This is a genomic window from Microbacterium sp. JZ37, from assembly GCF_035188445.1.
In the GTDB taxonomy this organism is placed as follows: Bacteria; Actinomycetota; Actinomycetes; order Actinomycetales; family Microbacteriaceae; genus Microbacterium; species Microbacterium barkeri.
In genome coordinates this window covers 910870-968540 of the sequence record NZ_CP045253.1, presented here as the reverse complement: position 1 = coordinate 968540, position 57671 = coordinate 910870, and the positions used below count along the sequence as shown (strand labels likewise).

The window sequence follows — 57671 nt, the reverse complement described above, 5'->3', positions numbered from 1 at the left end:
CGGATGCCGCGGCGCCGCGTCGGGGCCTCGAAGCACTTGAAGCGGATGCCCGCGAACGGCGGCGCGGTGCCGGCAGCGACGTCGTCGGCGAGCGCCTCCGCCGCGGCGACCACGGCGGCGTCCTCCTGCTCGTCGCCGCGGTCGCCGAAGCCGTCCTCGAAGTCGATCCGGAGATCCTCGATCGGCTCGGTGCGCAGCTTCGCCGAGACGCGCTCGACGATGACGTCGGCCTCCGCGTCTCCGACGAGGTCGGACACGAGAGCGCCGAGCCCGCCCGCTGCCTCGACGGCCTCCAGCGCCGCGGCGCCCCACTCCCCCGCGAGCCCGGGCCGGTAGAGGTGGCCGGGGACGTAGACGGTGTGGATCGGCTGGCGCGCGCCCGTGTCGCCGGGATAGCTCTCGACGAGCAGCCGGTCGGTCGCGGCGAGCGCGGCGTCGGCCTCGGCGTAGTCCGACTCGCCGAGCGATCCGGCCACCTCAACCGCGCGAGCGGCCGTCATCGTGCCACGACCTCGTCGTAGGCGCCGTTGGTCAGGAAGTCGGCGTACTCCTCGGAGAGCACGATGTCGCGCACGAGCCGCGAGGCCGGCACGTAGAGCCGCTCGAAGTCGTCGCCGGGCACCTCGCCGCGCAGGCGCTCGACCTCCTCGTGCAGGATGCGCTCGACGAGATCGCGCGTGACGGTCTCGCCCGAGTCGAGCGTGACGCCGTTGCGGATCTGCTGCCACACCTGCGAGCGGGAGATCTCCGCGGTCGCCGCGTCCTCCATGAGGTTGTGGATCGCGACCGCGCCGTTGCCCCCGAGCCAGGCCGCCGTGTACGCGACGGCGACGTAGAGGTTCAGACGGAGGCCGTCGAGCGTCGCCGTGCCGCCCGCCGAGCGGACGTCGAGGAGCTCGGGGCCCTCGATGCGCACGTCAGGGCGCTGGCGGTCGATCTGGTTCGGCCGCTCGCCGAGCACCTCGTCGAACACCTCGCGGCACACGGGCACGAGGTCGGGGTGCGCGACCCACGAGCCGTCGAAGCCGTCGTTCGCCTCGCGCAGCTTGTCGGCGCGGACCTTCGCGATGGCCTGCTCGGTCACCTCGGGCTCGCGGCGGTTCGGGATGAAGGCGGCCATGCCGCCCATCGCGAACGCGCCGCGCTTGTGGCACGTCTGCACGAGCAGCTCGGTGTACGCGCGCATGAAGGGCGCCGTCATCTGCACCTGCGCGCGGTCGGGCAGGGTGAACGCCTCCCCCGCGTCGCGGAAGTTCTTGATGATGCTGAACAGGTAGTCCCAGCGCCCGGCGTTGAGACCCGACGCGTGCGGACGCAGCTCGTAGAGGATCTCGTCCATCTCGAACGCGGCCGTGATCGTCTCGATGAGCACCGTGGCGCGGATGGTGCCGGGCTCGATCCCGAGGGCGTCCTCGGCGTACGTGAAGACGTCGTTCCACAGGCGCGCCTCGAGGTGGCTCTCCATCTTCGGGAGGTAGTAGAACGGCCCCTGTCCCGCGTCGGCGAGGGTGCGGGCGTTGTGGAAGAAGTGGAGTCCGAAGTCGACGAGCGCGCCGACCGCGCTCTCGCCGTCCCAGCGCACGTTGTGCTCCGGCAGGTGCCATCCGCGGGGGCGGACCACGACGACCGCGAGCGGCGCGTCCGTCCGCAGCGCGTACGCGCGGCCGTCCGGAGCGGTGTAGGAGAGCGAGCCGCGGGCGGCGTCCTTCAGGTTGACCTGCGCGTCGACGACGTTGTGCCACGTCGGGGCCGACGCGTCCTCGAGGTCGGCGAGCCACACCTTGGCTCCCGAGTTGAGGGCGTTGATCGCCATCTTCGCGGGGCTCGCGGGGCCCGTGATCTCGACGCGGCGGTCGCGGATGGCGGCGGGCGGCTCGGGCACGCGCCAGTCGCCGGCGCGCACGTCGGCGGTCTCCGGCAGGAAGCCGAGGGTGTGCGTGCGGGCGATCTCGTCGCGTCGCTCGCGGCGGCGGTCGAGCAGCTGCGGCACGCGCGCGGCGAAGCGCTCGTGGAGCGCGTTGACGAAGGCGAGCGCCTCGGGGGTGAGGATCTCCTCGGCGCGCGCGACCGGCGCCGGATCGGTGATCTGGATCGACATGATGGTGCTCCTCTCCTAGTGCGCCGCGGCGGCGACGGCCTCGTGTGCACGCTCGCGGTCGCGCTCGGCGACGGCGACGATGGCGTCGGCCACGTCGCGCGCGACGTCGCGGTCGAACACGCTGGGGATGATGTAGCTCTCGTTGAGCTCCTCGTCGGTGACGTTGCGGCTGATGGCCTCCGCCGCCGCGACGAGCATCTCGGTCGTCACGTCGTTGACGCCCGCGTCGAGCAGCCCGCGGAACACGCCGGGGAACGCGAGCACGTTGTTGATCTGGTTCGGGTAGTCGCTGCGGCCCGTGGCGACCACGGCCGCGTGCCGTCCGGCGAGGACCGGATCGATCTCCGGGTCCGGGTTGGCGAGGGCGAAGACGATCGAGCGCGGCGCCATCGTCGCGACGGCCTCCTCGGTGAGCACATCCGGCGCGCTGACGCCGATGAAGACGTCGGCGCCGGCGACCGCCTCGGTGAGCGAGCCGGTGAGGCCCTGCTGGTTCGTGTTCTCCGCGATCCACCGGCGGTGCTCGTCGGCGTACTCCTCGCCGCGCGAGATGACGCCCGAGCGGCCGGCCGCCACGATGCGGCGCACGCCGGCGGCGAGGAGGAGCTGGATGATCGCGTGGCCGGCGGCGCCGACGCCCGAGACGACGACCTCGATGTCCTCGATGCGCTTGTCGACGACGCGGAGCGCGTTGTTGAGCGCGGCGAGCACGACGATTGCCGTGCCGTGCTGGTCGTCGTGGAAGACGGGGATGTCGAGCTCCTCGCGCAGACGGGCCTCGATCTCGAAGCACCGGGGAGCGGCGATGTCCTCGAGGTTCACGCCGCCGTAGACGGGAGCGATCGCCTTGACGATCTTGACGATCTCGTCGGTGTCCTGCGTGTCGATGCACACGGGCCAGGCGTCGACGTCGGCGAACTGCTTGAACAGGGCCGCCTTGCCCTCCATGACCGGCAGCGCGGCCGAGGGGCCGATGTTGCCCAGGCCGAGCACCGCCGATCCGTCCGTGACGACCGCGATCGTGTTGCGCTTGACCGTGAGGTTGCGGGCGAGCTTCTCGTCATCGGCGATGGCGAGGCAGACGCGCGCGACACCCGGCGTGTAGGCGCGGGACAGGTCGTCGCGGTTGCGCAGCTCGACCTTGGGCACGACCTCGAGCTTGCCGCCCAGGTGGATGAGGAACGTGCGGTCGCTCACGTGCTCGACCGCGACGCCCTCGATCGCGCGGATCGCGTCGGCGACCTGGTCGGCGTGATCGGGCGACGAGGTGTTGGCGGTCACGTCGACGACCATGCGGTCGGCGTGCGACTCGACGACATCGAGCGCGGTCACCTGAGCTCCCGCGGCGCCGACCGCGGCGGCGAGCTCGCTCGTGACCTGGTAGCTCGAGGGCGCCTGGACGCGGACGGTGATCGAATACCCGGGGCTCGGGTTGGCCATAGGATCCTCCTTGATCGGCGGGGCCCGCACGTCGATTGTGCGGACTCGGAGACGAGAGCCGTTTTTCCACGAAGTGGAGTTTTGCTTCTGCCTTGTGGAATGATTGTAGAACGAAGTGCGGACCGGCCGCAACTGGAGGAGATCCCATGACCGAACGCACCACAGGCGGCGTGCAGTCCGTCGAGCGCGCCTTCGAGCTGCTCGACCTCATGGCGGACGCGGGCGGCACGCAGACGCTGTCGGAGCTCGCGAACCGCACGGAGCTGCCGCCGCCGACCATCCACCGTCTCCTGCGCACGCTCGTGGGGCGCGGGTACGTCCGCCAGCTGCCCAACCGCCGCTACGCGCTCGGGCCCCGCCTCATCCGCCTCGGCGACGGCGCCAACCGCCAGCTCGGCCAGATCGCGGAGCCGTACCTCGCCGACCTCGTCGGCCGGCTGCAGGAGACCGCCAACCTCGCGGTGCTCGACGGCGACATGGTCCTGTACGTCGCGCAGGTGCCGTCGCCGCACTCGGTGCGGATGTTCACCGAGATCGGGCGACGCGCACACACGCACGACACGGGCGTGGGCAAGGCGATCCTGTCGCAGCTCGACGAGCCGACCGTGCGGTCGATCGTGTCGCGGGTCGGGATGCCCCGCGCGACCGAGCACAGCATCGGCGACCCCGAGGAGCTCGTCTCGCACCTGTCGCTCATCCGCGAGCGCGGCTACTCGATCGATGACAACGAGCAGGAGATCGGCGTGCGCTGCTACGCCGTGCCGATCCCGAACGCCCCCACGCCGACGGCCGTCTCGGTCTCCGGCCCGCAGACCCGGGTCGACGAGGCGTTCGGCGAGCGCGCCGTGCCGCTCCTCCTCGAGGCCGCGGAGGCCATCAGCCGGGAGATGAACCGCACGGTCTGAAACCACGCACACGGAAGCGGGGTCGGGCGTCCTGGACGCCCGACCCCGCTTCCGTGTGCCGACGACTACGCGTCGCCGCCGGCCGTTCCGGTGTGGCCGGCGCGCACGTCCTGCAGACGGTAGCGCTCTGCGGCCTGACGCGCGGCCGCGGGGTCGACCGCGCCGTCGAGTGCGAGCGCCTCGAGCGTGCGGACGACGATCGACTCGACGTCGACCCGGAAGAACCGCCGCGCCGCGGCCCGGGTGTCGGAGAACCCGAAGCCGTCGGTCCCGAGCGAGAGCCAGCGGCCGGGCACGTAGGGCGCGATCTGGTCCTGCACCTGCCGCATGTAGTCGCTGACGGCGACGACCGGACCGCCGGACCCCTCGCGGAGGCGCCGGGTCACGTAGGGCTCGCGCGGCTCGCCCGCGTGCAGGATGGCGCTGTCGGCGTCGATCGCGTCGCGGCGCAGTTCGTTCCAGCTCGTGACCGACCACACGTCGGCTGCGACGCCCCACTCCTCCGCGAGCACCCGCTGGGCCTCGATCGCCCACGGCACCGCGACGCCCGACGCGAGGATCTGCGCGGGGACGCCCTGGCCATCCGCCTGCGACACGCGGTGCATGCCGCGGAGGATGCCGTCGACGTCCACGCCCTCCGGCTCGGCCGGCTGCGAGATCGGCTCGTTGTAGACCGTGAGGTAGTACATGACGTTCGGGTCGGGATGAACCCCTCCGTACATGCGCTCGAACCCCGCGCGCACGATGTGCGCGAGCTCGTACCCGTAGGCCGGGTCGTACGAGACGACCGCCGGGTTCGTCGATGCCAGCAGCGGCGAGTGGCCGTCGCCGTGCTGCAGCCCCTCGCCCGTGAGGGTCGTGCGCCCCGCGGTCGCGCCGATCACGAAGCCGCGCGCCATCTGGTCGGCCGCGGCCCAGAACGAGTCGCCCGTGCGCTGGAACCCGAACATCGAGTAGAAGACGTAGACGGGGATGAGCGGCTCGCCGTGCGTCGCGTACGACGTGCCCGCCGCCGTGAAGGCCGCGACGGCACCGGCCTCGTTGATGCCGACGTGGAGGATCTGACCGGCCTCGGACTCCTTGTAGGCGAGGAGCAGCTCGCGGTCGACCGACATGTAGTTCTGCCCGCGCGGGTTGTAGATCTTCGAGGTCGGGAAGTACGCGTCCATGCCGAACGTGCGCGCCTCATCCGGGATGATCGGCACGATCCGGTGCCCGACCTTCTTGTCGCGCAGGATGTCGCGGAGGATGCGCGCGAACGCCATCGTCGTCGCCGCCTGCTGGGCTCCCGACCCCTTCTTCGCCGAGGCGTACACCGCGTCGGCCGGGAGCTCGATCGCGGTGTGCGTCGCACGGCGCTCGGGCACCGGGCCGCCCAGCGCGCGACGGCGCTCGAGCATGTACTCGAGCTCGGGCGCGCCCGGCTCAGGGCGGAAGTACGGCGGCCGGTACGGGTCCTCCTCGAGCTGCGCGTCGGGGATCGGGATCCGGAGCAGGTCGCGGAAGTCCTTGAGATCCTGGAGGGCGAGCTTCTTCATCTGGTGCGAGGCCATCCGGCCCTCGAAGCTCGGGCCGAGCGTGTATCCCTTGACCGTCTTCACGAGCACGACCGTGGGCTGACCGCGGTGCTCCATCGCGGCCTTGTAGGCCGAGTGCACCTTGACGTAGTCGTGCCCGCCGCGCCGGAGGTTCCAGATGTCCTCGTCGGAGTAGTCCGACACGAGCGCGAGCGTGCGCGGGTCGCGCCCGAAGAAGTGCTCGCGGACGAACGCGCCCGACTCCGCCTTGAAGGTCTGGAAGTCGCCATCCGGTGTGCGGTTCATGAGGTCGACGAGCGCGCCGTCGACGTCGCGCTCGAACAGCGCATCCCACTCGCGGCCCCAGACGACCTTGATGACGTTCCACCCCGCGCCGCGGAAGAACGCCTCGAGCTCCTGCATGACCTTCGTGTTGCCGCGGACGGGTCCGTCCAGACGCTGCAGGTTGCAGTTGATCACGAACGTGAGGTTGTCGAGCCCGTCGTTCGCCGCGAGCTGCAGCAGCCCGCGCGACTCCGGCTCATCCATCTCGCCGTCGCCGAGGAACGCCCACACGTGCTGGTCGGATGTGTCCTTGATGCCGCGCGCGTGCAGGTATCGGTTCGCCTGCGCCTGGTAGATGGCGTTCATCGGCCCGATGCCCATCGAGACCGTCGGGAACTCCCAGTAGGCCGGCTTGAGCCGCGGGTGCGGGTACGACGGCAGACCGTGCCCCTCGCGCGAGCGCTCCTGGCGGAAGCCGTCGAGGTCGGCCTCGTCGAGGCGCCCCTCCACGAACGACCGCGCGTACATGCCGGGAGACGCGTGCCCCTGGAAGTACACCTGGTCGCCGCCGCCCGGATGGTCCTTGCCGCGGAAGAAGTGGTTGAAGCCGACCTCGTAGAGCGTGGCGGCGCCCGCGTAGGTCGCGATGTGGCCGCCCACGCCCCCGGTCGACGGGTGCTGCGCACGATGCACCATGACCGCCGCGTTCCAGCGGATCCATGCGCGGTAGCGTCGCTCGGCCTGCTCGTCGCCCGGGTACGGCGCATCCTGCGAGGCCGGGATCGTGTTGACGTAGTCGGTCGTCAGCTCGGCGCGCGCGCGGTCCGCGCCGACGCGGGCGGCGAGCGCCTCGATCATGCGGTGCGCGCGCTCGCGGCCGCCCGCGGCCACGAGGCCGTCGATCGATTCGAGCCACTCCGCGGTCTCGGCGGGATCGACGTCGTCGACCTTCCGGTCGAGGAGCGCGGGTTCGAGGGGTGCTGTCATCGGCGGAAGCCCTTCCGGATGGTGCGCGAGCCCTGAGCAGGGGTGTCGGGCGCGACGCGGTCGACGGAGCTGATGTGGATGGAGGTGGTCTGGTTGCCGGCCGCGTTCACCCGAACGATCGGGACCTCGTTGCCGTCCGCGGCGATGAGCTTGCCGCCGACGAACGTGTCGCCGTCCTCGAGCGCCTCGAGCTCGTCCTCGCGGACCATGCGCGGAGGCGACGCGACGAAGACCGAGGCGTTCTTGCGCACGTTGCCGAGGGTGAGCTCGTTGAAGATGAGGTTGAGCAGGACGGCCATGATCGCGGCGGACGAGATGCCCGAGTGGAAGATGACCTCGAACCAGTCGGGGAACTGGTGGTAGATGTCGGTCTTGACGACCGGCAGCATCCCGAAGGCGAGCGACGCCGCGACGATGATGAGGTTCATGTTGTTGCGGTAGTCGACCTTCGACAGCGTGCGGATGCCCGAGGCCGCGACCGTGCCGAACAGGACGATGCCCGCGCCGCCGAGAACCGGCATCGGGATGGCCGCGGCGACGCGCCCGAGGATGGGCAGGACGCCGAGGATGACGAGGATGACGCCGCCCGCGGTGACGACGAAGCGGCTCTTCACGCCCGTGATGGCGACGAGGCCCACGTTCTGCGCGAACGCGCTCTGCGTGAACGAGTTGAGCAGCGGCGACACGGCACTGGCCGCCATGTCGGCGCGCAGGCCGTTGGCGATGCGGCGCGAGTCGACGCGCGCCCCCGTGATCTCGCCGACCGCGAGGATGTCGGCGGTCGTCTCGGTGAGGATCACGAGCACGACGACGAGCATCGACACGATCGCGGCGGGGTCGAAGACCGGTGCGCCGAAGGCGAGCGGGGTGGGGATGGCGAAGACCGGGCCGTCGAGGACCGACGAGAAGTCGGCCATCCCGAGCGGGATCGCGATGACCGTGCCGATGATGAGCGCGAGCAGGATCGACAGACGCGAGATCGTGGCGCTGCCGAGCTTGGAGAGCACGACGATGATGAGGAGCGTGAGCCCGGCGAGCCCGACGTTGGCCATCGAGCCGTAGTCGTCGGCGGCCGCGTTGCCGCCCATGATCCAGTTGCCGGCGACCGGGATGAGCGAGAGGCCGATCGCGGTGATGACGACGCCCGTGACGACGGGCGGGAAGAAGCGGAGGATCATCGCGAAGAACGGCGTGATGACGAAGCCGATCAGCGACGCGGCGAGCACGGCGCCGAAGACCGCGGGCAGCCCTCCTCCCCCGTTCACGATCGCGAGCATCGTCGCGACGGCCGCGAACGACGTGCCCTGCACGAGCGGGAGCTTCGATCCGAAGAACGGGATCCCCACGCTCTGCAGGATGGTCGCGAGGCCTCCGATGAAGAGGCACGACGCGATGAGGAGGCCCTTCTCCGCGTCGGTGACGCCGGCCGCACCGCCGAGGATGATCGGCGGGGCGATGATCCCGCCGTACATCGTCAGGACATGCTGCAGTCCGTACATGAACGACCTGCCGACGGGCAGGCGCTCGTCCTCGGGCGATCCGGCGACATCCAGTGATCCGGGCAGCGCCCGGCGGTTCTTCTTGCTCATTGCTGACCTCCTTGTCGGCACGGCGGCGCTCGGCGCCGCCCAGGTTCGCGCGTGATCGCGCAGTGCCCGCGCGAGCGTGCGCGGGCACGCCCGTCCGCGGTCGGGTCGTCGAGAGCGACGACCCGACCGCGACGGGCTGTCGAGACGGCGCAGGGGCCGTCACGGCATCAGACGTAGGCGGGGATGCCCTGCCAGATGGCCGCGGTATCGCCGAGGCCCTCGCGCCGCAGCGTGCCCTCGATGAGGCCGTACGGGCTGTGGGCGGCGTAGAACACCTCGTTGGGGTTGTCCTGGCCGAACGGCTCGAGGTCCACGACGAAGTGGTGGAGGTTCGGCATGGAGAACTTGATCTCGTCGATCTCGGGGTGCGCCTCGAGCACGGCGCGGCCCATGATGTACTGCGTCTCCTGGAGCGCACGCGAGTAGTGGTTCGTGAACGCCTCGAGCATGATCGTCCGGACCGACGCGAAGACCTCGTTGAAGTCGATGTCGGTGCGGTTGTACAGCCAGCGCGCGGTGACGTTCGTCGCGAGGATGCGGTCGGTCGTCTCGGGGAGCGTCGTGTAGCGGTCGACCGGGTAGCCGACGAATCCCGACTGCGTCGTCTTGAGCACGGCGAGGTCCTCGAGACCGGCGACCACGTGCGTCTGGTCGCCGACGATCTTCACGACCGCGGTGCGGGTCTCGGCGCCTGTGCCGCCGCGGAAGAACGAGTGGTCGTGGCCCTCGCCCGCGACCGGGATGCGCGACCACGTCGCCTGACGCGCGCCCCAGCGGCCGCCCGTGACCCACTCGAACTCGCTCGTGAAGTGGCGGCCGAGGCGGATGAGGAAGTCCTCGGGCGACCCGATGCCCTCCCGGGCGAAGCCGAACACCGTGTTCTTCTGCGTGTCGGTCGGCACGACGTGCGAGTTGTCGCCCTCGTAGTAGCACGAGTCGAAGTCGCCGTGGAGCTGCGAGACGACCGTGAGGTCCTCGATCTCGTGGCGGTCGGTGTCGCGCGTGACGCGGACGACGTGGACCTCTGCCTTGCCGTACTGGCTGTCGCCCAGCACGACCTTGGTCTGGGACGAGGTCTCGACGGTGGTGTCAGCGATGGTCATGATCAGCTACCCCTGTAGGTTGAATATGCGAACGGGCTGATGAGTAGCGGTACGTGATAGTGCTGCTCGGCGTCGCCGACCGTGAAGTCGATCGTGACGACGGGGTAGAAGGAATCCGTGCCGGTGCGCGCGAAGTACGCGGCGACCTCGAAGCGGAGCCGGTAGTGCCCAGGTTCGAGCGCCTCGGGACCGAGGTCCTTCACACGGCCGTCCGCGTCGGTGCGGGCGGATGCGACGACCGCGCCGTCCGCGTCCTCCAGTGCCACCGCGACGTCGGCGGCCGGACGGCCGATCGACGCGTCGAGGATGTGCGTGGTGACGTGGCTCATGCGCGGAGGATCCCTTCCAGTCGGAGGAGTGCGATCTCGCGAAGCTGTTCGGCGACTTCGCGGATCTCGTCCTCGTCGGTGTTGTCGAGACGGCGGTTCAGCTCGTCGAGGATCTCTCGACCGCTGCGGCCCGCCGCCCGGATGAGGAAGACTCGCCCGAATCGCTCCTCGTAGGCGCGGTTGCCCGCGTGGAGCTCTGCGGCCAGTGCCGCATCGCCCGCATCGACGCCGGCCTGCTCTCCTCGCGACATGCCGGCTTCCGTCGAGCTGCCGCTCGGACGGTCCCCGATGCGCGGGTGATGCGCCAGCGCCGCGTCGATGTCCTCGTCCGTCCAGTCGAGCGCCCGCTCGCGGGCGGCCGACAGCACCTCCTCCACGTTGGAGTACGGACGAGCGGACACGACGGCCTCCACCCAGCGGTCGATGTCGGCGGCGGGCCGGATGAGCGCATCCGCCTCCGTCGGCGTCAGCTGGTTGAACGCTGCAAGCGTCATTGCTTACCTTCCTTCATTCCACATTCCGGAACTGTTCTTCCGTTGTGTGTAATTAGTGAAGCACCCCGTTTCGGGAGAGTCAAGCCGACCTCCGTGAGAAGCTACCGTGCGCACCGTCGTGCAGAAGAAGGAGACACCATGTCGACGCAGACCCGCGCCATCCGCAGCGCGCTCATCACCGGCGCCGGGACGGGCATCGGGCGGGCGACCGCCCTCGAGCTCGCGCGCCGCGGCTGGTCGCTCACCCTCATCGGGCGCACGCGCGAGACGCTCGAGCGGACGGCCGCTGAGATCGCGGAGGCGGGCGGGCCGGCCGCCGCGTGGGTCCCCGCCGACGTGACGCGACCGGATGACGTCGTCCGCGCGTTCGATGCCGCGCAGGAGCACGCCGGTCGCGTCGACCTGCTCTTCAACAACGCGGGCGCATTCGGACCCCAGGCGCGGATCGACGAGCTCTCGGACGACGACTGGCAGCAGGTGCTCGACGTCAACGTCACGGGCGCGGTGCTCTGCGCACGCGAGGCCTTCCGCCGCATGCGCGCGCAGACCCCGCAGGGCGGCCGGATCATCAACAACGGCTCGGTGTCGGCCCACCGTCCGCGCCCGCGATCGGCCGCCTACACGATCACGAAGCACGCGGTGACGGGGCTCACGCGCTCGGTCGCGCTCGACGGGCGCTCCTACGGCATCACCGCGACCCAGATCGACATCGGCAACGCCGCCACCGAGCTCCTGCACGACATCGACGCGGGCGACGGCGCGCTGCAGCCCGACGGCACGCGCCGCGTCGAGCCGACGTTCGACGTCGCGCACGCCGCGCGCCTCATCGCAGACGTCGCCGACCTGCCGCACGAGGTCGCGGTCCACGAGATCGTGGTGACCGCGACCGGCATGCCGTTCGACGGGCGCGGCTGATCGGCCATTGCGCCGCCCCGCCGGGCTGGACTATAATAAATTCCGAGCTACAGAAGCTTTATTCCATATTGTGAAACTACGGAGGCATCGTGGCCGAAGAGACCGTCGCACAGCTCGCTCCCGGCGCCGACGCGCCCGACTTCGCCCTGAGCGACGCGAAGGGCGAGACGGTGCGCCTGTCCGACTTCGCGGGCGGACGCACCATCCTCTACTTCTACCCCGCGGCCTTCACTCCCGGCTGCACGACCGAGGCGTGCGACTTCCGAGACAACCTCGCGTCGCTCAGCGGCGCCGGCTACCGGGTCGTCGGCATCTCGAAGGACGACGTCGAGACGCTCGCCCGCTTCGCCGAGGAGGACCGCCTGGACTTCCCGCTCCTCTCCGACCCGGATCACGCCGTCGCGAAGAGCTACGGCGCGTGGGGTGAGAAGCAGATCGACGGCCGCACCCTCACGGGCGTGCTGCGCTCGACGTTCGTGCTCGATGAGGAGAACCGCATCGAGATCGCCGAGTACCGCGTCGACCCGGATGGGCACGTCGCGGCCCTGCGCGAGAAGCTTGGGGTCTGAGAAGGAGCGCGCGTCACGCGTCGACGCGCTGCTCCTCCGCGATGTGAAGCGCCTCCGCGGTGCGTCGCATCTCGGCGCGCGCCTTCGCGGCGTCTCCGTTCAGCGTCTCTCCGTAGGTGGGGATGAGCTCGCGCAGCGCGGGCTTCCATCCCTCGATCCGATCGGGGAAGCACGACGACAGCACGTCGAGCATGATCGTCGCGCCCGTCGACGCGCCCGGGGATGCTCCGAGCAGACCCGCGATCGAGCCATCCGCCGCCGAGACCACCTCGGTGCCGAACTGGAGCTTGCCGCCCTTCATGACCTGGGCGCGCTGACCGGCCTGGATGAGCTCCCAGTCCGCGCCGTCGGCTGTGGGCACGAAGACGCGCAGGGCCTCGATCTTCTTGGCACGGCTCTTGAGGAGCTCGGTCACGAGGTACTTCACGAGGTCGAGGTTCGTGGCTCCGACCTTGAGCATCGAGCCGATGTTGTGCAGGCGCACCTGCGAGACGATGTCGAGCCACGACCCCTTCTTGAGGAACTTCGGGCTGAACGTCGCGAACGGACCGAACATGAGCGACCCCTCGCCGTCGACGCGGCGGGCGTCGAGGTGCGGGACCGACATGGGCGGGGCGCCCACGGCCGCCTGCGAGTACACCTTCGCGCCGTGCTTCGCGACGAGCTTCGGGTCGGTCGTCTTGAGGAACTGGCCGCCGATCGGGAAGACGCCGTAGCCCTTGATCTCGGGGATGCGCGCCTTCTGCAGGAGCTTGATGGCCCATCCGCCCGCGCCGACGAAGACGAAGCGCGCCCGCACCTGGCCGGGCGTCTTGCCGACCCGGTTGCGGTAGCTGACGAGCCAGGTGCCGTCCTTCTGCTTCTTGAGGCCGTTGACCTCGTGGTTCAGCAGCACCTCGGCGTCGTTCGCGCGGAGGTGGTCGAAGAGCTGGCGGGTGAGCGCGCCGAAGTCGACGTCGGTGCCGGCCGGCACGCGCGTCGCGGCGAAGGGCTCGTCGGTCTTGCGGCGCTTCTCCATGAGCAGCGGCGCCCAGGAGTGGATGACGCGCGAGTCCTCGGAGTACTCGATGCCCTCGAAGAGCGGCTGGTCCTTGAGCGTCTCGTAGCGCGCGCGGAGGTAGGAGACGTCCTTCTCCCCCGTGACGAACGTCATGTGCGGCGTCGTGCTGATGAACGTCGACGGCGCGTCGAGGATGCCCCTCGCGACGAGGGATGCCCACAGCTCGCGGCTCTGCTGGAACTGCTCGTTGATGCCGATCGCCTTCGCCGGGTTCGACGGGTCGGGCATGTAGTTGAGCTCGCACAGGGCGGAGTGCCCGGTTCCCGCGTTGTTCCACGCGTTCGAGCTCTCCTGCGCGACCTCCCCGTCGCGCTCGAAGGCGACGATCTTCCAGTCGGGCTGCAGTTCCTTGAGGAGCGTGCCGAGTGTGGCGGACATGATCCCGCCGCCGATCAGCACGACATCGACGGTTTCACTCACGCGTCAATCCTATTCCCGGCTTTTCGGCGAACCTGACCATCCGCCGTCGAAAGAACATCGGAACTTGCGTTTTCGGCGCCCCGAAGACGGTGGCGTTCTTGCGATCGGGCCGGGACGCAGAACGGGCCGGCCCCGAGGGGCCGGCCCGTTCTGCGGGATGGATCAGCGCGCGACGGCCGAACTGAGCTTGGCGGCGACGAGCTCCGCGATCTGCACGGCGTTGAGCGCGGCGCCCTTGCGGAGGTTGTCGTTCGAGATGAACAGCACGAGACCGCGCCCCTCGGGAGCCGACTGGTCGGCGCGGATCCGGCCGACGTAGCTGGGGTCGCTTCCCGCCGCCTGCAGCGGAGTCGGGACCTCCTCGAGAGCCACGCCCGGGGCATCCGCCAGGAGCTCGCGCGCGCGCTCGGGCGTGATCTCGCGCGCGAACTCGGCGTGGATGCTCAGCGAGTGGCCCGTGAACACCGGAACGCGCACGCACGTGCCCGCCACGCGCAGGTCGGGGAGCTCGAGGATCTTGCGGCTCTCGTTGCGGAGCTTCTTCTCCTCGTCGGTCTCGTTCAGCCCGTCGTCGACGAGGTTGCCCGCGAGCGGCACGACGTCGAACGCGATGGGCGCGACGTACTTCTCGGGCTCCGGGAAGTCGACCGCCGAGCCGTCGTGCACGAGGCGGAGGGTGTCGCCCTGTGCGAGGACGCCCTCGACCTGGCCGAGGAGCTCCTGTGCGCCGGCGAGGCCCGAGCCCGAGACGGCCTGGTAGGTCGAGACGATGAGGCGCTCGAGGCCGGCCTCGGCGGCGAGCGGCTTGAGGACCGGCATGGCCGCCATGGTCGTGCAGTTCGGGTTCGCGATGATGCCCTTGACGGCCTGGTTGATCGCGTGGGGGTTGACCTCGCTCACGACGAGCGGGACCTCGGGGTCCATGCGCCAGGCGCTCGAGTTGTCGATGACGACCGCGCCGGCCGCGGCGAAGCGCGGGGCGTGCTCCTTCGAGGCGGAGCCGCCGGCGGAGAAGAGCGCGATGTCGATACCCGACAGGTCGTCGGTCGCGATGTCCTCGACGACGACCTCGGTGCCGCCGAAGTCGATCGTTCGGCCGGCCGAGCGCGCCGACGCGAAGAGCCGCAGCTCGCGGATCGGGAAGTCGCGCTCCTGGAGGATCTCGCGCATCACGGTGCCGACCTGGCCGGTGGCGCCGACGACGGCGACGGAGAGTCCTGATTCAGAGATGCGGGTCATGGTGTTCCTCGGGGATGCGAGCGGGGTTGCTCGATTCTACCGGCGCCGCGGAGTGCCCCGTCCCGCCCGGGCATGTCTCACTTGTCGTGGGTCGGCGACCGGGCATGTCTCACGTGGTGCGGGTATAGCGCCTCGATACCGGCGCCGCGTGAGACATGCGTGATGGGAGTGGACGACGAAGGCCTCCGACCGCGGGGTCGGAGGCCTTCGGAGAGGGATGTCAGCGGCCGGTTCCGGCGTAGACGGTCGCCTCGACCTCGCCGTCGAGCCCGTACGCCGAGTGGACGACGCGGGCGGCCTCGTCGAGCTCGGTGTCGCGGAGGATGACCGAGATGCGGATCTCGCTCGTCGAGATCATCTCGATGTTGATGCCGGCGGAGCTCAGCGCCTCGAAGAGCGTCAGCGAGACGCCCGAGTGCGTGCGCATGCCCGCGCCGACGACCGAGAGCTTGCCGACCTGGTCGTCGTAGACGAGGTTCTCGTACCCGATGTCGTCCTGCGCTGCCGTGAGCGCCTTCGCGACCTCGGCGGCCGACTGCTTCGGCAGCGTGAACGAGATGTCGGTGCGGCCCGCCTTCGCCGACTGCACGTTCTGCACGATCATGTCGATGTTGGCGCCCGTCTTCGCGACGAGCGTGAAGATCGCGGCTGCCGAGCCCGGCACGTCCGGCACGCCGAGGACCGTGATCTTGGCCTGGCTGCGGTCGATGGCGACTCCGGCGACGACCGGCTCTTCCATTCCGATGGCGTCGTCCGACATGATCTCTCCCTTGGCATTGCGGGGGGCCTTCATCCCCTCGCCCAGAACGTACGTGCCCTCGTTCGACGTGAACGTCGAGCGGGCGTGGATGAGCACGCCGTGGCGACGGGCGTACTCGACGGCGCGGATGTAGAGCACCTTGGCACCGTTGGCGGCGAGCTCGAGCATCTCCTCGGCCGTGATGTGGCCGAGCTTGCGGGCGAGGGGCACGACCCGCGGGTCTGCCGTGAAGATGCCGTCGACGTCGCTGTAGATCTCGCACACGTCGGCGTCGAGCGCAGCGGCGAGCGCGACGGCGGTCGTGTCGGATCCGCCTCGGCCGAGCGTCGTGATGTCCTTCGTGTCGCGGTTGAAGCCCTGGAAGCCCGCGACGATGACGACGGCCCCGTCATCGAGAGCCGCACGCAGGCGCACGGGGGTGACGTCGACGATGCGCGCGGCGCCGTGGTCGGCCGTCGTGATCATGCCCGCCTGGCTGCCCGTGAACGAGCGCGCCTCGTACCCCATCGAGTGGATGGCCATGGCCAGGAGCGCCATCGAGATGCGCTCTCCGCTGGAGAGGAGCATGTCGAGCTCGCGCGGCGCGGGCACCGGCGCGACCTGCGACGCGAGGTCGAGCAGCTCGTCGGTGGTGTCTCCCATCGCGCTGACGGCGACGACGACGTCGTGCCCCGCCCGGCGGGTGTCGACGATGCGCTTCGCGACGCGCTTGATGCTGTCGGCGTCGGCGACGGACGAGCCGCCGAACTTCTGGACGATCAACGCCAAGTGAGGCTCCTCACGGTGCGGGCGGGTGAGGGACGCAGGGCGCGCCCAGTCGACAAGTCTAGAGGCTCCGCACCCGCCGCCCGCGCCCGCCCGCACGCCCGGAGGGCCATCCCCCGCCGGCCGTGCACGCGGACGCCGAGAGGGCCATCCCCCGCCGGCCGTGCACGCGGGCGCCGAGAGGGCCATCCCCCGCCGAGCGTGCACGTGGGCGCCGAGAGGGCCATCCCCCGCCGAGCGTGCACGTGGGCGCCGAGAAGGCGGCCGGCGTCGCGCCTCTCGGCGGCGACGCGCTGTCTCGGCGGCGAGGTGCAGTCTCGGCCGCGCGCTCAGGGGCGGCAACGCGCTGTCTGGGCGGCGAGCTGCTGTCTCGGCGGCGAGGTGCTGTCTCGCCCGCACGCTCGAAGGCGGCGGCCCTCAGAGGCGGCGGCGGCCCTCGAACGCGCGGCCGAGGGTGACCTCGTCGGCGTACTCGAGGTCTCCGCCGACCGGGAGGCCCGACGCGAGACGCGAGACCGCGATGTCGAGGGTCGTGAGCAGGCGGCTCAGATAGGCCGCGGTCGCCTCGCCCTCGAGGTTCGGGTTCGTCGCGAGGATGACCTCCTGGACGGTGCCGTCGGCGAGGCGCGTCATGAGCTGCTGGATGCGCAGGTCGTCGGGCCCGATGCCGGCGATCGGGCTGATCGCCCCGCCGAGCACGTGATAGCGGCCGCGGAACTCGCGCGTGCGCTCGATCGCGGCGACGTCCTTCGCGTCCTCGACGACGCAGATGAGCGCCGGGTTGCGACGGGGGTCGCGGCAGATGGCGCACGTGTCGCTCTCGGAGACGTTGCCGCAGATCTCGCAGAACCTCACCCGCTCACGCACTTCGCGCAGGAGCTCTGAGAGCCGCGAGACGTCGAAGGACGGGGTCTGCAGGATGTGGAACGCGATGCGCTGGGCCGACTTGGGGCCGATGCCGGGAAGCCGGCCGAGCTCGTCGATCAGCTCCTGGACGATGCCGTCGTACATGGAGGGATGGTGTCCTTACGCAGGGGAGGTCACTGGAAGCGGGTCGCAGGCTCGTACGGCTCCTCGTGGAGGAACGTCGCGCCGAGCACCTGGCGGACCACCGCCTCGCCGTAGCGCTGGATGCCCTCGGGCCCGACGTGGCGCGCCTGCACAGTCGGCACCGGCGCCGGGTTCGGCGCGATCGCCTCCGCCGGCTCCGGCGGGATGTCGCCCGGGTCGGTGTCGTCGTCCTCGTCGAGGACGGGAGCGGCCGGCGCGGGCGCGGCGATCTCGCCATCCGCGACGGGCGGCGCGATGCGGGCCGCGGGCGGGATCTCCGCCTCCTCCGGGTCCTCGTCGACCGCGAGGGTGCCGACAGCGCCGCCCGGGATCGGCGCCACGGCCCACTCCGTGACGCTGCGCGACGACAGGGCGACCGCTCCTGCATCGGCCGAGGGCGCCGACGCGCGCTGCGGCGACGACCGCTCCGGTGCGCGTGCGCCACCGCCCGGGCCGGCGGGAGGCGTCTGACCGCCGCCCGGTCCGCTCGATCCGGGCCCGGCGCCGCCTGGTCCGCTCGATCCGGGCCCGCCGGGGCCCGGCTCGTGACGGGCGAGGTACTTCACGCGGATGCCGAGGACCTCGAGGATGACCCCGCGCAGGTCCTCGCTCACTCCCCCGCCCTGCGGCGTGCGCTGTTTGAAGGTCGCGAGGTCGCGCTGGTTCGTGAACGCCAGCGTGAGCACGTCGCCCTCCGCGGCCACCGGCCGCGCACTCTGGAGCACGAGCCACGACGCGCGACTCGCGTGCTCGAGCCGGGCGAGGATCCCCGACCACACGGCCTGCACTCCGGCCAGGGTCAGCGGCGCGCCGACAGGAGCAGGCTCAGGCGCGGGCTCCGGTCGACGCGGCTGCTCGCTGCGAGCGGGCTCGTCGTACGGGTCGTAGGGCGGCTCGTCCTCGGGCGCGGGAAGCGGCCCGTCGTCGGCCGGCGGACGCTCGGCAGACGACGGCCGTGCGGGAGCCACGGGCCCGTCCGCACCGGGCGGGATGGTCGCCCAGCCGGCGGCGGGGACGGTTCCGTCATCGCGGACGGCTGTCGCGGGACGTACGGGTGCCTCGGGCCCATCGGACCTCACCGCGCTGGAGCCCGCGGCAGCAGGCGCCGCAGCCGCGGGCGGTGCCGGAGACGTGGGAGGTGCCGCCGTGGGCCCTGCGGTCGGTGCCGCCGCAGGAGGTTCCGTGGGTGCTGCCGCAGCCGGAGCGGCCGCCGCAGGAGCGTCCGAGGGAGTTGCGGGCGCAGCCGTCGGTGCGGCTGCGGGAGGTGCCACCGGCGCAGCGACGGAAGGTGCAGCCGCCGGTGCCGCAGGTGCAGCCGCCGGTGCCGCAGGTGCAGCCGCCGGTGCCGCAGGTGCAGCCGCCGGTGCCGCAGGTGCAGCCGCCGGTGCCGCCGCAGGAGGTACCGCAGGCGCAGCGGCCGCAGGCGCAGCCGCCGGTGCGGCGACAGGAGGTGCCGCAGGTGCCGCAGGTGCCGCCGCCGCAGCAGGCGTGCCCGCCGCCGGCCCCGCCAGCCCAGCCGCAGGCCCCGCCGGACCGCGCGAGGAACCGGCCGCGGGCGCGCCCCCGGCCGGAGCCGCGGCCGCTCCGTGTGTGAGGACGCGCGCGATCATGAGCTCGAGCTGGAGGCGAGGCGACGTCGCGCCGGTCATGCCGTCGAGGGCGGCGCTCACGATGTCGGCGGTGCGCGAGAGGCGCTCCGCGCCGAAGCGCTCGGCCTGCTGCCCCATGCGCTCGAGCTCATCGGACGGGATGCCGCGCAGCACGGCGGACGCGCCGGCGCCCGTGGCCGCGATCACGATGAGGTCGCGAAGCCGCTCGAGCAGGTCGTCCACGAAGCGGCGGGGGTCCTGCCCCGTCTGCACGACGCGGTCGACCGCGCCGAACGCGGAGCCCGCGTCGGCCAGCGCGAACGCGTCGACGACCTCGTCGAGGAGCTCGGCATGCGTGTAGCCCAGCAGCGCGACCGCGCGCTCGTAGGTCACGCTGTCGTTCTCGGACCCCGCGATCAGCTGATCGAGGATCGACAGCGTGTCACGGGGAGAGCCTCCGCCCGCGCGCACGACGAGGGGCAGCACTCCCTGCGCCACGGCCACGCCCTCCTCGGCGCACAGCTTCTCGACGTACGCGAGCATCGCGGCCGGCGGCACCAGCCGGAAGGGGTAGTGATGCGTGCGCGAGCGGATGGTGCCGATCACCTTGTCGGGCTCGGTGGTCGCGAAGATGAACTTCACGTGCGCGGGCGGCTCCTCGACGAGCTTGAGCAGCGCGTTGAAGCCCTGCGGCGTGACCATGTGGGCCTCGTCGAGGATGAAGATCTTGAACCGGTCGCGTGCGGGAGCGAAGATCGCGCGCTCGCGGAGGTCGCGCGCGTCGTCGACACCGTTGTGGCTCGCGGCGTCGATCTCGACGACGTCGAGCGAGCCTCCGCCCGTCCGCGAGAGCTCGACGCAGCTGTCGCAGCGGCCGCACGGCGTGTCGGTCGGACCCTCTGCGCAGTTGAGGCAGCGCGCGAGGATGCGCGCCGAGGTCGTCTTGCCGCAGCCGCGGGGCCCCGAGAAGAGGTACGCGTGCCCGATGCGATCGCCGCGCAGCGCGGTCATGAGCGGATCCGTGACCTGCGCCTGGCCGATCATCTCCCCGAAGGTCTCCGGCCGGTAGCGGCGATACAAGGCGGTGGTCACGGATCCAGCCTACGGCTCCCCGCCGACATCGCGCTGTGACCCTCGATCGGCGCTCACGCAGCGAGGGCGGCCGCGATCGCGTCGTCGGCCATGCCCCGCGCGAGCAGCTCGGCGAGGAGGATGCGCGCCTGGCCCGCACGGAGCGTGCGCGCCATCGCGGCGCCCGCGACGACGAGGTCGTGACCGCCGCCTCCCCCGCCGTAGGTCGCGGCGAGCGCCCCCTCCGGCACGCGGCTCGTGACCGCGACGCGCACGCCCTGATCGACGCAGCGGCGCACGCCCTCGACGATGGCCGGCGACGCGTTCCCCGAGCCGAGCGCCTCGAGCACCACGGCCCGTGCGCCGGCCGCCGCGCTCGCGCGCAGGTGCAGGTCGTCTCCGCCGGGGACGACCGCGACGACGTCGACGCGGACGCGCGCGACGCCGTCGTGCGCGCGTCGCGCCGTCGCGAGAGCGGGGGCCGCGAGAGCGTCGCCGCTCCGTCGGAAGGCATCGGCGTCGTCGGTGCGCGCCTTGAACGCGCCCCACGCGGGGAGGACGCGCCCGCCGAACACGATGACGGCGCCGCCCGTCGCAGGGTGGCGCGGCGCGGTCGCCTCGCCCGACGCGACCGCGAGGGCCGCCGCGACGTTCGCGGGGCCATCCGACCGCGGATCGTCGGGCAGGAACTGCGCGCCGGTCAGCACGATCGGGCGCGGGTCCGCTCCGCACTGCAGGCCGACGAGAAGCGCGGTCTCCTCGAGCGAGTCGGTGCCGTGGAGCACGACGACACCCGTCGTGTGCGGGTCGGCGAGCGCGTCGGCCACGGCGTCGGCGATCTCCTGCATGCGCGCGAGGTCGAGCGCGGCCGAGTCCTCCGCCATCAGATCGACCACGCGGACGGGCGCTGACGCCCCGGCCGACGCCGTGATGGCGTCGCCGCCGAGCGCGGGCGCCGTGCCGCCCTCGGCTGACGGGCGGCTCGCGATGGTGCCGCCCGTCGCGACGACGACGACGGCCGGGGCGGGCGTCACTCGGCCCGTCCCGAGCGGGTCGCGGCCGCGCGGTGCGCGAGCGCGGCGAGCGTGCCCGTCCGCTCGGCCGTGAGCGCCCGGATGCGGTCGCGCGAGAGGAACCAGCCCGCGATGAGCGCCGGCACGATGAGGACGAGCGACGCGACCGTGGCGCTGCCGATCGGGTAGTCGAGCGCCATGAGCACGACGACGGCGCCGAGGAAGACGAGCGTCGCGTAGCCCGTGTAGGGCGCGCCGGGCATCCGGAACGCGGGGCGCTCGAGCGCGCCGCGCTCGGCGAGGCTGCGCAGCTTCAGCTGGCAGAGGACGATGACCGCCCATGCGCTGATGATGCCGAGCGCCGAGACGTTGAGCGCGATCTCGAACGCCTGCTCGGGCACGACCGCGTTGAGCGCCACCCCGATCGCGGTGACGACGGCCGTGACGGCGATCCCCATGTAGGGCACGCCCGCGCGGTTCATGCGGGCGAGCGCGGCGGGAGCCGACCCCGAGACCGCCATCGAGTGGAGGATGCGCCCGGTCGAGTAGAGACCGGCGTTGAGCGACGAGAGCACCGCCGTGAGCACGACGAGGTTCATGATGATGTCCGCGCCCTCGACGCCGATCGCGCCGAAGAACGTCACGAAAGGGCTCTCGCCCGCGGCGTACGACGTGGTCGGCATGAGCAGCGTGAACAGGAGCACCGAGCCCACGTAGAAGACGACGAGGCGGAACACCACCGTGCGGATGGCCTTCGGCATGACGGTGCGGGCATCCTGGGTCTCCCCCGCGGCGGTGCCGACGAGCTCGATCGAGGCGTATGCGAAGACGACGCCCTGGATGACGATGAAGGCGGCGAGCACGCCGTTCGGGAAGACGCCGCCGTTGTCGGCGATGAGGTGGAACCCCGGCGCGACGCCGTCGACCGGCGTGCCGGTCACGACGAAGAAGACGCCGACGACGAGGAACGCGACGAGCGCGAGCACCTTCACGAGCGCGAACCAGAACTCGAGCTCGCCGAACACCTTCACGGACAGCAGGTTCATGCCGAGCACGAGCACAAGCGCCACGAGCGCGAACACCCACTGGTCGATCGCCGCGAGCCACGCGACGTACTGCTTGAAGAAGTTCATGTAGAGGGCGACGGCCGTGACGTCGGCGACCGAGGTCATCGCCCAGTTCAGCCAGTACATCCAGCCGGCGAAGAACGCCATCTTCTCGCCGTAGAACTCGCGCGCGTACGACACGAAGGAGCCGCTCGACGGACGGTGCACGATGAGCTCGCCGAGGGCACGCAGCACGAGGAACGCGAAGAACGCGCAGACGGCGTACACGACGACGAGGGCCGGACCGGCGCTCTCGAGCCGGCCGCCGGCTCCCATGAACAGGCCGGTGCCGATCGCGCCGCCGATGGCGATCATCTGGATCTGGCGGGGACGGAGCGCCTTGCGGAATCCGGACTGCTCGTCGGGGAGCGACGAGGGGGCGGAATCGGGGGTCTGGGTCGACACGGTGTCTGCCTTCGGTCGGGCGGCGACGTTGCCGCGGAATCTGGCTAGCTGCCAAACAGCTTGCGACATCCGACCACGCGAGCAGTGAGATGTCAACTCGGAAGTCCGAAAATCTGTCTGGTAGCTTTACAGGCACGTTCCGCCTCAAGGAAGAGAGCAGTGATGACGAAGACGCGCAGCGAGCACGACCTCCTCGGCGACCTCGAGGTCCCGGCAGACGCCTACTGGGGCGTCCACACGGCCCGGGCGGTCGCCAACTTCCCCGTCACGGGCACGCCGATCGGACGATTCCCGTTCCTCGTGCGCGGGCTCGCGGCCGTCAAGCAGGCCGCGGCGCTCGCCAACCGCGATCTCGGCCTGCTCGACGCCGCCCGGTGCGACGCGATCACGGCCGCGTGCGCGGAGATCCGCGCGGGCGCTCTCCACGACCAGTTCGTCGTCGACCTCATCCAGGGCGGCGCCGGCACGTCGACGAACATGAATGCGAACGAGGTCATCGCCAACCGCGCGCTCGAGCTGCTCGGGCACGAGAAGGGCGACTACGCGCGTCTGCACCCCAACGACCACGTCAACATGAGCCAGTCGACCAACGACGTCTACCCCACCGCGATCAACGCGGCGCTCACGGAGGCGGTCGACGAGCTCGAGGCGGCGATGGCGCACCTCGAGGCGGTGTTCGAGCGGAAGGCCGCGCAGTTCGCCGCGCATCTCAAGGTCGGCCGCACGCAGCTGCAGGACGCGGTGCCCATGACCCTCGGGCAGGAGTTCGGGGCGTTCGCCATCATGCTCGGCGAGGACAGGGCGCGGCTGCGGGAGTCGGCCGCGCTCCTGCTCGAGGTGAACCTCGGCGCCACCGCGATCGGCACGGGCCTCAACGCCCCCGCAGGCTACGCCGCCCGCGCCTGCGCGCACCTCGCCGAGCTCACGGGGCGCCCGTTCGTCACCGCCGCCGACCTCGTCGAGGCCACGCAGGATCCCGGTGCGTTCGTGCACGTCTCCGGGGTGCTCAAGCGCATCGCGATCAAGCTCTCCAAGACGTGCAACGACCTGCGCCTGCTGTCGTCCGGTCCGCGCGCGGGGCTCGGCGAGATCTCGCTGCCTGCCGTGCAGGCCGGCTCGAGCATCATGCCCGGCAAGGTGAATCCGGTCATCCCCGAGATGGTCACGCAGGTGGCGTACACCGTGATCGCCGACGACCTCGCCGTGACGCTCGCCGCGGAGGCGGGCCAGCTGCAGCTCAACGCCTTCGAGCCGGTGATCGCGCGCGCCCTCTCGCAGAGCTTCGCGCATCTCACGGCGGCGTGCCGGCTCCTGGCCGACCGCTGCGTCGACGGCATCGAGGCGCACCCCGAGATCATGGCGGAGCGCGTCGCGTCGTCGATCGGCCTCGCGACCGCGCTCAACCCGCTGCTCGGCTACCGGATGGCCACGGAGATCGCGCAGGAGGCGCTGCGGACGGGCCGATCGGTTCCGGATGTCGCGCTCGAGCGCGGGCTGCTCACGCCCGACGAGGTGCGCGCGGCGCTCAGCCCCGAGCGGCTGGTCGTGTCAGGGGGATGACGACGCGCTCGACCTCGCCGAGGTGCGCGCGCATGGCCTCGCGGGCCTCGATCGGCGAGCCGACCGCGATCGCCTCGGCGATCCGCCGGTGCTCGCGACCGGATGGCTCCTGGCGCGACGCGACGAGGTTCACGACCTGCGACTGACGCGAGAGGGCGTCGCGGATGTCGGAGACGGCCTTCGCGAAGACCGCGTTCCCCGACGCCTGCGCGACGAGGGAGTGGAAGCGGGTGTCCAGCGCGACCCACTCCTGCGGGTCGTCGCACGCGTCCATCGCATCGCACAGGGCGGTGAGCTCGTCGCGCTGCTCGTCCGTCCGGCGCTCGGCGGCGAGCCCCGCCGCGGGGACCTCGATGTGCGGGCGCGCCTCCATGAGGTCGCGCGCGGAGAACTCGCCGTACACGGTGGCCGGGTCGATCCGGTCCGCCGTCACGTACGTGCCGCTGCCGGTGCGCGTCTGGGTGAGCCCGAGGGTCTGCAGCGAGCGCAGCGCCTCGCGGATGACCGGCCGACTCACGGCGTACCGCTCCGCGAGAAGTGCCTCCGACGGCAGTCGCGTGCCGACCGCGAGCGCCCCCGAGGTGATCGCGCCGCGCAGGTCCTCGATCACGGACTCCGCGACGCTGCGGCGCACGACGGGCGCGGGGCGCGAGGTCCATTCGTCGGGCATGCCCTCCACTGTCTGCGCCCGGCCGCGCAAAGTCAAACCGTGCGCGGCCGGGCGCGGACGACGCTCAATCGAGCGTGCGCGGGTCGGTCGAGCGCTCCACGAGGTCGTCGGCCACGATCGGGATGGCCGTGGTGACCGGGGGCAGGGTCGGCTCGAGCTGCGAGCCGTCTTCGCGGTGCATCGACGAGTACTTGCGCATGGTCGGGCGCCCGGGGCGCACGGGCCCCTGATCGGCGAGCGGCACGATGGCCGGCGCGGACGCGCTCGCGGTGTGGGACACGCCGCGCACCGTGAACGTCACGGGGTCGCCCGAGCGGACCGACACCCGCATCTCGTCGCGCCGGATCGAGACGTCCAGCTGCGAGCCCTGCCACGCGAGGGCGTACTGCAGCTCGGGCCAGTCGCGCGGGAGGCGCGGGTCGAAGCTGAGCTCGCCGTCGTGGTCGCGCATGCCGCCGAAGCCCGCCACGAGCGCCGTCCACACGCCGCCCGCCGACGCCACATGCACGCCGTCGGACGTGTTGCCGTGCATGTTGGCGAGGTCGACGAACAGCGCGTGCTCGAAGTACTCGAGCGCGAGGTCCTGGTACCCGACCTCGGCCGCGAGGATCGACTGCACGACGGCCGACAGCGTCGAATCGCCCGTCGTGAGCGGGTCGTAGTACTCGAAGTCGGCGAGCTTCTCCTCGTCGGTGAAGTGGTTGCCCTGCAGGTAGAGGGCGAGCACGACGTCCGCCTGCTTGAGCACCTGGAACCGGTAGATGACGAGCGGATGGAAGTGCAGCAGCAGCGGGCGCTGCTCGCGCGGGGTGTGCTCGAGGTCCCACACCTCGCGCTCGAGGAACAGGGAGTCCTGCGGGTTGATGCCGAGCTTCTCGTTGTACGGGATGTACATCGCGTCGGCCGCGCGCTCCCAGGCCTCCGGCTCGCCCGGATCGAGCTGCACGCGGTCGACGAGGTCGCGGTACGCGCGCCCGGACTTCTCGGCCATCGTGCGGACGACCCGCGCCGCGGCACGGAGGTTGAAGCGGGCCATCACGTTCGTGAAGAGGTTGTCGTTGACGACGGTCGTGTACTCGTCGGGCCCGGTCACGCCGTGGATGTGGAAGCTCTCCTCGCCCTCGTTCTGCCGCCAGAACCCGAGCGTCGTCCACATCCGCGCGGTCTCGACGAGGACATCCGCGCCCTCGCGCGCCATGAAGTCGACGTCGCCCGTCGCGCGGACGTAGCGCACGAGCGCGAAGGCGATGTCGGCGTTGATGTGGTACTGCGCGGTGCCGGCCGCGTAGTAGGCCGACGCCTCCTCGCCGTTGATCGTGCGCCACGGGTAGAGGGCGCCCGCCTCGCTCATCTTCGCGGCGCGTCGACGCGCCGCGGGGAGCATCTTCGTGCGCATGCGCATGGCGTTGCGCGCCCAGAGCGGCGTCGTGTAGGCGAGGAACGGGAGGATGTAGATCTCCGTGTCCCAGAAGTAGTGCCCGCTGTAGCCCGAGCCGGTGACGCCCTTGGCCGGCACGCCCCATCCGTCCGCGCGCGCCGCCGCCATGGCGAGCTGGATGAGGCACCAGCGCGTCGCCTGCTGCAGGTCGTCGTGGCCGACGATGCGGACATCGGACCGGTCCCAGAACCCCGTCATCCAGCGACGCTGCGCCTCGAAGACCGAGGCCGCGCCCGCCGCGAGCACGCGGTCGAGCGTGCGCCGGCAGCGGTCGATGAGCTCGCCCGTCGGCACGCTGCGCGACGTGTGGTAGCTGATCGTCTTGGTGACGGTCACGGGCACGCCGGCCTTCGCCTCGACGCGGAAGACGTTCTTCGCGATGTCGGGCTCGATGAGCGCGCGGTGCACGTGCGGGTTCTCGGTCTCGATGACGTGGTCGGCGACGACCGCGAGCGACATGCCGGAAGACGCCGTGCGATACGACAGCGCGGTGCGCGTGCCGTCCTGCCAGTGCTCCTGCGGCATGAGCACGCGCTCCGCTTCGATGCGCTCGGCGCGGCGCGGGTCGACGGTCGCGCCCGGCGCGTGCGGGTGGCCCCCGTACACGTCCTGCCCGTCCTGCCGGTTGATGAGCTGGCAGTTGATGACCACCGGGGCGTCCGCGTTGCGGACCGTGACGGTCATCCGCTCGATCGCGAGGTGCCGGTCCTCGAACGGCACGAGCCGCTCCGACTCGAGGAGCACCTCCTTGCCCGACGGCGTGACCCACAGCAGACGACGCCGCAGGACCCCGTCGCGGAAGTCGAGCGAGCGCTCGTACTCACGCACGTCCGCGAGGTCGAGCGAGAGGGGCTCGTCGTCGACGTAGACGCGCATGACCTTCGGGTCGGGCACGTTGACGATCGTCTGCCCCACCTCGGCGAAGCCGTAGGCGCTCTCGGCGTGACGGATGGGCCACGTCTCGTGGAAGCCGTTGATGAACGTGCCGTGCTCGTGCGCGTGGCGGCCCTCGGGGTAGTTCCCGCGCAGTCCGAGGAAGCCGTTCCCGACGGCGAACAGGGTCTCGGTGACACCCGCGTCCTCCTCGGAGTAGCGGGTCTCGACGAGGCGCCAGGGGTCGACGGGAAAGCGGTCGCGATCGATCATGCGTGTGCTCCGGATGGTCGGGTGCCGGATGGACGGAGGGCGGAGGTCAGCGGGTGGCCGGGCCGACGAGCTCGGCGAGGTCGGACACGACGACGTGCGCGCCCGCGGCCGAGAGCGTGGCCGCCCCGGCGCCGCGGTCGACGCCGACGATGAGGGCGAACCCGCCAGCGGCCGCCGATGCGACTCCGCTGAGGGCGTCCTCGACGGCCGCGCAGCGGGCGGGGGCGGCGCCGAGCTGGCGGGCGCCCGCGAGGAACATGTCGGGCGCCGGCTTCGACGGCAGTCCGTCGCGCTCGGCCACCGCACCGTCGACGATCACGGGGAACCGGTCGAGGATGCCGGCGGCGGTCAGCACGTCCTTCGCGTTCTTCGAGCTCGAGACCACGCCCACGCGCGCTCCCACCGCCGCGAGCGCGTCGAGGAGGGCCAGCGAGCCCGGGTACGGCGCGATCCCCTCGTCCGCGAGCACGCGCGAGAACACGGCGTTCTTGCGGTTGCCGATGCCGCACACGGTGTCGAGCGAGGGATCGTCTGACGGGTCGCCCCACGGGATCTCGACGTCGCGGCTGCGCAGCAGGGCGGCGACGCCGTCGTAGCGCTTCTTGCCGTCGAGGTGCGCGAAGTAGTCGTCGTCGGTGTAGGCGGGCTCGATGCCCCACTGGGCGAAGAGCTCCTCGAACATCGCCCGCCACGCGTGCATGTGCACCTCGGCCGTCGGCGTGAGCACGCCGTCGAGGTCGAACAGCACGGCGTCGTAGCGTCTCAGGTCGGGAAGGGGCGAGTCGGGCAGAGAGGTCACAGATCCTCCGTCGCGCGGGATGGCCGGTTCACCCCAGCGTAGTGGCGGTCAGCTCGCCGCGGCGAGGGACTGGCGGGCGATCTCGAGCTCCTCGTCGGTCGGCACGACGAGCACGGTGACGCGCGACGCGTCGGTCGAGATGACCGCGATCTCGCCGCGCGGAGCCGCGGCGTTCCGCGCCGCGTCGATCTCCACCCCCGCGAACCCGAGCGTGGCGAGCGCCGCAGCGCGGACATCCGGGGAGTTCTCCCCCACTCCGGCCGTGAACGAGATGACGTCGACCCCGCCGAGCTGCGCGAGATACGCGCCCGCGTACGCGCGGAGCCGGTGGACGTACACGTCGAACGCGAGCTGGGCTGCCTCGTCTCCCGCCGCCCTGCGCTCCTGCACGTCGCGCATGTCCGAGACCCCGGCGAGGCCCTTGAGACCGCTTCGCGTGTTGAGGAGCCGGTCGAGGTCGGCGATCGTCAGGTCGGCCCTGCGCGCGAGCTGGAAGAGCACCGCCGGGTCGATGTCGCCCGACCGGGTGCCCATCACGAGGCCCTCGAGCGGCGTCATGCCCATCGAGGTCTCGACCGACCGGCCGCCGTCGACGGCGGTGACGGACGCGCCGTTGCCGAGGTGGAACACGATCTGGCGCAGCTCCGCGAGCGGTCGTCCGACATGGCGCGCCGCCGCCTCCGAGACGTACTTGTGGCTCGTGCCGTGGAACCCGTAGCGGCGGACGCGATGCGCCTGCGCGATCTCGCGGTCGATCGCGTAGGTGTACGCGGCGGGCGGAAGGGTCTGGTGGAACGCCGTGTCGAACACCGCGACGTGCGGCACGTGCGGGAACGCCGCGCGCGCGGCGCGGATGCCCTGCAGCGCGCCGGGGTTGTGCAGCGGGGCGAGCACCGAGAGCTCGTCGATGTTGATCTCGACGAGGTCGTTCACGACGGTCGGCTCGAAGAACCGCGCGCCGCCGTGCACGACGCGGTGCCCGACGGCGGCGAGCGCGTCGGCGTCGAGCGCGGGGCCGTGCGCGGCGAACGCGTCGAGCATCACACGGAACCCGGCGGTGTGGTCGGGGATCTCCGTCTCACGGCGGTGCGTCTCGTCGGCGATCGCCGGCGCGGGCTCTCCGGGACCGGCCGCGAAGCGGACCGTGTGGGCTGCCGCGCCCTGCGCCTGCCCGATCCGCTCGACGAGCCCCGAGGCGAGCACCCGCTCGGCGGCCATGTCGATGAGCTGGTACTTGAACGACGACGACCCGCTGTTGACGACGAGGACGCTCCGCGCGGTCATCGCTGCTGCCCCTGCGCCTGGATGGCCGTGATCGCGACGGTGTTGACGATGTCCTCGACGAGCGCGCCGCGCGACAGGTCGTTGATCGGCTTGTTCAGGCCCTGCAGGACCGGCCCGATCGCGACGGCGCCCGCCGACCGCTGCACGGCCTTGTAGGTGTTGTTGCCCGTGTTGAGATCGGGGAAGACGAAGACCGTCGCGCGCCCGGCGACCTCCGAGCCCGGGAGCTTCGCCTTCGCGACCGCGGCGTCGGCCGCCGCGTCGTACTGGATCGGGCCCTCGATCGGCAGCTCGGGCGCGCGCTCGCGCGCGAGCCGCGTCGCCTCGCGCACCTTGTCGACATCCGCGCCCGTGCCCGACTCCCCCGTCGAGTACGACAGCATCGCGACGCGCGGCTCGACGCCGAACTGGCGCGCGGTCTGCGCCGAGGTGATCGCGATGTCGGCGAGCTGCTCGCTCGTCGGATCGGGGATCACCGCGCAGTCGCCGTAGACGAGCACCCGGTCGGCGAGCGCCATGAGGAAGACGCTCGAGACCACCGAGACGCCGGGCTCGGTCTTGATGACCTCGAATGCCGGGCGGATGGTGTGGGCCGTCGTGTGCGCGGCGCCCGAGACCATGCCGTCGGCGAGCCCCATGTGCACCATCATCGTGCCGAAGTAGCTGACGTCGGTGACGGTGTCGGCCGCGCGCTCGTAGGTCACGCCCTTGTGCGCCCGCAGCCGCGCGTACTCGGTCGCGAACTTGTGCACGTGCACGGGATCGAACGGGCTCAGGACGTGCGCCTCGCGGATGTCCACGCCGAGCTCGATCGCGCGGGCGCGGACCTCGAACGGCTCGCCGAGGATCGTGAGCTCGGCCACGCCGCGCTGGAGCAGGATGCCCGCCGCTCGCAGCACGCGGTCGTCGTCGCCCTCGGGCAGGACGATGTGGCGGCGGTCGGCGCGGGCCCGCTCGAGCAGGGTGTACTCGAACATGAGCGGCGTGACGACGGTCGCGCGCGCGACCCCGAGCACGCGGGTGAGCTCCTCGACGTCGACGCTGCTCTCGAACAGCGACAGCGCGAGGTTGTAGCGCTGGGGCGAGCCCGCGGCGAGGCGCCCGCGGGCGCTCATGACCCGCACGGCGGTGGTGTAGGTGTCGCCGTCCGCGCGGATGACGGGAAGGCGCGAGCCGAGACCCTCGAGCAGGCGCGACACGGCCTCCGGCACCTCGAAGGGCCCGTTGAGGATGATCCCCGCGATCGACGGGAACGTGCCCGAGGCGTTCGCGAGGAGCGCCGCGAGGAGGACCTCGCTCCGGTCGCCGGGCACGATGAGGCAGGCGCCCTCGGTGAGCCGCGGGAGCACGTTCTCCATCGACATCGCGGCGATGACCACGCCGAGCGCCTCGCGCGTGAGCAGCGCCTCGTCGCCGTTCACGAGCCGGCCGTCGACCGCGCGCAGCACATCGCCCATCGACGGGGCCACGAGCATCCGGTCCTCGGGGATCGCCCAGACCGGAGCCGACGGGGTGACCGCGCCGACCGCTGCGAGGATCTCGTCCCGGCGGGCGCCGTCGGCCCTGTTCACGATCGTCGCGAGCAGCTCGGCGCGCTCGCGCACGAGCTCCGACACCGCGAGCGCGGCGATCTGCGCGACCTCCTCTGGCGTGCGCGGCGACGTCGTGCCGAGCTGCTCGGTGTGGCCCTGCTGCGCGCGTCCGCCGAGGACGAGCAGAACGGGCGTGCCGAGGTTCACCGCGACGCGGGCGTTGTAGGCGAGCTCCGCGGGGCTGCCGACGTCGGTGTAGTCGCTCCCGAGGACGACGACCGCGTCGCACTTCGCCTCGACGGCCTTGAAGCGCTCGACGATCCGCCCGAGAGCGGCGTCGGGATCGGCGCGGACGTCGTCGTAGGTGACCGCGACGCACTCCTCGTACGCGAGGTCGACGCCGTCGTGGTCGAGCAGCATCTCGAGGACGTAGTCGCGCTCGGCGGACGACCGGGCGATCGGACGGAAGACCCCCACGCGCGGGGTCGCCCTGCTCAGCGCATCCAGGACGCCGAGCGCCACCGTGGACTTGCCGGAATGCCCCTCGGCCGACGTGATGTAGATGCTTCTCGCCACGTCATCCACCCTAGGTCGAACACCTTCGACGCGGCAGGACGACCGGCGGATTCCCGCCTGGGCATGAAAAGGCTCTCCGCGCACCCGACAGAGCCCGGTTACCCTTGCTACGTTTCCGTCCTGGGGGAGTTGGCCTGGATGCCGCCACGCGGAGAGCTGCAGATAGTCTAACCCCGAATGCGAGGTGGCCTGTGCCAGAGACCATGACGGCCGAGAGATTCCTCGAGGCGGCGAACGGGATCGCGCGCGCGATCTCGAGCGTGATCGACGGCAAGCCCGAGGCCGTCGACAGCGCCCTCATCTCGCTCCTGGCCGAGGGTCACCTGCTCATCGAGGATGTGCCGGGCGTCGGCAAGACGCAGCTCGCGCGCGCCCTCGCCGCCTCGATCGCGGCGAGCGTGCGACGGATCCAGTTCACGCCGGATCTCCTGCCCAGCGACGTCACGGGCGTGTCGGTCTTCGACCCGGTGAGCCGCGAGTTCGAGTTCAAATCGGGCGCGGTGTTCGCCAACGTCGTCATCGCCGACGAGATCAACCGCTCCTCCCCCAAGACGCAGTCGGCCCTGCTCGAGGCGATGGAGGAGGCGCAGGTCACGGTCGATGGGCGGACCCACCGGCTGCCGCGCCCGTTCCTCGTGGTCGCGACCCAGAACCCGCTCGAGATGGAGGGCACGTACGCGCTCCCCGAGGCCCAGCGCGACCGCTTCATGATGCGCATCTCGATGGGCTACCCGGATGCCGAGGCCGAGGCGCTCATGCTGCGCCAGCGCGACACCGCGAATCCGCTCGACGCGCTCACGGCGGTCGTCGACGTCGAGACGGTCGCGGCGCTCATCGCGTGGGCGCGCGCCGTGCACGTCGCGCCCGTCGTCGAGCAGTACGCGGTCGCGCTCGCGCAGGCCACGCGCCGCCATCCCGACCTCCGTCTGGGCGCGAGCCCGCGGGCGACCATCCAACTGGTCCGCGCGGCCAAGGTGCGCGCCGCGCTCGACGGGCGCGACTACGTCATCCCCGACGACCTCATGGCCCTGCTCACGCCCGTGTTCGCGCACCGTCTCATCCCGACGCGCGCGGCCGCCGCGCACCGCGGCGAGGCGGACGCGATCCCCGCGATCCTCGAGCGCATCGTGCACGCCGTCCGGGTCCCGCTCGCGACGGCGCGCTGAGCGCGATGCGCCGCCACCCGCTCACCGTGCGCGGCGCCGGGGCGCTCGCTCTCGGCGCCGCGCTCTTCGTCGCGGCGCACGCGGTGGGGTCGACAGAGGCCCTCGCGTACGCGATGCTCCTCTTCGCGCTCGTGGCGGCGTGCGCGCTCTCGCTGTACCTGCGCCGGAGCCCCGAGCGCATGATCCGGACGCTCCGCCCCGAGACCGTCGCGGTCGGCGAGGAGAGCACGGTCGCGCTGCGGATCTCGGGGCGGTCCCCGCTGCCCACGCCGGGCGGGACGTGGGCCGACGAGCTGCCGGGCGGCTTCGCGGGCGATGCGACCGGCGCGCTGCCCGCGTCGCTCCTGCCGAGCCGCGGCGCGTCCGGAGCGCTCGAGCTGACGTACGCGGTCACGGGAGTCCGCCGAGGCGCGTGGACTCTCGGGCCGCTCACGGTCGTCGAGCACGACCCGTTCGGCATCGCGCGCCGCACGCGACGTCTGGGCGGGATAACGCCCGTCACCGTGACGCCGCGCATCGTCCCGCTCTCGCCCCTGCCCCGCCTCGCGGGCGACTCGGGCGTCGCGCTCGCGAGCGCCGAGCGGCGCGGCCAGGGCAGCGACAACCTCATCCCCCGCCCGTACGCTCCAGGGGACTCGATGCGCCGCATCCACTGGCGCGCCTCCGCGCGGCTCGGGGAGTTCATGGTGCGGGAGGAGGAGCAGGAGGCGTCGCCGCAGGCAGTCGTCGTGCTCGACCGGGGCACGTCGCGCTGGTCGCCCTCCGCCGCGTCGCCCGGCGGCGACAGCGCGTTCGAGGCCGCGGTCTCGCTGTGCGTCTCGGCCGCGTGGCGCCTCGCGGCCGACGGCTACATCGTCCGGGTCATCGACGGCGACGGCGCGCCGCTCGCGTCGCTCGGCCAGCGCGGCGCGGCCCAGGGCGACGAGCGCGCCGAGCTCCTGCGCGCCTTCACGACGGTCGGGACGCGCTCCGCCGACACCCTGCCGCGCCTCGACGAGGTGCTCGCGGGCGTGACCACGGGGCCGCTCGTGCTCATCGCGGGGCGCCTCGAGCCATCCGACGCCGCGGTGCTCGCCCGCACGGCGCATCGCGGCGCGCTCCCCCTCCTGTTCGCATCCGCCCCGCAGCGCGACGCGCTCGACGAGGCCCGTCGCGCCGGATGGCGCTCTGTCGCGCTCGAGGCGGACGTCGAGGACGCATGGCTGCGCGCCGTGAACCCGGGGGCGCGATATGGACGCCGCTGAGCTGCGGGCGCGCGGGGCCGAGCGCCGCCGTCGTCCCGCCGACCCCGTGCTCGCCCTGTGGACGGCGATCGCCGTCCTCGCATCCGCCCTCCCGCTGACGAGGGTCGTCGTCCCGATCTGGCTCCCCCAGACGGTGTTCACGGTCGCGGTCGTGTGCGCCGCCGGCTACGCGGTCCGCCGCACGCGGCACCGCGCCTGGGCGTTCCTCGCCGAGGCGGCCGTGTGGATCGCGTGCGCGATGATCCTCCTGCCCGCCTCGGTGCCGCGGTACCTCGTCGTCCCCTCGCCGCAGACGCCGCGCGCGGTCGAGGCGCTCCTCGGCGCCGTGTGGGATGAGGTGCTCCACGGCGTCGCGCCGCTGCGGCCGTCGAGCGGACTCGCGTGGGTGATCACGGTCGCGGTCGGCCTCCTCGCGATCGCCATGTCGCACGTCGCCCTCACCGCACGGCTTCCCCTCCTCGCGGCGGTGGGGTTCATCACGGTGTCGCTCATCCCGTCGCTCGTCGTGCCGCAGCGCGTGGAGGCGGTCTTCTTCGTTCCGCTCGCGGTGTCGATCCTCCTCATGCTGCGCGCCGACACCCGCGCGCGCGATCCGCGGACGGGCGTCGGGCACACGGCATCCGCGTCCGTCGTCGCCGCGATCGTCGGCGCTGTCGCGGTCGTCGCCGCCATGGCCATCCCGCCCCTGCTCCCGCAGCCCGTCGCGCGCCCCGGATCCGGCTTCGGCCCCACGACGACCATCGACGCCGACCTCGATCTCGGCGCCAGCCTGCGCCAGCCCGCCCAGACCGAGGTGCTGCAGGTCAGGACGGCGGCCGGCGCGGCTCCGTACCTGCGCGTCGCGACCCTGTCGTCCTTCGACGGGGAGGTGTGGACGCCCGACACCGGCGCGCTCACCGCGGTCGGGGGCGGGCTGCCGCCGGTCGAGGAGATCGCGGTCGAGCGCGAGCGCGGCACGGCGTCCGTCGACATCACGCGGCTCACCGGCGGCTACCTGCCGGTGCCGTACGCGGCCGTCGAGCTCGAGGGCGTCGACGACGCGTGGTCGATGCTCACCGCGAACCGCACGCTCGTGACGAACTCGGCGTCCTCCCTCGGCGCCGAGTACACGGTGACGTGGGAGCGGCCCGACCCGACGCGGGAGCAGGCGCAGGCCGCGGCGATCGGCGAGGCGCCGGAGCAGGCGCTCGCACTGCCCGAGCTGCCGGCCGTGATCGGCGAGCTCGCTGCGGAGGTGACGGCCGACGCGCAGACCCCCTACGATGCCCTGCGCGCCCTGCAGGGCTGGTTCCGCGGAGGCGCGTTCCGGTACTCGCTCGAGGCGCCGGTCGCGGAGGGCTTCGACGGCTCGGGGGTCGACGCGATCGCCGACTTCCTCGAGGTGCGCGCGGGCTACTGCGTGCACTTCGCATCGTCGTTCGCCGTCATGGCGCGCACCCTCGGGATCCCCACGCGCGTCGTGGTCGGCTACCTGCCGGGAACGGCGACGGGCCCGCCGGCGGACGACGGGTCGGTGACGTACTCGGTCACGAGCGCACAGCTCCACGCGTGGCCCGAGGCGCATCTCGAGGGCATCGGCTGGGTGCCGTTCGAGCCCACGGCCTCCCTGGGCGTGCCCACGAACTTCCTTCCGCAGACGAGTGACGGCGGTCAGACGCCGGTCGAGGAGGACGAGCGCCCGAGCGACGCGCCCACGCCGACCGCGAGCGCGCGCCCCTCGACGGATCCGGGTGCGGGCGGCGCGGACGGCGCCGAGGTCGCCGCGTGGGATCCGCGCGGCGCCCTCGGCGCGATCGGCATCGCCATCCTCGCTCTGCTCGTCGTCGCGCTCCCCTTCGTCGTGCGGAGCGCGCGGCGGTCGCGGCGACTGAACGCCTCGGGAGCGGCCCGGTCGCGCGCCGTGTGGCTCGAGCTCGTCGACACCGCGATCGACGCGGGCGTCGACGTGCGCGCGAGCGAGTCGCCCCGTGCGCTCGGCCGGCGCCTCGTGACGCAGTGCGGAGCTCCCGAGGCGGATGTCGCGCTGCTCGTGGGCGCGGTCGAGCGCGCGTCGTACGCGCGGGCATCCGACGAGCTCCCCGCCGAGACCGCCGCGGGCGCTCTGCGCCGCATCCGGCGCGCGCTCCTGCCGGGCACGGCTGAGCGGGCGCGCGCGAGCGCGCTGCCGCGATCGCTCGTCGTGCGCCCTCGTGTGGAGGACGCGCTCTGAGCGCTCGCGCCGTCAGGACGCGGTGACCGTCGCGCCCTTTCCGACGAGGGTGATGCCGCTCGGCGTGATCGCGAAGCCGCGCGCCGCATCCGCCTCGCGAGAGAGGCCGATCGACGCGCCCGCCTCGACGACGACGTTCTTGTCGAGGATCGCGCGGCGCACGGTCGCCCCCGGCTTGATCCGCGCGTTCTCGAACACGATCGAGTCGCTCACGTGCGCGCCCGACTCGACGATGCCACCCGAGCCGAGCACGCTGCGCTCGATGTGCGCGCCCGAGATCACGGTGCCGCCCGCGACGATCGAGTCGATCACGGTGCTCAGCGTGCCCCGGGCGTCGCGCGTGAACTTCGCCGGCGGCAGGTTCACCTGCTGCGTGAAGATCGGCCACTCCTGGTTGTAGAGGTTGAACACAGGGAGCACCGAGATGAGGTCCTGGTGCGCCTCGAAGTACGAGTCGATCGTCCCCACGTCGCGCCAGTAGTAGCGATCGCGCGCCGAGGCGCCGGGCACGGTGTTCTGCTTCATGTCGTACACGCCGGCCGTGCCGCGCTCGACGAAGGCCGGGATGATGTCGCCGCCCATGTCGTGCTTCGAGTCGGCGCGCTCGCCGTCGCGCAGCACCTCCTCGATGAGCGCCTCGGCCGTGAAGACGTAGTTGCCCATCGAGGCGAGCACCTCGCGCGGCGAGTCGGGCAGGCCCTGCGGGTTCGACGGCTTCTCGAGGAACTCGCGGATGCGGCTCGGGTTCTCGGGGTCGATGTCGATGACGCCGAACTGGTCGGCGAGCGAGATCGGCTGGCGGATGGCCGCGACGGTCGCCTCGGCGCCCGAGGCGATGTGCGCCTCGATCATCTGGTCGAAGTCCATCCGGTAGACGTGGTCGGCGCCGACCACGACGATGTAGTCCGGGCGCTCGTCGTACACGAGGTTGAGGCTCTGCAGGATCGCGTCCGCCGAGCCCTGGTACCAGCGCTTCCCGAGCCGCTGCTGCGCGGGCACGGACGCGATGTAGGAGCCGAGCAGGCCGTTCATGCGCCACAGCTGCGAGATGTGGCGGTCGAGGCTGTGCGACTTGTACTGCGTGAGCACGACGATCTGCCGCAGCCCCGAGTTGATCAGGTTCGACAGCGCGAAGTCGATGAGGCGGTACTGTCCGCCGAAGGGCACCGCCGGTTTCGCCCGGTCCTCCGTGAGCGGCATCAGCCGCTTGCCTTCTCCGCCTGCGAGCACGATGCCGAAGTACTTGGACATGGCCTCACCCTAGTGAGAACCGGAGGAGAAAGGCAGGCTCGAATCGCGGGGAGAAATGTGCAATTCTCGACCTGTTCCCCGCGCGGCCTCCAGCGGCGCTAGGTTGACTGCATGCGAGTCGATCTCCTCTCCCGCGAGTACCCGCCCGAGGTGTACGGCGGTGCCGGCGTGCACGTCGCCGAGCTCGTCAGAGCGCTCCGCCGAGATCTCGACGTCGTCGTGCGCGCGTTCGGCGCTCCGCGCGACGAGGAGGGCGTCTTCTCGTACGGGACGCCCGCCGAGCTCTCGGGCGCGAACGGAGCCCTGCAGACCATGGGCACCGACCTCCTCATCGCCCGCGATGTCGAGGGCGCCGACCTCGTCCACTCGCATACCTGGTACGCGAACTTCGCCGGACACGTCGCGAAGATGCTCCACGGCATCCCGCACGTGGCCACCGCCCACAGCCTCGAGCCGCTGCGCCCGTGGAAGGCCGAGCAGCTCGGCGGCGGCTATCGCCTGTCGAGCTGGATCGAGCGCGAGGCCCTCACCTCGGCCGACGCGGTCGTCGCGGTCAGCGAGGGCATGCGCCGCGACCTGCTGCGGGTGTACCCCGAGCTCGAGCCCGAGCGCGTGAAGGTCGTCTACAACGGCATCGACCTCGACGGCTGGCAGCGCGTCGACGACCCGGACACCGTGCGCGCCCTGGGCGTCGACCCCGGCCGCCCCTCGATCGTGTTCGTCGGCCGCATCACGCGGCAGAAGGGGCTGCCGTACCTGCTCCGCGCGGCGCGCGCCCTGCCGCCCGAGGTGCAGCTCGTGCTTTGCGCGGGCGCTCCCGACACGGCCGAGATCATGGCCGAGGTCGAGGGCCTCGTCGCCGAGCTGCGCGCCGAGCGCAACGGCGTCGTCTGGATCGACCGCCACCTGCCCCGCCCCGAGCTGTGCGCCCTGCTGAGCGCGGCCACGACGTTCGTCTGCCCCTCGGTGTACGAGCCGCTCGGCATCGTGAACCTCGAGGCCATGGCCTGCGGTGCACCGGTCGTCGGCACGGGCACCGGCGGCATCCCCGAGGTCGTCGCGGACGGCGTGACGGGAGCGATCGTCCCGATCGAGCAGGTGGACGACGGAACGGGCACCCCGATCGACCCCGAGCGCTTCGTCGGCGACCTCGCGGCTGCGCTCACCGAGATGGTGTCCGACCCCGATCGCGCGCGTGCGCTGGGGGCCGCAGGGCGCGAGCGCGCCGAGCGCGAGTTCTCGTGGACCGCGATCGCCGACCGCACCCGCGCGCTGTACGCCGACGTCCGCGGCGTGTAGCTCCCGCTGGCATGTCAGAGGCCCCGTCCGGCGAACCGGACGGGGCCTCTTCTGCGGAAGCGACAGGATTTGAACCTGCGATGCGAGTTACCCCGCATACTTGGATTCCAGCCAAGCTCCTTAGGCCTCTCGGACACGCTTCCAGAGGAAGACCTTATCACGCGAGCCCGCGCCCCTCCTGCCGCGCCTCCTCGGGAGGCCGCTCCCTGGCATGTCTCGAATTTGCAGGCAATCGCGGCCCGTAAGGCTGCACAAGTGAGACATGCCGCCGGTCCGGGGCGCGGGGCAGGCTAGGGTCGCCGTGTGGATGCGCGCCCCTTCTCCCGCCGGGCCCTCCCCGTGCGCAGAATCGAGGCGCACCCGCTCGCGCCCGCCGATCTGCGGCGCTGGCCCGCCACGCTCGGGCCCGTCCGGCAGGTGCTCGAGGAGGGACTGGACCTCGGCGCCGTGACGGTGCTCACGGGCGAGAACGGCGTCGGCAAGTCGACCCTGGTCGAGGCTCTCGTCACGGCATACGGCCTCAACGCAGAGGGCGGCTCGAGCGGCGCCCTGCACGCCACGCGCGCGTCGGAGTCCGACCTCGGCGACCACCTGCAGCTCGTGCGCGGGGCCGGTGCGCCGAGGAAGGGCTTCTTCCTGCGGGCGGAGACCATGCACGGGTTCTACACGTATCTCGAGGACATCGGGATGGGCGCCCCGCTTCACGAGCGCAGCCACGGCGAGTCGTTCCTCGACCTGGTCTCCGAGCGCCTGCGCATCCGCGGGCTGTGGGTGCTCGACGAGCCGGAATCCGCTCTCTCCGTCTCCGGCTGCCTCGCGCTTCTCGGGCTGCTGCGCGACCTCGTCGCGGACGGCTCGCAGATCGTCCTCTCGACGCACTCCCCGGTGCTCGCCGCATTCCCCGGAGCCGACCTGCTCGAGCTCGGCTCGTGGGGCATCCGTCGATGCGCGTACGACGACCTCGACCTCGTGCGGACGTGGCGATCGTTCCTCGACTCCCCCGGCCGGTTCCTGCGTCACCTGGAGTGAACGCGTCGAACCCGTCGCGGGCGGGTGAGCCGGGCGCGGGGGCGGTCAGCCCATCCGCTCGGCGACGATGCGCGCGGTCGCCGCGGGATCGGGGCGGTGCATGACGGACTCCGGCACCACGACGAGCTCGGCATCGGGGCGCGCTGCGGCGAGGCGGTCGGCCGCTTCGACGAGCACGGGGAACGTCTGCTCCCCGCGCAGGATCACGATCGGCTGCCCGACCTCGAGCATCGCGGCGGTCGGCCCTCCCGCATCCCGGACGAGCCGCGCGTCGTAGACGGTCGACTGCGCGAGCGGCGCGAGGAGCGTGAGTGCGCCCCGCGCCCGCATCCCCTCGACCATCTCGCGCGGAAGCCCGACGCCCTCGACCTGGAATGTCGCGACCGCGTCCTCGAGGGCGCCGTCGTCGACGAGCGCCTGGAGACGATCGGGGAGGTCGTGCGGCGCCGGCTCTCCTGCGTGGAGCGGGGGCTCCGAGAGGAACAGCCGGCGGATGGGCACCCCCAGCGACGCCGCGAACAGCGCGAGCACGGCGCCCGACGAGTGCCCGAGCACCGCGGCGTCGCCGCCCGCGGCCTCGATCACGGCCGCGAGGTCCTCGCTCTCGCGCTCGGGGACGGAGTCGCGTGCGTCGCCGCTGTCACCGCGCGCGCGTCGGTCCCAGGTGACGGCCCGCAGGCCGGAGGCCGCGAGCGCCTCGGCGAGGCCCGAGGCGTCCGCCGCGGTCGAGAGCGCGCCGTTGACGATGACGACCGTGGGCCCGTCGCCGAGGGTGCGGAACGCGATGGGGGTGCCGTCTGCCGAGGTGACCGTGTCCATGACCCCAGCGAACCATGCACCGCCGACATCCGGAACCGGTCCTGGTCGCGAACGGCCGCGATCCGCCGCCGTCAAGCGGCCGGAAGCGGCAGGTGATCCGCCTCAGCCGCAGTTCGGGCAGACGCCCGTGAGCGGCATCTCCATGAAGCAGGTCGGGCAGACGTCGGCCGCGCGCTCGGGCACGACGGGCTTGCGGACCGTCTCGCGGCGCGGCGCGCTCGAGCGCGCCGGCGCGACGCGCACGGCGTGCGTCACGGGGTGCGTGACACCCCACGAGCCGTGGAAGCGGCGGCTCGGCCAGCGCTCGAGGTCGCCCGCGAGGCGGGCGGCGTCGGACTCCGACCGGAAGCCGTTCGTGTAGCCCGCGTGCACCTCGAGTGCGGCGCTGCCGCGGCGCTCGATCTTGAAGTACGTGCGGTACCCGACGAAGCCCGTGACGTCGGAGCCGTCCACGATGCGGCGGATGACCGCCTGGTTCTCGGGCGGCGTCCCGTGCTTCTGGAAGGCCTCGTCGAGCGTCGCGTACCGCTTCGCGCGCCCCTCCCGGCCCTGGTCCACGCTGGTCTCCGGCGATTGGCTCACGATGCGCTCCTTCTCCCCACCCTTCGACGGTACCCGCGCCGGGCGCTCGACAGGAACGCGTGTCGCGTCACCGGGCCACGGGCAGCGGGAGCGCCGCCGCGGGCTCGCTCCCGACGGGCGACGGGATGGCGCGCCGCGCCCACTCGGGCGCGTCCGGGTTCGCGGACGGCGGGATCACCACGCCCTCCTCCTCGAGGCGGCGCGCGGTCGCCGCCTCGTCGACGAAGCGCCCCACCGTCGCCGCGCCGGCGGCCGGCACCACCGTGTGCATCACCGTGCGCTCGTAGACGTGGACGAAGTTGACGCTCTGTGCCGCATCCCTTCCGCGCGTCCCGCGGCCGGGCGTGAAGAGGTCCTGCGTGTAGCAGGTCGACGAGGCGACCGACACGGGGATGCCCTCGAACCCCGCGGTCGTGCTGTAGTGCAGGTGCCCCGCGAGGATGGCCCGCACATCCGTGCCGCGCAGGACGTCGGCGAGGGCCGCCTGGTCGCGCAGCTCGACCGTGACGGCGAGGTCCTGCAGGCACGGGACGGGCGGGTGGTGCATCGCGAGGATCGTCCCCTCGGGCGCGGGCGTCGCGAGCACGTCGGCGAGCCAGGCGAGCTGTCCCGGCTCGAGCTCGCCGTGCGCGTGCCCCGGCACGGTCGAGTCCAGGACGACGAGCCGCAGCCCGCCGAGCCACTCGACGCGGTCCAGCGGCTCGGTCGTCGGCGCGGCGTCGAGGAGCGTGCGCCGCAGCGTCGCGCGGTCGTCGTGATTGCCCATGACCCACACGATCCGCGCGTCCATCTCCGCGGCCGCGCGCTCCACGATGTCGCGCAGCTCGACGTACGCCTCGGGCTCGCCCCGGTCGGCCAGATCGCCCGTGAACACGAGCGCCTCGGGGCGGATGCCCGTCCCGGCCAGCGAGCCGAGCAGCTCGCGCAGGCGCTCGCTCGCCTCGGCGACGCCGCACAGGCGCTCCCCCGGCATGACGAGATGCGTGTCCGAGATGTGGACGAGGAAGTGATCGGGCAGCGGATGCTCGGACTGGCGGATGGGCACGGGGTTCCCTCTCGTCGGCGGCGGGCGCCGGCAGGGCTCTCGGGGCCGGCTCCGCCTCGCCCGCAGGGTGCCTCCTCGGGATGTCGCCCGGCTGGCGCGGCGGCGACGCGCCGGTGAACGGGGCGTCGCCGCCCGGCGAACGAGACGCTCAGCCGCGCGGAGGCCGGCCGAGCGTCTCGATCGCCGCGGCGACCCGCGCGTGCGTCTCCGCATCGCGCGCGACGATGCGCACGTCCTCCGCCCGCGTGCGCGACGCCGCGATCGTCTCCACGGCAGCCGCGATCGCATCGTCCCGAGGCCATCCGTAGATGCCCGCGCTGATGAGCGGGAAGGCGACGCTGCGCGCACCGAGCTCGTCCGCGACCGCGAGCGCTCGCCGATAGCAGGACTCCAGGAGCGTGCGGTCGCGCTCGCCCGCCGCGTGGTTCGGGCCGACGGTGTGCACGACCCACCGCGCAGGCAGGCGACCGGCGGTCGTCCACCCCGCGTCGCCCGTCGCGAGCCCGTGCGGGAACCGCGCGATGCATGCGCGCAGGATCTCGGGGCCGCCCGCGCGGTGGATGGCGCCATCGACGCCGCCGCCTCCGCGCATCGCCCTGCTCGCCGCGTTGACGACGACGTCCACCTCCTGCTCCGTGATGTCGCCCAGAACGGCGCTGATGGCCGTCATGCGGCGGCCCCGCGTCTCGGCGGCCTCGCGCAGGGCCTGCGATAGCTGCGGGCTCAGCCGCGGCACGTCCTCGATCGGCACCGCGAGCGCCTGGAGCGTGCGGCTGAAGAGGTTGCGCGCCCCTGCGGCGAGCGCGATGTCGACGATCTGCCGGTCGGAGAAGCCGACGGCCCGCAGCCGCGCCGAGTCGTCGTCCGTCATCGAGAACGCCGCGTGCGCCGCGGGGTTCACCGCCATCGCGCGGGTATGGCTGAACACGAGGCCGTCCGCCTCGAGGTCGTGTGCGTACATGGCCGCGACCTGCGGGTCGGGGTCGTCCTCATGGGGCGTCGAGATGATCATGCCCGCCTCCTGACTGCGTCGGATGCGACCAGGATGCTCCCGCATCGCCTCCGCGTCGAGGGGATCAGCTCTCGATGGCGCGACCGGGGTCAGGCGACGGGCTCGATGCCCGTGAGCCGCAGTTCCTCGAGGTCGAGCCGCGCCTGGATGCGGTTCACGACGCCGTCGTCGACCGAGCCGTCGGCCCGGAGACCGTAGAGCACCTCCCGCTTGCGCGCGAGCAGCGCGAGCCGGAGACGCGTGTGCTCCTCGTGCCGCGTGATCGGCGACATCGTGAGCACCTCGATCGCCGCAGCCTCGGCGGCGCGCTCGGCGTCGTCGGACGGGCCGAGCATCCCCTCGAGCACGGCCACCTCGCGGTCGACGCGCTCCTGCTCGCGCGCCTGACGCTGCGCGTTCGCGAGCTCGAGCGCCTCCGAGACGTCGTCGCGGATGCGGTCGCGCACCTCGTCGCTCACCGCGTGCGCGGCCGCGAGCTCGTCGAGCGACGCGAGCGCCGCACCCGTGATGGCCCGCTGCGCGAGCTCGTACTCCTCGTCGCTCGCCCGGTCCTCCGGAAGGCGCGCCCAGCGCACGACGACGGGGAGGAGCGGCCCCTGCACGAGCAGGGTGAGCACGATGACGCCCGCCGTGACGAACACGATGTCCTCGCGCCCCGCGAGCGCGGAGCCGTCCGCGGTCGCGAGCGGAACGGACAGCGCGATCGCGAGCGAGACGGCGCCCCGGAAGCCCGCGACCGTGCTGACCACCCGCGCGCGATGGCTCATCCGCCGCTCGCGCTGCGACGGACGGCGATCGAGCAGACGGATCATCGTGACCGTGGTCATCTGGAACGCGAACCGGACGACGAGCGTCACGAGCCACACGACGACCGTGACGCCCAGGAGCCGGCCGACCTCGCGCGCGTCGATCGTGTGCGCGACATGCTGCACCTCGAGCCCGATGAGCACGAACAGCGCGCCGTTGAGGAGGAACGTCCCGAGCGGCCACGCGGCCTCGGTCTGGCGCCGTGAGGCGGCCGTCGTCGTGCGCGGCGCGACCCAGGCCGCGATGAGCCCCGCCACGACGACCGCGAGCACGCCCGACGCGTGGACGAGCTCGGCGACGAGGAACGCCGCGAACGGCGTGAGGAGGAGCGCGATGTTGATCGTCAGCGCGTCGCGCAGGCGGCGCATGAGCAGGTAGGCGACGCCCGCCACCGCGAGGCCCGCCACGACCCCGCCCGCGTACGACAGCACGACGAGGCCCGTGATGGTCCACGGCGTGTACTGGCCTCCGACCGCGACGCCGACGGCGACCGACGAGATGACGAGGGCGGTGCCGTCGTTCGTGAGGCTCTCGGCCTTCAGCACCATGAAGTTCCGGTGCGGCAGGGTCCGCCCGAGCGCGGCGACCGCCGTCGCGTCGGGAGGGGCGACCGCGGCGCCGAGGATGAGGGCGATCTCCCACGGCAGGCCCATCAGGTGCGCGGCGCCCGCGACCGCGAACGCGGTCGCGACGACGAGGAGCGTGCTCATCAGCACGATGCCGCGCAGGTCGCGCCGGATGGCCCTGAGCGAGGTCGTGAGGCTCTCCCAGAAGAGCATGACCGGCAGGAAGAGCAGGAGCACCGTCTCGGGCGGCAGCTGCACCTCGCGCAGCTCGGGCACGAACCCCAGCACGAGTCCGAACGCGAGCAGCAGCAGGGGAACCGCGACGCGCAGCCGCGGAGCGACCAGCGCTCCGACGAGCACGGCGGCGCCCAGGAGCACGGTGATCTCGAGTCCGTCCATCGGTGTCCTCTCTCCCTGGCGCGGCCCACGCCGAGGGGATGACGTTCGCAACGACGCGCGGCGCCCGCGCATTCCGGCGGACCGCCCCCTGGGCATCTCCGGCGCATCCCCTGGCACGTCCCTCCGTATGCGCGACGCCGCATACGGCGAGGGCTAGCCTGAGACCAGCGATCGGCATCCGCCCTTGGCTCCAGGAGCCGAACGGCTGCCGACACGACAGGAGAAGTCCATCTCCCTCACCCAGACCGCACCCGTGGCCTCCCGTCTCGGCGCTGTGCGCCAGACCTACTCCGGAACAGAGACGTTCCCTCCGATGGCCAAGGCGTACACGAAGGTGTCGCAGGTCGTGCGCGAGACGGGGCTGCTGCGCCGCGCCCGCGTCTTCTACGCCCTCGTCGGCGCCGGGATCCTCGTCGCCCTCGGCGGCGCGATCGCCGGTTTCCTGCTCCTCGGCGACAGCTGGTTCCAGCTGCTCATCGCGGGCGCGCTCGGCGTCATCTTCACGCAGGTGGCGTTCCTCGCGCACGAGGCCGCGCACCGCCAGATCCTCGCGAGCGGCCCCGCGAACGACCGCCTCGCCCGCATCCTCGCCGGCAGCATCGGCATGAGCTACGCCTGGTGGGACGCCAAGCACAGCCGTCACCACGCGAACCCGAACCGCGTCGGCAAGGACCCCGACATCGAGATCGACACGATCTCGTTCGTCGAGGAGGACGCCGCCGGGGCGAGGGGCCTGCGCCGCCTCATCACGCAGCGGCAGGGCTGGCTGTTCTTCCCGCTCCTCACGCTCGAGGGCGTCAATCTGCACTACCTGAGCCTGAAGCACCTGCTGTCTCGCGGCCCGGTCAAGGGACGCTGGACCGAGCTCGGCATCATCGCGCTGCGCTTCGCGCTCCTCCTGACGCCGCTCTTCCTCCTGCTCCCGGTGGGCATGGCCTTCGCCTTCCTCGGCGTGCAGCTCGCGGTCTTCGGCGTGTACATGGGCGCGTCCTTCGCGCCGAACCACAAGGGGATGCCGGTCATCGCGCCCGATGCGAAGCTCGACTTCTTCTCGAAGCAGGTCCGCACCTCGCGCAACATCGCGGGCGGATGGTGGGCCACCTGGCTCATGGGCGGGCTCAACTACCAGGTCGAGCACCACCTCTTCCCGAGCATGCCGCGCCCCCACCTCGCCAAGGCGCGCGAGATCGTCCGCGACTTCTGCGCGACGAACGACGTGCCGTACACCGAGACGAGCCTGCTGCGCTCGTACGGCATCGTCATCGCCTACCTCAACCGCGTGGGCCTGGCCGCGCGCGACCCCTTCGACTGCCCCATGGCGTCGCAGTACCGGCGCGCCTGAGCCGCCCGGACAGCAGAGGGGCCCGTCACCGCGGTGACGGGCCCCTCTGCTGTCCGATGAGCGGGTCAGGCGGGAGCGTCTGATGGCGCGGAGGCGCCTCCCGCCTCCGGCGACGTCGCCGACGCGGCCGTGTGCTCCGCGGCGGGCGCCGCAGCGGGCTCAGCCGACGCGGCGTCGTCGGCGCGCTGGCCCGCGGCCATCCCGCGTCCGACCGCGTGTCCCTGGATGACGGCCGACAGGTCGACGCCGGTCGCCGCGCGGACGCTGTCGAACATCGACCGCATGCCGGCCGCCGTCTCCCCCGCGAGGTGCGCGCTCGCGCCATCCGCACCGCCGCCCGAGAGCACCGTGACGGAGCCGACGTTCGCGTAGCCCTTCGCGAACTCCGTCATCATCGGCACGAGCGCGTCGAGCGCGCGCTGGGCGAGGAACGCGTCCTGGTTCTTCGCGAGCGCCGCCGCTTCGGCCTCGATGGCCGCCGCCCGCGCGTCGCCCTCGAGGCGGACGGCCTCGGCGTCGGCCTCGGCCTTGATCCGGATGGCCCGCGCCTCCTGCTCGGCGATCAGAGCCTCGGCCTCGGCCTCCTTGACGCGCGCGTACGCGTCGGCGTCGGCCCGCTTCTGCCGCTCGTAGAGCGCCGCGTCGGCGACGCGCTTGACGTCGGCGTCGAGCTCGGCCTGCTTGTTCTCGGCCTCCTGCATGAGGACGCCCTGCTGAGCCTTCGCCCGCGCGAGGGCCTCCGCCTGCTCGGCCTCGGCGCGCGCCTGGCCGACCTCCGCCGCGGCCGACGCGGTGTTGCGGTCGAACGCAGTCTGCTCGACGAGCGTCTCCTCGCTCGTCGCGATCTCGCGCGCCTTGATCTCGCGCTCGGCGTTGATCCGGGCGATCTCCGCCTGGCGCTTGACCTTGGAGACCTCCTCGGCGCCCAGGGCGTCGATGTAGCCGTTCTGGTCGGTGATGCCCTGGATCTGGAAGCTGTCGAGCACGAGGCCCTGGTCCTCCAGGTCGCTCTTGATGAGCGTCGCGATCTGGTCGGACAGCTCCTGGCGGTCGCGCATGAGCTGCTCGACCGTGAGCGTCGCGACGACGCCGCGCAGAGCGCCCTCGAGCTGCTCGGTCGTGAAGACCTCGATCGCGTCGTCCTGCGAGACGAAGCGCTCGGCGGCGCTCGCGATCGCCTCCGGCGTGGAGCCGATCTTCACGAGCGCGACTCCCGTGACGTCGACCGTCACGCCCTGGATCGACTGCGCGGTCGGCTTGACCATGATCTGCCGCGCCCGCAGCGAGAGCGTCTCCGCACGCTGCGTGATCGGGTTGACGATCGCGCCGCCGCCGCGGATCACCGCGACGTTCGACGAGGTGCCGTCCTTCGCCTTCTGCTTCTTGCCGACGATGATGAGCGCCTCGTCGGCGCGCGCGACCTTGTACCACGCGCGCAGCACGAGCGTTCCGATGAGCGCCGCCACCGCGAGGACGACGACCACGATCACGACGGCGACGACGATGCCGATGCTCCCGGCCGTGTCGACGATTCCGTCCATGCACTACCCCCTTCGGCCGACCGCGGCGCGCCGGGTGCGGGCGCGTCGGACGCGGACGGTCTCGGGGCCACCCTATCGAGCCGGCGCGTCGTCCATCCGGGCGAGGTCCTGCGTCGCGGGGCCCTCGAGCACGCGGCCCTCGGGATCGAAGCGCGATGCGTGCAGCGGGCAGTCCCACGAGCGCTCGGCCGGGTTCCACTGCAGGATGCCGCCGAGGTGGGTGCAGACGCCGGAGACCGCGCACAGTCGCCCGTCCACGCGCGAGACCGCGACGGGATGCGCGCCCCGGGTCTCCACGCGCCCCTCGCCCTCCGCGGGCGGCTCGGCATCGCGGCTCACGAGCGCCTTCGTCCATCCGCTCGCCATCTCCTTCGCCACGCGCGCGTTCGCGCCGACCGCCGTCGCGGCGTCCCGCACGCCCACCTGCGGCGAGCGCAGCCCGTCGACCCAGCTCGGGCGCTCGCCGAGGATCTCGCCCGCCATCGCGAGCGCGGCCGCCGCCCCGTTCGCCATGCCCCACTTGTCGTATCCGGTCGCTGTGAGGACCCGCCCGTCCGTTCCGGGCTCGGCGCCCGCGAAGGGCAGCCGGGTGATCGTGCGGTAGTCCTGCGCCGCCCACCACGTGACGCGGCGGGCCCCGGGGAAGGCCTCGGCGGTCCACGCGTCGATGTCGGCGAGCATGGCGCCCGCGTCGCCGCGGCCGGTGCGGAACCCGCCCCCGCCGACGAGCAGGAGGCGCCCGCCCGCGCCGTCGTCGGCGGTGCGCAGCGATCGGGCCTGCGGGTCGACCGAGAGGTGCATGCCCTCCGGCAGCGGGCCGTCCACGGCATAGGCGCCGACGACCGAGCGCGACGGCTCGAGCCGCGCGAAGAACCCGGCGCGGTCGATCGCGGGCGACCCCGTCGCGACGACGAGGTGGGCCGCGGCGAGCACGCCGCGTGTCGTGGCGACGCCCACGCCGTCGGGAGCGTCCTCGAGGCCCGTGACGCGGCATCCCTCGACGATCGTGCCGCCGCGGCTGCGCAGCTCGGCCGCGAGCGCCGCGAGGACGCGGCGCGGGTGCAGGGCCGCCTGCCCCTCCATGCGCAGCGCGCGCGAGACGGCGAAGGGCAGGCCGGTCTGCTCGGTGGGCCCCCAGACCGCGTCGACGCCAGAGGCCTCGAGCGCCTCGGCCTCCCGCTCGAGCGCCGCATCGCCCTCGTCGGTGGTCGAGAAGGTGAACGCCGGCTCGTCGCGCAGGGCGCCGTCGACGGACTCCGCGATCGCACGCAGCCAGTCCGCTCCCGCGCGCTGAGCGGCGGCGTAGGCGCGCAGCGCCTCGACGCCGGCGTGCGCGCGGATCTCTCCGTACACCGAGCCCTGCAGGAGCGACAGCTTCGCGGTCGTGTTGCCCGTCGCGACGGCGCCGACCGTGCGCGCCTCGCACACCGCGACGCGCCGACCGGCGCGCGCGAGCGCCACCGCGGTCGCGAGTCCGGTCAGCCCCGCACCTGCCACGACGACGTCCGGGTGGAGCACGTGCTCGCGGTCGACGGGGATGGGCGGACCGGTGCGGATCCACAGCGGCTCGGGCGCGACGTGCGTCATCGGGTGTCCTCTCTCGATGACCCCACCCTGCCCTGTGTGCGCGCGAGAGGGCCAGCGGGTTGACACCCTCCGGCACGCGCCCTATCGGCCAGGGCCGAGACGCTGTCAACCCCTGGCGGGCGGACGCGCCGCGCGGCACTCTGGAGACACCGAGCGAGGAGGACGACATGGCTCACGTCGAAGGAACCGACCCCGACATCCAGACCCGGCCCATCGAGCCGGCGCCCACGCGGCACGAGGTCCCGGCGGATGCGGACCTCGATGCGCTCGAGGACGACCGCGACCCGGCCGACCTCGCGGACGACCGAGGACCGCTGCCCGAGACCGCGGCCGATCATCCCGTGCTCCCGGACGACGAGCGCGAGGTCGACGACGGGTACCTGGGCGAAGAGGATGTCTTCATCGCGGACGACGAGGAGGGCATCCGATGACCTCCGAGCAGCACGACCGCGCGGCGCACGAGGTGCCGGCGGGGCGCGGCGGCGCCGACAGCGGGGCCGCCGACCTCGTCGACGTCGAGGGCACGGCGCCCGCGTCGCCCGAGGAGGGCGACCAGAACGACATCGCGGGTGTCGGGCCCGCGGGCCCCGAGGACGACAGGGGCCTGCAGACCGAGCCGCGCGAGGACACGCACGACACGACCTCCGACGAGCGCGTGCGCGGCATCCTCGTGCAGGTGCAGGGCGACCTCGCGACCGGCCGCGCGTCGGAGGAGGAGCTGCGGCGGATGCTCCGCCGGCGCCTCGACGACGCGGGAATCGAGCTGGGGGACGAGCAGTTCGACGGTCTCATCCGCGAGGCCGTCTCCGGCGAGCCCGACACGACGATCGAGGGCGCCGAGCCCGGCGCCGACGCCTGAGAGCCGCGGGCGCGGGCGGTTCTAGACTGGAGTCCATGCCCGACTCCGCTGCCCCCGCGACCCCCGGCGTCTCGCCGCGCCGCATCACGGTCCTCGACGCGCTCCGCTTCCTCTCGGAGCTGCTGGCGATCGCGGCCCTCGCGGTCTGGGGGTTCGTCGCGTGGGCGTTCCCGTGGAGCATCGTGGTCGGCATCGCGGCTCCCGCGCTCGCGATCCTCGTCTGGGCCCTGTTCGTCTCGCCCAAGGCCGTGTTCGCCGTGCACCCCTTCGTGCGCGCGGTCGTCGAGCTCGCGGTCTTCCTCGCGGCGACCATCGCGCTGTGGGATCTCGGCCTCGCGTGGGGCGGCATCGCGTTCGGCGTGGCCGCGGTCGTGATCGGCCTCCTCCACAACCGCCGCGAGCTGTGATGGCCGACGCGCTCGCCCGGCTGCAGGACGCCCTCGGCGAGCGGGTCGACACGCACGCCGCGTCCCTCGAGGAGGCGCGCGCCGACCGCTCGGGCTTCCGCTCCGACGGCCCGCCGCTCGCGGTCGTGCACGCCGAGTCCGTCGCCGACGTGCAGACGGTGCTGCGCATCGCGCACGAGACCCGCACGCCCGTCGTCACGCGCGGCGCCGGCACCGGTCTCGCGGGTGCCGCGAACGCGGGGCCGGGCGAGATCGCCCTGTCCGTGCGGCGGATGACCCGGATCCTCGAGATCTCCCCCGACGATCTGCTCGCCGTGGTCGAGCCCGGCATCCTGAACGACGATCTCGGCGCGGCGCTCGCCCCGCACGGGCTGTGGTGGGCGCCTGATCCGGCGAGCCGCGCGATCTCGACCGTCGGGGGCAACATCGCCACGGGTGCGGGCGGCCTGCTCTGCGCGAAGTACGGCGTCGTCCGGGACGCGGTCCTGGGCCTCGACGTCGTCCTCGCCGACGGGCGACTCATCCGCACCGGGCACCGCAGCGTGAAGGGCGTGACGGGCTACGACCTCACATCGCTCCTCATCGGGTCGGAGGGCACGCTCGGCGTCGTGGTGGGGGCGACGCTCAAGCTGCGCCGCCTCGTGCCCGGCGACGTGTGCACGCTCTCGGCGTTCTACCCGTCCGTGCGCGAAGCCGCGCGGGCGTCTGCCGCGGTCACCGCGGCCGGCGTGCAGCCGGCGATCATGGAGCTCCTCGACGCCGCCGCGGTCGCCGCGATCAGCGCGCTGCTGCGGGTCGCCGAGACGGCGCCGGGCTCGGCGCAGCTCACGATCCAGACGGATGGCCCGGGCGCCCGCGCGGAGGCCGAGGCGATCGCGCGCGTGCTGCGCGACGCGGGCGGCGAGGTCGCGATGACCGACGACGCCGACGAGGGCGAGCGCCTCCTCGCCTTCCGCCGCGCGATGCACCCCGCGATGGCGGCCCTCGGCACCTCGCTCATCGAGGACGTCTCGGTGCCGCGCAGCCGTCTGCCCGAGATGTTCGACGAGATCGCCCGCGTCGAGCGCGAACACGGCGTCGTGATCCCCACGGTGGCGCACGCGGGCGACGGGAACCTGCATCCGAACTTCGTCTTCGACGGCGACGAGGTCCCCGCGCACGTGTGGGCCGCCGCCGACGACCTCTTCCGCTCGGCTCTGCGCCTCGGCGGCACGCTCACGGGCGAGCACGGCGTGGGTCTCCTCAAGCGCCGCTGGCTCGCCGACGAGCTCGGCGACGACCAGTGGCGCCTGCAGCGCGACATCGCCCGGGTGTTCGACCCGCGCGGGATCCTCAACCCCGGCAAGGTCTTCGCGCCGTGATCGCGCTCGGCCGGTCAGACCCGGCCGAGGGCTGAGCGGATGGCCAGGGCCGCGCTCTCGTCGGCGGTCTCGTAGGCGACGGCGCCGGCGCCCGCGCCGGATCCCAGAGCGACCGGCACGGCGTCGACGACGGCGCGCTTGGCGGACGCGTGGACCGCGTCGACGCCCGTCGCGGCGACGTCCGCCGCGTTGCCGGCATCGACACCGCCGCCCGCCATGATCTGGATGGCGCCGTCCGCGCGGCGCACGAGCGCGCGGAGCTCGTCGAGGGCGTCCGAGGCGCGCGACGCGCCTCCCGACGTGAGCACGCGGGTGACGCCGAGCTCGGCGAGCTCGTCCACGGCGCGCGCCCTGTCGCCGAGCGCATCGAACGCGCGGTGGAACGTCACCTCCCTGCCCTCGGCCGCGTCGCGCGCGGCCCGCACGAGGTCGGCGTCGACGCGGCCCTGGACGAGGCCCCCGACGACGACGCCCGCGGCGCCCGCTCCGATCGCCGCGCGCACGTCCGCCGTCATGAGAGCGCGGTCGTCGGCGTCGTAGGCGAAGCCGCCCGCGCGCGGACGGACGAGGACGTGCACGGGGATGCCCGACGCCACCGCGAGCTCGACGAGCCCGGCGGACGGCGTGAGCCCGCCCAGCGCGAGCGCGGTCGCGAGCTCGATGCGGTCGGCCCGCACGTGCGCCGCGACGGTCACACCCGCGGCGTCCTGCGCCGCGAGCTCGAACGCCGTCATCGTCAGATGCCCTGCCAGTCGGGCTTGTTGTCCCACGCGTAGCGGTAGTAGTCGGCATCGCGCAGCCGCGACGCCGCCGCCTCGTCGACGACGACCGTGACGTGCGGGTGGAGCTGGATCGCCGACCCCGGCAGCGAGGCGCTGACGGGGCCCTCGACGGCGCCCGCGACCGCCTCGGCCTTGCCCGCGCCGAACGCGAGGAGCACGAGGTGGCGCGCCCGCAGGATCGTGCCGAGCCCCTGCGTGATGCAGTGCATGGGGACGTCGTCGATCGAGTCGAAGAACCGCGCGTTGTCCTCGCGCGTCTGCCGTGTGAGGGTCTTCACGCGCGTCCGCGACGCGAACGACGATCCCGGCTCGTTGAAGCCGATATGGCCGTCGGTGCCGATGCCGAGGATCTGCAGGTCGACGCCCCCGGCCTCCTCGATCGCCGCCTCGTACGCATCGCCCGCGTGCTCGATGCCCTCGAGCGACCCGTCGGGTGTGCGGATCCGCGCGGGGTCGAATCCGAGCGGCTCGACGACCTCGCGCGAGATCACCGACCGGTACGACTCGGGGTGCGCCGGGTCGATGCCGACGTACTCGTCGAGCGCGAAGCCGCGCACCTGCGAGACGTCGACGCCCGACAGGCGCGTGCGGAGCGCCTCGTAGACGGGCAGCGGCGTCGATCCGGTCGCGAGACCGAGCACGGCGTCGGGCCGCCGACGGATGAGTCGCGCGATCTCATCGGCGACGATGGCGCCGCCCGCGGGGGCGTCGGGGACGATGATGACTTCGGCCATGCGGTGACCTTCTCTCAGACGGGGACGGGGGCGTCGATGAGCGAGGCGCCGAGCGCCGCGGCCGGCGACCCTGCCGGCAGCACCTCGATCCTCTCACCCAGGTGCAGGGAGCGGAGGAAGCCCGATGCGGCCGACGACCGCCGCAGCTCCTCCGACACGATGTCGGCCATCCGGTCGCCGAGCGCCGCGAGTCCGCCCGCGAGCACGATGCGGCGCGGGTCGACCGCGAGCGCGAGCAGGCGGATGGCCGCGGCGGCGCCGCGCACGAAGTCCGCCCGCAGACGCAGCGCGAGCGGATGGCCCTCGTCGGCGGCATCGAGCAGGTCGCGGACGGGGAACGCGCCGGGCCGCGCCCAGCGGGCGGCGAGGGCGCGGCCGCCCGCGAGCGCCTCGATGCAGCCGGTCTGCCCGCACGCGCACACAGGGCCGGCCGGATCGATCGGCACGTGGCCGATCTCGCCGGCCGCGCCGCCCGCGCCGCGCCAGAGGCGGCCGTCGACGACGACGCCCGCGGCGATGCCGGTGCCGAGGTTGAGCAGCGCGAGCGGGCCGGCGGCGGGCGCGAGCGCATGCGCGCCGAGAGCCGCGGCCTTGACGTCGTTCTCGACCGCCACCGGAGCCCCGCACCGCGCCTCCACCGCGTCCGCGAGGGGCAGCTCCCGGACGTCGAGGTTCACGGCGTGCCGCACGGTCCGGCCGTCGGTCTGACCGGGGATGCCGATCCCGATCGAGGTGATCGACAAGGACCCGGCCCGAGTCGACACGGCCTCCACGGCCGCGACGATCGAGTCGACCACGCCGACGTCGCCGCGCTCGGTCGCGCTGCGCCGGCGCGCGAGGATCGAGCCGTCCGCGGCGACCGCCACGGCGTCGGTCTTCGACCCTCCCACGTCGAGACCGATCCGCACCCCGGTCATCCCTTGACCGCCCCCGCGACCATGCCCTGGGCCATCCGCCCCTGCACGATGAGGAAGAAGACGACCACGGGGATCGCGCACAGGGTCGAGCCCGCCATGATGGCGGCCCAGTCAGTCTCCTTGGTGGCCTGCACGAAGGCGCGCAGCCAGACGGGCAGCGTGCGCGCCTCGGGGCGCGTCATGATGACGAGGGCGTAGACGAACTCGTTCCATGCCTGGATGAAGGCGAACACACCCGTCGCGGCGAGGCCGGGGCCGAGCAGCGGGAAGGTCACCCGCCAGAAGGCGCCCATCCGCGTGCAGCCGTCGACGCGCGCGGCCTCCTCGAGCTCGATCGGCACGCCGTTCACGAACCCGCGGAGGGTCCAGATCGTGAACGGCAGCACCATCGCGATGTAGACGAGCGCGAGCCCCACGGCCGAGTTGAGCAACTGCCATCCGTCGAGCACGCGGTAGGTCGAGATGATGAGCGCCTCTGCGGGGATCATCTGGATCGCGAGCACCGCGACGATGAGGGCGCGTCGGCTGCGGAAGCGGAAGCGGCTGAGCGCGAGGGCCGCGAGGAACGCGAACAGGAGCGCGAAGACGACGGCCGCGAGCGTCACGCCGACGCTCATCGCGAGCGCGGGGAGGAAGGCGATGCTGCCGCTGGGCTCCGTGACGACCTCGACGAAGTTCGCGAGCGTGAACCGGTCGGGCCACCAGTGCGGCTCGGACGAGGTCACGACGGCGTTCGGCAGCAGCGCCGAGTTCACCATCCAGTACACGGGGAACGCGCTCGCGAGGAACACGACGACCGCGAGGGCGTTCAGGCCCGCGCGGGCGACGCGCGAGCGGGGACGACTGCTCATGCTCTCGACTCCTCCTCGCGCAGGGTCGCGACGACGTAGTACCCCGCGACCGCCATCATGAAGACGACGAGGATGACCGAGATCGCCCCGGCCGCGCCCTGATCGCCTCCGGCCGTCGCGGTCGCGTAGATGTAGACGCCGATCGTGTCGGTCTCCGCGCGGAGGCCGCCGATCGTCTGCAGCGCGTAGATCTGGGTGAACACGCGCATGTCCCAGATCACCTGCAGGATGAGCAGCACGACGAGGACGCTGCGGATGTACGGGACCGTGACGAGGCGGAACCGCTGCGCGCCCGTGGCCCCGTCGAGGCTCGCGGCCTCGAGCACCTCGCCCGGCACCTGGGTGAGCGCGGCGAACGTCGTGAAGGCGACGAAGGGCACGGCCATCCACGTCACGATGACGGTCGCGACGAAGAAGAACCCGATCGGCTCGATGAGCCACGAGTGCCCTCGCATGTCGAGCGGCGTGAGCGCGGTGAGGACGTGGTTCACGAGGCCCGCGCGGGTGTCGAAGATCCATCCCCACACCGTGGTCGCCGAGATCGGCGGCATCGCCCAGGCGAGGAGCAGGCCGATCGAGACGAGCCCCTTCAGGAAGCGGCCGAGGCGCGTCATGAGCAGGGCGACGCCGACACCGAGCACCATCGTGAGGACGACGTTGACCGCGCAGAAGGCGACGCTCCGGGCGAGGACGGCCCAGAATCCGGGGTCGGAGAGCACGCGGACGTAGTTGTCCAGCCCCACGAACTCGGGCGGTGCGCCGAAGATCTGCGCGCGCCCGAACTCCTGGAACGACATGACGATGAGCTGGACGAGCGGCCAGGCCGTGAGCGCCGCGATGACGGCGCCGGCGGGCACGAGCAGCAGGGCGGGTCCGCGCAGGAACGTCTCGCGGCGCCGCCGTCGCGGGGGCGACGGCGGCGGCGCGAGGTCGTGCGCGCGCGGCGCGGTGAGGGTGGCCATGTGCGGGTCAGCCGTTGAGGATGGCCTCGATGTCGGCGTCGAGCTCCTCCGCGAGCGACGGGATGTCGCCGCCGCTCGCGATCTGGACGAAGAAGTCCTGCAGCAGCTGCGCGGCCTCGACATCGGCCCACTTGGGCGAGGCCGGGGTGAGCTTCGCGTTCGCCGCGGCCTCCGCGATCACGGCGGCGAGCTCAGGCGTCGCGGCCGCGACATCGCCCCCGAGCGACTGCAGAGCCGGCACGAGGCCCGCCTCCGCGAGGATCGACTGGTACTCCTCGCTGAGCATGATCCGCAGAGCGCTCTTCGCGAGCTCCTGGTTGTCGGAGGCCGCGGGGATCGCGATGTTCGACCCGCCCGCGAAGACCTGGGCGGCTCCGCCGTCCTTCCCGGGCAGCGCGAACGAGCCGAGGGAGTCCGCGAGCGCCGTCTCCGCCTGATCCTCGTCGGCCACGATCGACCAGTAGGCCCAGCTCGGCGCCGACAGCATGGCGGCCTGCTCCTCGCGGAACGGCACCCAGGCGTCGGTCTCGTCGCCGTCCTTCGGCGCCTGCGAGGTCGCCATGAGCGCCTGCACCTGCTCGAGGCCCGCGATGGACTCGGGGCTCGAGAGCTGCGCGTCCCACTGCTCCCCCTCGAGCACGGCGATCTCGCCGCCGTTCTCCCAGATGAACGGGAGCGCGTTGTACCAGTCCTTGCCGGGGTACCAGACGCCCGAGACGCCCGTCGTCTCGGCGAGCCGCTCAGCCGCCGCGACGTACTCGTCGAGCGTGGTCGGCACCTCGATGCCCGCCTCCTCGAACATGGCCGTGTTGTAGAAGACGACGCGCGAGCCCGAGTAGTACGGCGCCGCGTAGAACGCGCCGTCGAACGAGCCGGCCTCGACGAAGCCGGGCAGCAGGTCGTCGCCGCCGAGCTCCTCGTACATGTCGGTGAGATCGGCGAACGCGCCGGCCGACGTGAACGCCGCGGCCTGCGTGTTGCCCATCTCGACGATGTCGGGGCTGTCGGAGCCCGACATCGCGGTGGTCAGCAGGTCGACGATGCCGGTCCACTGCTGCTCCTCGATGACGAGGGTCGCGCCCTCGTTCTCGGCCTCGAACGTCTCGACGAGATAGTCGCGCGCCTCCTGGGGCGTGTCCTCGCCGACGAGCCAGACGCGCAGCTCCGCGCCGTCGGCTGCGCCGCC

General features: G+C 72.5%; 48 protein-coding genes, 1 tRNA gene and 1 other RNA gene (2 of these 50 only partly in view). 14 read left to right on the top strand and 36 right to left on the bottom strand.

Annotated features, from left to right (window positions below; genetic code table 11):
* The 3 genes in view from GC092_RS04320 to GC092_RS04310 are tightly spaced (at most 15 nt apart) and all read right to left on the bottom strand, a layout consistent with a single transcriptional unit that may run on beyond the window.
* Positions 1–500 carry the start of a DUF6986 family protein gene (locus GC092_RS04320; protein WP_324014203.1) on the bottom strand. It extends 778 nt beyond the left edge of the window, so the window shows 500 of its 1278 coding nt (coding positions 1–500); it begins with the start codon at positions 498–500; the stop codon falls past the left edge of the window.
* Positions 497–2098 (bottom strand): malate synthase A, encoded by a 1602-nt coding sequence (gene aceB, locus GC092_RS04315; RefSeq protein WP_324014202.1) that lies wholly within the window; start codon positions 2096–2098, stop codon positions 497–499. Before aceB ends, GC092_RS04320 begins: the two co-directional genes overlap by 4 nt.
* A 15-nt stretch (positions 2099–2113) precedes the next feature.
* Positions 2114–3538: an NAD-dependent malic enzyme gene (locus tag GC092_RS04310; RefSeq protein ID WP_282979721.1), complete on the bottom strand. Its 1425-nt coding sequence runs from the start codon at positions 3536–3538 to the stop codon at positions 2114–2116.
* 146 nt (positions 3539–3684) lie between these two features.
* On the opposite strand from GC092_RS04310, the gene GC092_RS04305 reads away from it, so the two are divergent.
* The gene (locus GC092_RS04305; protein ID WP_324014201.1) at positions 3685–4443 is read left to right on the top strand and encodes an IclR family transcriptional regulator; all 759 of its coding nucleotides are present in this window, start codon (positions 3685–3687) and stop codon (positions 4441–4443) included.
* Positions 4444–4508: 65 nt separating this feature from the next.
* Here GC092_RS04305 and aceE read toward each other — a convergent pair whose 3' ends face one another.
* From aceE to uraD, 5 genes are all read right to left on the bottom strand, one after another.
* Complete coding sequence (gene aceE / locus GC092_RS04300) at positions 4509–7232, bottom strand: pyruvate dehydrogenase (acetyl-transferring), homodimeric type (RefSeq protein WP_324014200.1); 2724 nt, start codon at positions 7230–7232, stop codon at positions 4509–4511.
* Entirely contained in the window at positions 7229–8821 is a 1593-nt protein-coding gene (locus GC092_RS04295; protein ID WP_271173943.1) for a nucleobase:cation symporter-2 family protein, read from the bottom strand. Before GC092_RS04295 ends, aceE begins: the two co-directional genes overlap by 4 nt.
* Before the next feature lie 167 nt (positions 8822–8988).
* On the bottom strand, positions 8989–9924 hold the full coding sequence (pucL, locus tag GC092_RS04290) for a factor-independent urate hydroxylase (RefSeq protein WP_282979723.1): 936 nt from the start codon (positions 9922–9924) through the stop codon (positions 8989–8991).
* 2 nt (positions 9925–9926) lie between these two features.
* Entirely contained in the window at positions 9927–10253 is a 327-nt protein-coding gene (gene uraH, locus GC092_RS04285) for a hydroxyisourate hydrolase (RefSeq protein WP_282979724.1), read from the bottom strand.
* Entirely contained in the window at positions 10250–10747 is a 498-nt protein-coding gene (uraD, locus tag GC092_RS04280) for a 2-oxo-4-hydroxy-4-carboxy-5-ureidoimidazoline decarboxylase (protein WP_324014199.1), read from the bottom strand. Before uraD ends, uraH begins: the two co-directional genes overlap by 4 nt.
* Positions 10748–10885: 138 nt before the next feature.
* Here uraD and GC092_RS04275 point away from each other — a divergent pair, with 138 nt between their 5' ends.
* Together GC092_RS04275 and bcp are read left to right on the top strand one after the other, a co-directional pair.
* Positions 10886–11662 carry an SDR family oxidoreductase gene (locus GC092_RS04275; RefSeq protein ID WP_324014198.1) on the top strand — a complete coding sequence of 259 codons (777 nt, stop codon included), beginning with the start codon at positions 10886–10888 and terminating at the stop codon, positions 11660–11662.
* Between the two features lie 89 nt (positions 11663–11751).
* Positions 11752–12231 carry a thioredoxin-dependent thiol peroxidase gene (gene bcp, locus GC092_RS04270; RefSeq protein ID WP_282979727.1) on the top strand — a complete coding sequence of 160 codons (480 nt, stop codon included), beginning with the start codon at positions 11752–11754 and terminating at the stop codon, positions 12229–12231.
* A gap of 13 nt (positions 12232–12244) precedes the next feature.
* Here the strand turns inward: bcp and mqo are convergent, their stop codons facing one another.
* The 7 genes from mqo to GC092_RS04235 form a co-directional block, all read right to left on the bottom strand.
* Positions 12245–13711 carry a malate dehydrogenase (quinone) gene (gene mqo / locus GC092_RS04265; protein WP_324014197.1) on the bottom strand — a complete coding sequence of 489 codons (1467 nt, stop codon included), beginning with the start codon at positions 13709–13711 and terminating at the stop codon, positions 12245–12247.
* 162 nt (positions 13712–13873) lie between these two features.
* Entirely contained in the window at positions 13874–14950 is a 1077-nt protein-coding gene (locus GC092_RS04260; protein ID WP_324014196.1) for an aspartate-semialdehyde dehydrogenase, read from the bottom strand.
* Positions 14951–15170: 220 nt separating this feature from the next.
* Complete coding sequence (locus GC092_RS04255; RefSeq protein WP_324014195.1) at positions 15171–16478, bottom strand: aspartate kinase; 1308 nt, start codon at positions 16476–16478, stop codon at positions 15171–15173.
* A gap of 414 nt (positions 16479–16892) precedes the next feature.
* Entirely contained in the window at positions 16893–17486 is a 594-nt protein-coding gene (recR, locus tag GC092_RS04250) for a recombination mediator RecR (RefSeq protein ID WP_324014194.1), read from the bottom strand.
* A gap of 29 nt (positions 17487–17515) precedes the next feature.
* A complete protein-coding gene (locus tag GC092_RS04245; RefSeq protein WP_324014193.1) occupies positions 17516–20206 on the bottom strand; it encodes a DNA polymerase III subunit gamma and tau in 2691 nt (896 codons plus the stop codon).
* 53 nt (positions 20207–20259) lie between these two features.
* Positions 20260–21219 (bottom strand): asparaginase domain-containing protein, encoded by a 960-nt coding sequence (locus GC092_RS04240; protein WP_324014192.1) that lies wholly within the window; start codon positions 21217–21219, stop codon positions 20260–20262.
* Complete coding sequence (locus GC092_RS04235) at positions 21216–22778, bottom strand: amino acid permease (RefSeq protein WP_416383292.1); 1563 nt, start codon at positions 22776–22778, stop codon at positions 21216–21218. Before GC092_RS04235 ends, GC092_RS04240 begins: the two co-directional genes overlap by 4 nt.
* Positions 22779–22871: 93 nt before the next feature.
* Here GC092_RS04235 and GC092_RS04230 point away from each other — a divergent pair, with 93 nt between their 5' ends.
* Positions 22872–24269 carry an aspartate ammonia-lyase gene (locus tag GC092_RS04230; protein WP_324014190.1) on the top strand — a complete coding sequence of 466 codons (1398 nt, stop codon included), beginning with the start codon at positions 22872–22874 and terminating at the stop codon, positions 24267–24269.
* Here the strand turns inward: GC092_RS04230 and GC092_RS04225 are convergent.
* From GC092_RS04225 to ffs, 6 genes are all read right to left on the bottom strand, one after another.
* Positions 24235–24939 carry a FadR/GntR family transcriptional regulator gene (locus GC092_RS04225; protein ID WP_282980256.1) on the bottom strand — a complete coding sequence of 235 codons (705 nt, stop codon included), beginning with the start codon at positions 24937–24939 and terminating at the stop codon, positions 24235–24237. The two genes, GC092_RS04230 and GC092_RS04225, sit on opposite strands and share 35 nt — an antisense overlap.
* Positions 24940–25003: 64 nt before the next feature.
* Positions 25004–27523 carry a glycoside hydrolase family 65 protein gene (locus tag GC092_RS04220; protein ID WP_271174489.1) on the bottom strand — a complete coding sequence of 840 codons (2520 nt, stop codon included), beginning with the start codon at positions 27521–27523 and terminating at the stop codon, positions 25004–25006.
* 46 nt (positions 27524–27569) lie between these two features.
* Positions 27570–28313, bottom strand: a complete 744-nt coding sequence (locus GC092_RS04215; RefSeq protein WP_271174543.1) for an HAD family hydrolase — start codon at positions 28311–28313, stop codon at positions 27570–27572.
* A gap of 57 nt (positions 28314–28370) precedes the next feature.
* Positions 28371–29606 carry an acetate/propionate family kinase gene (locus GC092_RS04210; protein ID WP_324014189.1) on the bottom strand — a complete coding sequence of 412 codons (1236 nt, stop codon included), beginning with the start codon at positions 29604–29606 and terminating at the stop codon, positions 28371–28373.
* Positions 29603–31714 (bottom strand): phosphate acetyltransferase, encoded by a 2112-nt coding sequence (gene pta / locus GC092_RS04205; protein WP_324014188.1) that lies wholly within the window; start codon positions 31712–31714, stop codon positions 29603–29605. Before pta ends, GC092_RS04210 begins: the two co-directional genes overlap by 4 nt.
* 64 nt (positions 31715–31778) lie before the next feature.
* Positions 31779–31875: signal recognition particle sRNA small type (ffs, locus tag GC092_RS04200), an RNA gene on the bottom strand.
* A gap of 42 nt (positions 31876–31917) precedes the next feature.
* Here ffs and GC092_RS04195 point away from each other — a divergent pair.
* From GC092_RS04195 to GC092_RS04185, 3 genes are read left to right on the top strand one after another with little or no spacing between them, the layout of a single operon-like run.
* Positions 31918–32880 carry an AAA family ATPase gene (locus GC092_RS04195; protein ID WP_271174492.1) on the top strand — a complete coding sequence of 321 codons (963 nt, stop codon included), beginning with the start codon at positions 31918–31920 and terminating at the stop codon, positions 32878–32880.
* Between the two features lie 5 nt (positions 32881–32885).
* Entirely contained in the window at positions 32886–34124 is a 1239-nt protein-coding gene (locus GC092_RS04190) for a DUF58 domain-containing protein (RefSeq protein ID WP_324014187.1), read from the top strand.
* Complete coding sequence (locus GC092_RS04185) at positions 34111–36333, top strand: transglutaminase TgpA family protein (protein WP_324014186.1); 2223 nt, start codon at positions 34111–34113, stop codon at positions 36331–36333. The genes GC092_RS04190 and GC092_RS04185 overlap by 14 nt, the downstream gene beginning before the upstream one ends.
* Positions 36334–36345: 12 nt before the next feature.
* Here GC092_RS04185 and glgC read toward each other — a convergent pair whose 3' ends face one another.
* Positions 36346–37584, bottom strand: a complete 1239-nt coding sequence (gene glgC, locus GC092_RS04180; protein ID WP_282980264.1) for a glucose-1-phosphate adenylyltransferase — start codon at positions 37582–37584, stop codon at positions 36346–36348.
* Between the two features lie 111 nt (positions 37585–37695).
* Here glgC and glgA point away from each other — a divergent pair, with 111 nt between their 5' ends.
* Positions 37696–38883, top strand: coding sequence for a glycogen synthase (glgA, locus tag GC092_RS04175; RefSeq protein WP_324014185.1), 1188 nt, complete (start codon positions 37696–37698; stop codon positions 38881–38883).
* Between the two features lie 54 nt (positions 38884–38937).
* Here glgA and GC092_RS04170 read toward each other — a convergent pair.
* A tRNA-Ser gene (locus GC092_RS04170) sits at positions 38938–39026 on the bottom strand.
* A 196-nt stretch (positions 39027–39222) separates the two neighbouring features.
* On the opposite strand from GC092_RS04170, the gene GC092_RS04165 reads away from it, so the two are divergent.
* Positions 39223–39912, top strand: coding sequence for an AAA family ATPase (locus GC092_RS04165; protein ID WP_416383291.1), 690 nt, complete (start codon positions 39223–39225; stop codon positions 39910–39912).
* 45 nt (positions 39913–39957) lie between these two features.
* On the opposite strand, the gene GC092_RS04160 is transcribed toward GC092_RS04165, so the two are convergent.
* From GC092_RS04160 to GC092_RS04140, 5 genes are all read right to left on the bottom strand, one after another.
* A complete protein-coding gene (locus GC092_RS04160) occupies positions 39958–40731 on the bottom strand; it encodes an alpha/beta fold hydrolase (RefSeq protein WP_324014184.1) in 774 nt (257 codons plus the stop codon).
* A gap of 102 nt (positions 40732–40833) precedes the next feature.
* Positions 40834–41313 (bottom strand): hypothetical protein, encoded by a 480-nt coding sequence (locus tag GC092_RS04155; RefSeq protein ID WP_324014183.1) that lies wholly within the window; start codon positions 41311–41313, stop codon positions 40834–40836.
* A 67-nt stretch (positions 41314–41380) separates the two neighbouring features.
* Positions 41381–42358 (bottom strand): phosphodiesterase, encoded by a 978-nt coding sequence (locus GC092_RS04150; protein ID WP_324014182.1) that lies wholly within the window; start codon positions 42356–42358, stop codon positions 41381–41383.
* 148 nt (positions 42359–42506) lie between these two features.
* Positions 42507–43028, bottom strand: a complete 522-nt coding sequence (locus GC092_RS04145) for an O-acetyl-ADP-ribose deacetylase (RefSeq protein WP_324014842.1) — start codon at positions 43026–43028, stop codon at positions 42507–42509.
* A 431-nt stretch (positions 43029–43459) separates the two neighbouring features.
* Positions 43460–45142 (bottom strand): Na+/H+ antiporter, encoded by a 1683-nt coding sequence (locus GC092_RS04140; RefSeq protein ID WP_324014181.1) that lies wholly within the window; start codon positions 45140–45142, stop codon positions 43460–43462.
* A 253-nt stretch (positions 45143–45395) separates the two neighbouring features.
* Between GC092_RS04140 and GC092_RS04135 the strand changes: the two genes are divergently transcribed.
* Positions 45396–46484 carry a fatty acid desaturase family protein gene (locus GC092_RS04135; RefSeq protein ID WP_324014180.1) on the top strand — a complete coding sequence of 363 codons (1089 nt, stop codon included), beginning with the start codon at positions 45396–45398 and terminating at the stop codon, positions 46482–46484.
* Positions 46485–46549: 65 nt separating this feature from the next.
* On the opposite strand, the gene GC092_RS04130 is transcribed toward GC092_RS04135, so the two are convergent.
* The gene (locus GC092_RS04130) at positions 46550–48025 is read right to left on the bottom strand and encodes an SPFH domain-containing protein (protein WP_271174504.1); all 1476 of its coding nucleotides are present in this window, start codon (positions 48023–48025) and stop codon (positions 46550–46552) included.
* Positions 48026–48097: 72 nt separating this feature from the next.
* Entirely contained in the window at positions 48098–49612 is a 1515-nt protein-coding gene (locus tag GC092_RS04125) for an FAD-dependent oxidoreductase (protein WP_324014179.1), read from the bottom strand.
* A gap of 167 nt (positions 49613–49779) precedes the next feature.
* On the opposite strand from GC092_RS04125, the gene GC092_RS04120 reads away from it, so the two are divergent.
* From GC092_RS04120 to GC092_RS04105, 4 genes are read left to right on the top strand one after another with little or no spacing between them, the layout of a single operon-like run.
* Entirely contained in the window at positions 49780–50043 is a 264-nt protein-coding gene (locus GC092_RS04120) for a hypothetical protein (protein WP_271174506.1), read from the top strand.
* Entirely contained in the window at positions 50040–50471 is a 432-nt protein-coding gene (locus GC092_RS04115) for a hypothetical protein (protein WP_271174507.1), read from the top strand. Before GC092_RS04120 ends, GC092_RS04115 begins: the two co-directional genes overlap by 4 nt.
* A gap of 35 nt (positions 50472–50506) precedes the next feature.
* A complete protein-coding gene (locus GC092_RS04110) occupies positions 50507–50878 on the top strand; it encodes a YrdB family protein (protein WP_271174508.1) in 372 nt (123 codons plus the stop codon).
* Positions 50878–52239, top strand: coding sequence for an FAD-binding oxidoreductase (locus GC092_RS04105; protein ID WP_324014178.1), 1362 nt, complete (start codon positions 50878–50880; stop codon positions 52237–52239). The genes GC092_RS04110 and GC092_RS04105 overlap by 1 nt, the downstream gene beginning before the upstream one ends.
* A 14-nt stretch (positions 52240–52253) precedes the next feature.
* Here GC092_RS04105 and GC092_RS04100 read toward each other — a convergent pair whose 3' ends face one another.
* The 6 genes in view from GC092_RS04100 to GC092_RS04075 are tightly spaced (at most 14 nt apart) and all read right to left on the bottom strand, a layout consistent with a single transcriptional unit that may run on beyond the window.
* The gene (locus GC092_RS04100) at positions 52254–52973 is read right to left on the bottom strand and encodes a copper homeostasis protein CutC (protein WP_324014177.1); all 720 of its coding nucleotides are present in this window, start codon (positions 52971–52973) and stop codon (positions 52254–52256) included.
* Positions 52974–52975: 2 nt separating this feature from the next.
* Positions 52976–53755 (bottom strand): glucosamine-6-phosphate deaminase, encoded by a 780-nt coding sequence (locus GC092_RS04095; RefSeq protein WP_271174511.1) that lies wholly within the window; start codon positions 53753–53755, stop codon positions 52976–52978.
* Positions 53756–53769: 14 nt separating this feature from the next.
* Positions 53770–54663, bottom strand: a complete 894-nt coding sequence (locus GC092_RS04090; protein ID WP_324014176.1) for an ROK family protein — start codon at positions 54661–54663, stop codon at positions 53770–53772.
* 5 nt (positions 54664–54668) lie between these two features.
* Entirely contained in the window at positions 54669–55523 is an 855-nt protein-coding gene (locus GC092_RS04085) for a carbohydrate ABC transporter permease (RefSeq protein ID WP_271174512.1), read from the bottom strand.
* Positions 55520–56485, bottom strand: coding sequence for a carbohydrate ABC transporter permease (locus GC092_RS04080; RefSeq protein WP_271174513.1), 966 nt, complete (start codon positions 56483–56485; stop codon positions 55520–55522). Before GC092_RS04080 ends, GC092_RS04085 begins: the two co-directional genes overlap by 4 nt.
* Positions 56486–56492: 7 nt before the next feature.
* A protein-coding gene (locus GC092_RS04075) for an extracellular solute-binding protein (protein WP_324014175.1) crosses the window boundary here: on the bottom strand, positions 56493–57671 show its 3' portion. The gene runs 93 nt beyond the window's last position; only the last 1179 of its 1272 coding nucleotides appear in the window; its start codon lies off the right edge, out of view; its stop codon occupies positions 56493–56495.

Coding starts and splice junctions, on each gene's coding strand:
- GC092_RS04225 (WP_282980256.1), bottom strand. CDS start 24,939: ATGCCCGACGAATGGACCTCGCGCCCCGCGCCCGTCGTGCGCCGCAGC.
- recR (WP_324014194.1), bottom strand. CDS start 17,486: ATGTACGACGGCATCGTCCAGGAGCTGATCGACGAGCTCGGCCGGCTT.
- GC092_RS04100 (WP_324014177.1), bottom strand. CDS start 52,973: ATGACGGCGTTCGAGCTCGCGGCGCAGGACGCCGCGGGTGTGACCGTC.
- GC092_RS04210 (WP_324014189.1), bottom strand. CDS start 29,606: ATGACCGCGCGGAGCGTCCTCGTCGTCAACAGCGGGTCGTCGTCGTTC.
- aceE (WP_324014200.1), bottom strand. CDS start 7,232: ATGACAGCACCCCTCGAACCCGCGCTCCTCGACCGGAAGGTCGACGAC.
- GC092_RS04185 (WP_324014186.1), top strand. CDS start 34,111: ATGGACGCCGCTGAGCTGCGGGCGCGCGGGGCCGAGCGCCGCCGTCGT.
- GC092_RS04160 (WP_324014184.1), bottom strand. CDS start 40,731: ATGGACACGGTCACCTCGGCAGACGGCACCCCCATCGCGTTCCGCACC.
- GC092_RS04080 (WP_271174513.1), bottom strand. CDS start 56,485: ATGGCCACCCTCACCGCGCCGCGCGCGCACGACCTCGCGCCGCCGCCG.
- GC092_RS04140 (WP_324014181.1), bottom strand. CDS start 45,142: ATGGACGGACTCGAGATCACCGTGCTCCTGGGCGCCGCCGTGCTCGTC.
- GC092_RS04190 (WP_324014187.1), top strand. CDS start 32,886: ATGCGCCGCCACCCGCTCACCGTGCGCGGCGCCGGGGCGCTCGCTCTC.
- uraH (WP_282979724.1), bottom strand. CDS start 10,253: ATGAGCCACGTCACCACGCACATCCTCGACGCGTCGATCGGCCGTCCG.
- pucL (WP_282979723.1), bottom strand. CDS start 9,924: ATGACCATCGCTGACACCACCGTCGAGACCTCGTCCCAGACCAAGGTC.
- GC092_RS04195 (WP_271174492.1), top strand. CDS start 31,918: ATGACGGCCGAGAGATTCCTCGAGGCGGCGAACGGGATCGCGCGCGCG.
- aceB (WP_324014202.1), bottom strand. CDS start 2,098: ATGTCGATCCAGATCACCGATCCGGCGCCGGTCGCGCGCGCCGAGGAG.
- GC092_RS04125 (WP_324014179.1), bottom strand. CDS start 49,612: ATGACGCACGTCGCGCCCGAGCCGCTGTGGATCCGCACCGGTCCGCCC.
- glgC (WP_282980264.1), bottom strand. CDS start 37,584: ATGTCCAAGTACTTCGGCATCGTGCTCGCAGGCGGAGAAGGCAAGCGG.
- uraD (WP_324014199.1), bottom strand. CDS start 10,747: ATGACGCTTGCAGCGTTCAACCAGCTGACGCCGACGGAGGCGGATGCG.
- glgA (WP_324014185.1), top strand. CDS start 37,696: ATGCGAGTCGATCTCCTCTCCCGCGAGTACCCGCCCGAGGTGTACGGC.
- GC092_RS04115 (WP_271174507.1), top strand. CDS start 50,040: ATGACCTCCGAGCAGCACGACCGCGCGGCGCACGAGGTGCCGGCGGGG.
- GC092_RS04275 (WP_324014198.1), top strand. CDS start 10,886: ATGTCGACGCAGACCCGCGCCATCCGCAGCGCGCTCATCACCGGCGCC.
- GC092_RS04310 (WP_282979721.1), bottom strand. CDS start 3,538: ATGGCCAACCCGAGCCCCGGGTATTCGATCACCGTCCGCGTCCAGGCG.
- GC092_RS04085 (WP_271174512.1), bottom strand. CDS start 55,523: ATGAGCAGTCGTCCCCGCTCGCGCGTCGCCCGCGCGGGCCTGAACGCC.
- GC092_RS04095 (WP_271174511.1), bottom strand. CDS start 53,755: ATGGCCGAAGTCATCATCGTCCCCGACGCCCCCGCGGGCGGCGCCATC.
- GC092_RS04220 (WP_271174489.1), bottom strand. CDS start 27,523: ATGATCGATCGCGACCGCTTTCCCGTCGACCCCTGGCGCCTCGTCGAG.
- GC092_RS04105 (WP_324014178.1), top strand. CDS start 50,878: ATGGCCGACGCGCTCGCCCGGCTGCAGGACGCCCTCGGCGAGCGGGTC.
- GC092_RS04235 (WP_416383292.1), bottom strand. CDS start 22,778: ATGTCGCAAGCTGTTTGGCAGCTAGCCAGATTCCGCGGCAACGTCGCC.
- GC092_RS04260 (WP_324014196.1), bottom strand. CDS start 14,950: ATGACCCGCATCTCTGAATCAGGACTCTCCGTCGCCGTCGTCGGCGCC.
- GC092_RS04110 (WP_271174508.1), top strand. CDS start 50,507: ATGCCCGACTCCGCTGCCCCCGCGACCCCCGGCGTCTCGCCGCGCCGC.
- GC092_RS04295 (WP_271173943.1), bottom strand. CDS start 8,821: ATGAGCAAGAAGAACCGCCGGGCGCTGCCCGGATCACTGGATGTCGCC.
- GC092_RS04130 (WP_271174504.1), bottom strand. CDS start 48,025: ATGGACGGAATCGTCGACACGGCCGGGAGCATCGGCATCGTCGTCGCC.
- GC092_RS04145 (WP_324014842.1), bottom strand. CDS start 43,028: ATGACGGCCATCAGCGCCGTTCTGGGCGACATCACGGAGCAGGAGGTG.
- GC092_RS04305 (WP_324014201.1), top strand. CDS start 3,685: ATGACCGAACGCACCACAGGCGGCGTGCAGTCCGTCGAGCGCGCCTTC.
- GC092_RS04230 (WP_324014190.1), top strand. CDS start 22,872: ATGACGAAGACGCGCAGCGAGCACGACCTCCTCGGCGACCTCGAGGTC.
- GC092_RS04120 (WP_271174506.1), top strand. CDS start 49,780: ATGGCTCACGTCGAAGGAACCGACCCCGACATCCAGACCCGGCCCATC.